The following is a 54334-nucleotide window of genomic DNA, read 5'->3' as shown; positions in this document are numbered from 1 at the left end:
TGATGGAACGCCGCAGCCGCCTCGCCTCGATCCTCATCCATGCCGCAGCGCTCCTGCTTGCCGCCGTCATCCTCGCGCCGATCTTCTGGCTCTTCGTCATGAGTATTTCGCCGGCCGCCGACCTCGTCGCAAAGCCGCTCGGCTGGTGGCCGAGCCATGTCGATTTCTCGCGCTATGCGGTCCTGCTCTCGACCGTTCCCAACAGCGCGGGCGCGGCCTTCGTCGCTTCGCTTATCAACAGCATCCTCGTTGCCGGCATGGCGACGCTCGCGGCCATCGCGCTTGCCATTCCGGCCGGCTGGGCGGTCTCGCGCACGCCTTCGGTCGGCTGGTCGCTGTCGCTGGTGATCGCCACCTACATGCTGCCGCCGGTGGCGCTTGCCGTGCCGCTCTACATGGCGCTCGCCTGGCTCGGCCTTCTCAATTCCGTCTTCGGCCTCGCGCTCGTCTATCTCAGCATCCTCGCGCCCTTCACGACCTGGCTTATGAAATCCGGCTTCGACGGCATTCCGCGCGAGATCGAGCAGGCGGCGATGATCGACGGAGCCGGGCTCTTTACGACATTGCGCATCCTTACCCTGCCGCTCGCCATGCCCATTGTCGCCACTTCGGCGCTCTTCGCCTTCCTGCTCGGCTGGGACGAGTTCTTCTATGCGCTGCTCTTCACCTCCGACCAGCGCGCCCGCACGCTGACCGTCGCCATCGCCGACCTTGCCGGCGGGCGGGTCTCCGACTACGGGCTGATCGCGACCGCCGGCGTGCTCGCCGCGCTGCCGCCGGTGCTGGTCGGCCTCCTCATGCAGCGGGCCCTCATCTCGGGCCTCACCAGCGGCGGCGTGAAAGGATAACGTGTGAGACCGCTTGCCGTCATCGGAAACGTCAATGTCGACCTGATCATGGGGCCTGCCGCGCCGTGGCCGCAGCCGGGCACCGAGATCATCGTCGACCATGACGAATTGCGCCCCGGCGGCTCGGCCGGCAACGCGGCGCTCGCCCTGATGGCGCTCGGCACGCCCTTCGAGATGGCGGCGAGCATCGGCGCCGACAGTTTCGGGACGTGGCTTGCCGGCAGCTTCGGCGATCACGCCCGGAAATGGCCGGTGCACGGCGAGAGCACGACGCTCTCCGTCGGCATCACCCACCCGGACGGCGAGCGCACCTTCTTCACCACGCGCGGCCACCTTCCGCTGTTCAGCCTGGAGGATGTCTTCGCCGTGCTGGACGGGCCGCGCCTTGCCGGCGGCATCGCGCTCCTGTGCGGCTCCTTCCTCACAGACCGGCTGGTGGAGGAATACGACGCGCTCTTCGACTGGGCGGATCGTCACGGCATCGCCGTCGCGCTCGATACGGGCTGGCCGCTCGCCGGCTGGACGGCGGCCAACAAAACGGCGGCGAAACGCTGGCTGTCACGCTGCCGCATCGCGCTTCTCAACGAGGTGGAGACGACCAGCCTTGCGGAGGTGGCCGACCCCGCCGAGGCGGGGCGCATCCTTCGGCAGGGCATGCCGGACGGTGCGATCGCCGTCGTGAAATGCGGGCCGAAGGGTGTGCTGGCCGTCGATCCGCAAGGCCGGCTTTTGCACGCCGAAGCGCCGCCGGTTGCGGTGGTCGATACGATCGGCGCGGGCGACGTGTTCAATGCCGGCTTCCTTGCTGCCTATGCGGCCGGCGAGGGGCTGGCGGCGAGCCTTGCCGTGGGCACCCGCATCGCTTCGCGCGCCATTTCCACCCATCCGCGGCGCTATGCGCCGGACACGCAGGAAATCCCGGCATGAGCACGCTGACCATAGACGCCATCCGCAAGAGCTACGGCGCCATCGAGACGTTGAAGGGCATCAACATCGACCTTGCGAGCGGGGAATTCCTCGTGCTGCTCGGCGCGTCGGGTTGCGGCAAGTCCACGCTGCTCAACATCATCGCCGGCCTTGCCGAGCCGACGAGCGGCGATATCCGCATCGACGGGCGCTCCATCGTCGGGATGCATCCGAAGGACCGCGACATCGCCATGGTGTTCCAGTCCTATGCGCTCTATCCCAATCTGACCGTGCATCGGAACATCGGCTTCGGGCTGGAAATGCGCAAGGTCGGCGCGGCCGAGCGCGACAGGGCCGTGCACGAGACGGCAAGGCTGCTGCAGATCGAGACCCTGCTGGAGCGCAAGCCGGCCCAGCTTTCCGGCGGCCAGCGCCAGCGCGTGGCGATCGGCCGCGCGCTCGTGCGCAATCCGAAGATCTTCCTGTTCGACGAGCCCCTGTCGAACCTCGACGCCAAGCTGCGCATGGAGATGCGCACGGAGCTGAAGCGCCTGCACCAGTTGACGAAGACCACCGTGGTCTATGTCACGCACGACCAGATCGAGGCAATGACGCTGGCGACCCGCATCGCCGTCATGCGCAACGGGCGCATCGAGCAGCTCGGCACGCCGGAAGAGATCTACAACCGCCCGGCGACGCTCTATGTCGCCACCTTCGTCGGCGCGCCGCCGATGAACCTTCTTGCCGCGACCGCGCAGGCCGGCCGGGTGACGGTCGACGGGACCGGGATCGCACTTGCCTTGCCGGGGCTGGAGGCCGTTCCCGCGGGACGCCGGCTCGTGCTCGGCGTCCGCCCCGAGGCGGTGGGGCAGGCGGGCGAGGGGATCGGCTTTTCGGCGCGCTGCGAGGTCGCCGAGCTTACCGGGCCGGAGCGCATCGTCACGGCCTCGGTCGGCGGGCAGCGCATCGTGGCCGCCCTGCCGGCAGCCGCGCGCGTCGAGGCGGGCGATGACGTCACCCTTCATGTCGATCCCGCCTCCTTCCACGTCTTCGACGCCGAGACGGAAGCGCGGCTGAACTGACCGTCTTTACTGGTTGCGAATCCGGCCGTCCACGAGGTCGAGCACGGCATTGGCCGCATCGAGCACGTTCGTGCCGGGGCCGAAGACGGCCGATACGCCGTTCTCCAGCAGGAAATCGTAGTCCTGCCGCGGAATGACGCCGCCGACGACAACCACGATATTCTCCGCCCCGCGCTTGCGGAGCGCTTCGACCAGCGCCGGGGCCAGCGTCTTGTGCCCGGCGGCGAGCGAGGACATGCCGACGACCTGCACCTTCCCGGAAACGGCAAGGTCGGCCGCCTCCTCCGGCGTCTGGAACAGCGGGCCGACGGTGACGTCGAAGCCGAGATCGCCGAAGGCCGAGGCGATGACCTTGGCGCCGCGGTCATGGCCGTCCTGGCCGAGCTTGGCCACCATGATCTTCGGTTTCGCCGCGCGCGCGGCGATGCGGCCGGCGAGCGTCCTGTATTCCGGGTCGTCGCCATAGGCCGGGCCGTAGATGTCGCCGACGACGTCGGGCACCGCCGCATGGTCGCCGAAGGCGCGGCGCATGGCGTCGGAAATCTCGCCCACCGTCGCGCGCGCCCGCGCGGCCGCGACGGCGGCTTCGAGGAGGTTGCCCTGGCCGGTCTTCGCGACGGCTTCCAGCCCGGCGAGCGCCCCGGCCACCGCTGCACCGTCGCGGCGGCGGCGGATCTCGTCCAGCCGCTTGATCTGCGCGGCGCGCACGGCGGAATTGTCGATCTCCAGGATGTCGATCGGCTGCTCGTCCTCGAGGCGGTATTTGTTGACGCCGACGATGACCTCGTCGCCGCGGTCGACGGCGGCCTGACGGCGCGTGGCGGCCTCCTCGATCAGCCGCTTCGGCAGGCCCTCGATGACGGCTTTCGTCATGCCGCCCATCGCCTCCACCTCTCCCATGAGAGCCCAGGCCTTCTCGGCAAGCTCATGCGTGAGGCTTTCGACATAGTAGGAGCCGGCGAGCGGGTCGACCACCTTCGTCACGCCCGTCTCGTGCTGGAGGATGAGCTGGGTGTTGCGGGCGATGCGGGCGGAAAACTCCGTCGGAAGCGCGATGGCCTCGTCGAAGGAATTGGTGTGCAGCGACTGCGTGCCGCCGAGCGCGGCGGACATCGCCTCGAAGGCGGTGCGCACGATGTTGTTGTAGGGGTCCTGCTCCTGCAGCGAGACGCCGGAGGTCTGACAGTGGGTGCGCAGCATGCGCGAGGAGGCCTTCTTCGGCTGGAACTCGTCCATGACGCGGTCCCAGAGCAGGCGCGCGGCGCGCAGCTTGGCCGCCTCCATGAAGAAGTTCATGCCGATGGCGAAGAAGAAGGAGAGGCGGCCGGCGAAATCGTCGACATCGAGGCCCTTGGCGATGGCGGCGCGGACATATTCGCGTCCGTCGGCGATGGTGAAGGCGAGCTCCTGCGTGAGCGTCGCGCCGGCCTCCTGCATGTGGTAGCCGGAGATCGAGATGGAGTTGAACTTGGGCATCTCGCGCGCCGTGTAGTCGATGATGTCGGCGACGATCCGCATCGAGGGCGCGGGCGGGTAGATATAGGTGTTGCGGACCATGAACTCCTTGAGGATGTCGTTCTGGATGGTCCCGGAGAGCGCCTCCCGCGGCACGCCCTGCTCCTCTCCGGCGACGATGAAGCTCGCGAGGATCGGGATCACCGCGCCGTTCATCGTCATGGAGACGGAGACCTTTTCCAGCGGGATGCCGGAGAAGAGGATCTTCATGTCCTCCACGCTGTCGATGGCGACGCCCGCCTTGCCGACATCGCCGACGACGCGGGGATGGTCGCTGTCATAGCCGCGGTGGGTGGCAAGGTCGAAGGCGACAGAAACGCCCTGCTGGCCGGCGGCGAGCGCCTTGCGGTAGAAGGCGTTGGAGGCCTCGGCCGTCGAGAAGCCGGCATATTGGCGGATCGTCCAGGGCCGGCCGGCATACATGGTGGCGCGCGGCCCGCGCACGAAGGGAGAGAAGCCCGGGAGCGAGCCGAGGTGGTCGACGCCTTCAAGGTCCTCCGCGGTATAGACGGGCTTGACGGTTATGCCTTCCGGCGTCTGCCAGTCGAGCGTTCCGGGCGCGGCGCGCAGCTCCTTCTCGGCCAGCGCTTCCCAGTCCTTCAACGTCTTCTCGCTCATTCCGCTCACACTCCAGGATCGTTCCGCGCGACCCTATCACGGCCTTTTGCTTTCATCACGCCCTCCCTTCGGCCAAGGAGGGGGCGGGAAAGCGGCCATGGGAGACCGCCGCGCGGAGTGCACGCGGCGGGCAAGCGCTGTCAGGCGATGACCTTGATCCTGCCCGTCATGTTGGGATGGAAGCGGCAGTAATAGTCCACACTGTCGTCGGCGGTCACGACATGGGTTGCCGACTTGCCGGGCGGGATGGACACCTCCCAGCCGCCCTTGACGGTGGCGGTGTGGGCGAAGGGATCCCTGTTGGTCCATTCGATCGTCTCGCCGGCCTTCACCTCGATTTCCGCAGGCTGGAAGGCGAGCTTGTCGATCGTCACATGGACCGTGCCGTTGTGGGCGCGGGCGAGCGTGCCGCCGGCAAGCACGGCCGCGCCCGCCGCCAGCAACTGGCGCCGGTTGAGAAGGGCGGTCATTTCAGGCCTGCCGCAACGTGCTCGGCGTGCTGCTCATGGCCCTGGAACAGTTTCAGGCCGGTTTCCAGCAGGCTCTTCAGCTCGGGGTTCTGCGCCGAGGGGATCAGCAACGTCTCGAGCGCGCCGTTGACTTCTCTGTGATAGGCGACCTCGTTGTCGATATAGGCCTTGTCGAAGGCTGCGCCGTCGAGCTTGCCGAGTTCGGCGCGCTTTTCCTCGCTGGCCTTGGCGAGCGCCCGGCTGGTCGGGTTGTCCTCGGGCGTCACGCCGAGCTTCTTGACGAGCGCCAGCGCCATGTCGTTGACGGCCTCATGGTCCTTCTGCATCGACTGGGCGAAGGCGGTGACGTCCGGGTTCTTCGTCTTCGACAGGGCAAGCTTGGCCGCTTCCACGTCGATGACGCCGGCGCTGTAGGCGATGTGGGCGATCTGGGGATCGGTCGGCTTGTCGGCGGCGACGGCCAGTGTGGCGGCAAGGGCAAGGCAGGCGGCGCTGAGCGCGCAGATCAGGGTTTTCATCGGGATCTCCTCGGCGCCGCGGATGGGTGGCGCCCGTTTCGGTTAACGCCCCATTGGATGCCGGCGTGCCCGGGAGGTTCCCGTCATGTGTCGAGGCCGAGCTTGGCGAGAACGGCATCCGTCAGCCGGTCGCAGCGCGTGCCGGCGAAGGGGAAGGCGTCGGTGAGGACGGGGCCGACCTGTTCTTCCAGCCGCGTGCGGATGAGCTTGCGGGCGCGATGGAGCCGCGTCTTCACGGTCGCCGGCGGCAGGCCGAGGAGCGCGGCCGTCTCCTCCACGCTCAGGCCCTCGATGACGCGGGCGACGAAAACGAGGCGAAAGGCTTCGGGAAGCGCGTCGGTCGCCTCCTCTATGAGGCGGAGAAGCTGCCGCTGCGCCATGACACGCTCCGGATCGGCTGTGGAGGAGGAGAGCGGGAAGGGGATGATGTCGGCCTCGAAGGGCCGGGTTTCCGCCGCCGCGCGCTTCTGGCGCTTCTGCGCACGCAGCCGCATCAGCGCCGCGTTGAGAGCGATGCGCGAGAGCCAGGTCGAAAGCGAGGCCTCGCCCTTGAAGCCGGCAAGCCGGGAGAAGGCATGGAGATAGGCCTCCTGAAGCACTTCCTCGGCATCGGCATTGCTGCGCAGCACCGCCCGGACGAGCCGGTAGAGCCGCTGGTTGTGGGCCTTGACGATATGGCGGACGGCGTCCGCGTCGCCCGCGGCCGCGCGGCGGATGAGCGATGCTTCCCCGTCGTCGGGAAGGCTGTCGGCAATGTCTTGCAGAATCGGCATCGGATGCTCCTTTCGGGACCTGTTGGATGCCGGACCTGCCGGAAGGTTCCCGCAAGAATAGCCGATGCCGCGCGAAAAGACGGCAAAATGATGCGGCCGGGGCACGGATGGCAGGAAAACGCCGCAAGGGGTTGACCGGGAAGGGCAATGTCCTTGCGATGCACTGCACAAATAAATTATACCGTTTTTATATGTTTTTCGTACTTCAATGCCTAGAATGAGCCGGAATCGCCCGGCATGGGTGACTGCATGAGGTCCGGATGACGCTCATGCAGGTGGAAAGCAGGCTGAAATGCTGACGAAAAAGGGAAAATACGGTTTGAAGGCCCTGGTCGACCTGGCGCGGCTGGCGCCCGGCGAAACGGCTTTCGTCAGCGAGATCGCGCTGCGCAACAATATCCCGAAGAAATTCCTCGATACGATCCTGCTCGAATTGCGCAATGCCGGCATGCTGCGCTCGAAGAAGGGGCCGGGCGGCGGCTATTCGCTGTCCCATCCGGCCGCGGAAATCCGCATCGGCCATGCCATCCGCGTGCTCGACGGCCCGCTGGCGCCGATCCGCTGTGCCAGCCGCACGGCCTACGAGGCCTGCGAGGACTGTGCCGACCCGGAAGGCTGCCAGGTGCGCCGGGCGATGACCGAGGTGCGCGACGCCATCGCCTCCATCCTCGATACGATGACGCTGGAGCAGTTCGTTGCCGTTCCCGGCGCTTCCGCCATGATCGACGACGAAGAGCTGGAAAAGCGCGTCGGCTGAGTCGCCCTAGACTTCCTCCTCCGGCCGGCGGGCCTGCTGGCGCAATTCGCCGCTTTCGCTCAGGATCGCCGCAAGGTGCGCCGGGGGCGTTGCGGGCGTGCCGGCGATGGCGCTTGCGGCTTCCTCCGTGACGGTGAGCGCCGCGGCGGCGGCGAGGAAGGCATTCGTCCTGTGCTGCCCGGCAAGGCCGATCTGTGCGGCGTCGATCGCCCGGCCGGCCTCGGCCACCATCGCCTCTGCGGCGGCAAGCCTTGCCGAGAGGAGCCCGGCGGTGAGCGCATCGCCTGCCGCATCGTCCAGCAGCCGCTGCAAGGCGTGCCGGCCGGCGCCGAGGGTGCGGGCGGCCTCCAGCAGCAGTTCCAGCGAGCGGCCGACGTCGTGCGGGGAAGGCTCGCCCGCCGTCTGGATCAGCGCATCGCCCTCCGCAAACACATCCTTGAACAGCACATGCTCGGCCGGCGGGGCGCCGCCGGCCGCCGGCGTGCAACTGTTGGCGACATAGTGCAGGCCCTCGCCGCGGGCGGGAAGCAGGAGATGCGTCACCTTCGTGCCCTCGTGGCGAACCGGCACCAGCAGCCAGTCGGCATGGCGGGCGCAGGGCGTACAGAAGGCCTCTCCGCCGAGCCGCCAGGCAAGCCCGCCGGAGGCGAGCGAGAAGCTGTCCGCCGTCTGGCCGCGGCGAACGGAAGCCTTTGCCAGCCGGGCGCCGGCGAGGATTGCGGAAAAGACGGTGTTGCTCTGGCTCTCGCTGCCGTGGCCGCGGATTTCCTCCGCGGCGACGAAATGGGCGGCAAGAATCTCGCCGAGTGCCGGCGAGCGGGCGGCGGCAAGCGCGCAGACCTCTGCCAGCACGGTGTTGGAGACATCGATCCCACCATGCTCGGTCGGCACGGAAATGCCGAAGAGGCCGGAGCGGGAGAGAAGATCGAGGCGCGCTTCGGCCGTTTCCGCCGGGACCTCGCCCTCCCCGGGAAGGGCGAAGATGCCGCCGAGGGTGCCGGCGACCGTGACGGCCTCATCCTCCGTGGCGATGATCGCGGCGGTCCGTGCCGCTCGGTCCGGTGCGTATGAGAGAGTACCCATGTCGTCTCCTCCTTGCGGAATTCGTTTCCAGGGCGCACAGGCATTTTCGGAATAGAAAGATCATAGTCTATAGAGATTGTATAGATTGATTTTGACCTTCTGTCGGCAAGGCCGCTTCATGCGGATCGCCGCGAGGGGTAACGGACAAGCCTCGAAAGGGTTGCAAACCGCCGTTTTCCAGTCGCGAATATTATTCTAGTAAAAAGGTAGAATATTATCCGCGGCTGCGCTATTCTCCTCCCACCTGAGAGGAAAGGACAGCGCATGTTCTTCGAAAGGGTCGCAAGGCAAGATGCCACGCCAGCCGGCGCGCAGCCGGTCATGCGGATCGCCATCGTCGGGGCAGGGCCATCGGGCCTTGCCGTGGCAATCGCCCTGATGCGGCGCCTGCCGCAATCCTTCGAGGCCTGGATGATCGATGCCGGGGATGCGCCGGGCGCCTTCGCCGAAGGGGCGGGCGGGGCGGCGCTGACGGCCGAGCCCGCGCGCGACCTCTCCGTCCTGCCGGACCGGCCGGACGATTTCGCCCGCTGGCTGGGGGACGATCTCGTTGCGCGGGGCATTGCCCCGCTGCACGGCCCGCAGGACCTGCATGTGCCGCGCGCGCTCTTCCGCGCCTATCTCCTCCGCCGCTTTTCCGAGGCGCTTGCGCTTCGCCGCGACGTGCGTATCCGCACCGTGCGCGATGCCGTGCGACACATCGGGCCGGCGGCGTGCGGCGTGCATATCGGCTTCCAAGAGGGCGAAAGCGCGGTCTTCGACCACGTCTTCGTCGCGACGGGCTTCGGGCTTGCCCATCGCGAGACAACGTCGTGGCAGGAGGCGCGGGAGGTCGCCGCCCGGATCTCGGCGATGGAAAGCCCGCCGCCGCTTACCCTCGTCGGCAACGGGCCGCGCCTTGCGGCCGTCCTGCTCGATCTCCGCGCGCGGGGTTTTGCCGGGGAAATCCGTGTCGCGGTCGCGCCCGGTGGGCTGCCGCATCCCCATGGCCGCGGCCCTGACGGCGCCGTCTTCGGCCAGCCGCCGGCCACGCGCTCGCTGAAGGATGCTTTTCGCTATATCCGGCAGGAGTGCAGCGATGCGGCGGCGCGGGAAGGCGGCCAGTGGCAGGCCGTCGTCGATGCGGCCTCCGCCCGTCTCGGCGTCGTCTGGCGCAACCTGCCGCCCGCCGCCCGCAACCGCTATCGCCGCCATCTCCTGCCGTTGCACCGGCACTTCTCCATCCGCATCGCCCGTGATGTCCATCGCCGCCTTGCCGCCGAGATCGAAACGGACCGCACGGTCCTCGTGCCGCTCCGGCAAGGGCCGGTGAAGGACGAGAACACGGTCGATTGCCGCGAGATCCCGGCCGCCCGCGCGCTTGCCGGCATGCTCGGCTGCGACCCGGCCGCCCTCTTCGCCGACGAATGCGGCCATCTCCTCTCGGACGGTGCGCCGCTTCCCGGCCTCTCGGCCATCGGCGCGGTCGCCTCGGGCCTGCGGCCGGGGCCTTTCACCTTCGCCGAGACGGTGCGGCAGGCCTATCGCGGCGTCCTCGCCCTGCCGTCCCGGCGGCCGACGCGGGCCTTCGGCGGATAGGTCTCACCCGACCTTCTCCATGATGGGCGGCACCTGGACCACGGTGGGCTCGGTCGCGCCGGAATCGATGATGGCGAAGACGGCTTGCAGCATGTTCGGCACGTCCTGGCGCACCATCTCGATATGGTCGCCCAGCATGGCGACGAAGGGGTCCCAGTCGAAGCAGCCGAGATGGGGCATGCGCTCGGCATAGTGGCCCGAATGGCGGATCCAGCGCATCACGCCTTCCAGCGAAATGGTTGAGTTGACGAACATGCCGCGCGGCAGGTCGTGCGTGCGCCCGGCAAGCTGTCGCATGGCCTGCTCGGCCTTTTCCGGCGCGTAGCCGCAGGGCAGCACCAGCGTCTCGTCGACGGGAATGCCGGCCTCCGCATGCGCATCGCGGAAGCCGCGCATGCGCTCCATCGTATTGTGGTCGGTGCCGCGGCCGCCGACGAAGAGGAGCGGCGCCTTCACGCCGTATTCCCGCTCGCAGTTGGCGAGCACCCGGCGCGTCAGTTCCAGTGCGCCGCCGTAGTTGTCGGAGATGACGGAGGGGGCGCGCGAGCCGGGAAGGTCGAGATTGACGGTGCGCACGCCGGAGGCCGCGCACAGGTCGACGATGCGGTCGGGATCGGTGGCGCCCGTCGCGATCAGGCAGTCGACCTGGTAGGAGAGCATGGCGCGCGCCGCCTCCACCTCCAGCGCCGGGTCGCGCCGCGTGCAGGTGACGATGGGAAAGAGGCCGCGTTCGCGCGCCAGCGCCTCGAACTGCTCGACGATGGAGCCGAAATAGCGGTTGTCGTATTTCGGCACGATCATGCCGATGATCTTCGAGCGCTCGCGGCGCAGCACGCTCGCCTGCATGTTGAGCGCATAGCCCTGTTCCTCGGCGAGCTTCGTGATCCTCTCGGCGAGCTTGGCGCTGATGCGGCGCTTCTTCCAGTTGCCGTTGAGCACGGCGCTGACGGCGCTGGCGGAAGTGCCCGCGAGCTCTGCGAGGTCGTAGATGGTCGTCCGTTTCTGTGGGCTCGTCCGCTTCACATTTTCTCTCCGTTATGCGCGCCACCTTGACATCAATGAAGATTGGTGGCAATTCTTGCTTCATCGATTGAGCAAAGATGCTTCATCGATGAAGTTGCCTGAACAGCAAGGCTGACCCAAGGGAGGAGTCAGACGGAGAACCGACGAACCGGACGTTGCGGCACCCCCGCAGCGAACGATGATCCGCGCGTTTTTGCGTAGCGGAAGCGTCGGCCCCGTATCACCCCTGGAGGCCTGAGGTCGCTGGCGAACATCAACCGTGGAGGAACCCAATGAAGACGCTTACCTATCTGCTCGCATCGACCGGCCTCGTCCTGTCGCTCGGCAGCGCCGCTTTTGCCCAGGAAAACGCGACCGTCGCCTTCCTGATGCCCGACCAGGCCTCGACCCGCTACGAGCAGCACGACTATCCCGGCTTCAAGGCCGAGATGGAAAAGCTCTGCTCGGGCTGCACGGTCATCTACCAGAACGCCAATGCCGACGTCGCGCTCCAGCAGCAGCAGTTCAACTCGGTGATCGCGCAGGGCGCCAAGGTCATCGTTCTCGACCCGGTCGATTCCGCGGCGGCCGCCGCCCTCGTCGAGATCGCCCAGTCGCAGGACGTCAAGGTCATCGCCTATGACCGCCCGATCCCCGACAAGCCGGCCGACTACTACGTCTCCTTCGACAACCAGGGCATCGGCAAGGCCATCGCCCAGTCGCTGGTCGACCACCTGAAGGCCAAGGGCGTTGCGGACGGCGCGGGCGTGCTGGAAATCAACGGCTCGCCGACCGATGCGGCCGCCGGCCTCATCCGCGACGGCATCCATGAGGCGCTGTCCGCCTCGCCCTACAAGACGCTCGCCGAGTTCGACACGCCGGACTGGGCGCCGCCGAAGGCGCAGGAATGGACGGCCGGCCAGATCACCCGCTTCGGCGACGAGATCAAGGGCATCGTGGCGGCGAACGACGGCACGGGCGGCGGCGCCATCGCCGCGCTGAAGGCCGCCGGTGTCAAGGAGATGCCGCCGGTGACGGGCAACGACGCGACCATCGCCGCGCTCCAGCTCATCATCTCGGGCGACCAGTACAACACGATCTCCAAGCCCTCGGAAATCGTTGCCGCAGCCGCCGCGAACGCCGCGGTCAAGCTCCTCAAGGGCGAGAAGCCGGAAGCGACCCACACGCTCTACGACACGCCCTCGCAGCTCTTCGTCCCCGCCGTCGTGACGGCGGAGAACATCAAGGCCGAGATCTTCGACAAGGGCATCAACAAGCCGGAAGAAGTCTGCACCGGCGAATATGCCGACGGTTGCCGCAAGCTCGGCATCATGCAGTAAGATCGCTTCCCGTGTCCGGCCGCTTCCGGCGGCCGGACGCTCCGATCCGTCGAAAAGGTCCACAGGCCATGACAGCCACGCTAGAGAATGCTCCCGCCAAGGGGGAAACGGTGCTGCGCCTTCGCGGCGTATCCAAGAATTTCGGGGCCGTGTCCGCGCTCACGGACATCGAGCTCGAGGTGAAGGCCGGCGAGGTCGTCGCGCTGGTCGGCGACAACGGTGCCGGCAAGTCGACGCTCGTCAAGGTGCTCGCCGGCGTGCACCAGCCGTCGGCCGGCACGATCGAGTTCTGCGGCCGGCAGGTGACACTCGACAGCCCCGCCAAGGCGCTCGACCTCGGCATCGCCACCGTCTTCCAGGACCTTGCTCTCTGCGAGAACCTCGACGTCGTCGCCAATCTCTTCCTCGGCCACGAGCTTTCGCCCTGGGCGCTCGACGAGGTGGCGATGGAGGTGCGCGCCTGGACCCTGCTGCGCGAGCTTGCCGCGCGCATCCCCTCCGTGCGCGAACCCATCGCCTCGCTCTCCGGCGGCCAGCGGCAGACCGTCGCCATCGCCCGCTCGCTGCTGCTCGACCCGAGGCTCATCATGCTCGACGAGCCGACCGCCGCGCTCGGCGTCGCCCAGACGGCCGAGGTGCTGAACCTCATCGAGCGCGTGCGCGACCGGGGCCTCGGCGTCATCATCATCAGCCACAACATGGAGGACGTGCGCGCCGTCGCGGACCGTATCGTCGTGCTCCGCCTCGGCAAGAACAACGGCGTCTTCACGCCGGATTCGTCCAACCAGGAACTCGTTTCCGCCATCACGGGCGCAACGGACAACTCCGTCTCGCGCCGGGCCGAGCGCAAGTCCGGCCACGCACAGGAAAGCCACGGGGGCGCAGCATGAGCCAGAATCCTTCCCAGCCGATGCTCGACCGCAGCGACGAGCGCGTGCGCCACGACGACAGCCTCGCCGCCATGGCGAAAGGTTTCATCGACCGCGTGCGCTCCGGCGACCTCGGCATGCTGCCGGTCGCCGTCGGCCTCGTCGTCATCTCCATCGTCTTCTCCGCGCTGAACCCTGTGTTCCTCGCGCCGAACAACCTCGTCAACCTGCTCTTCGACTGCGCCACGGTCGGCGTCATCTCGCTCGGCATCGTCTGCGTGCTCGTGCTCGGCGAGATCGACCTGTCGGTCGGCTCGATGAGCGGCCTTTCCTCCGCCATGGTCGGCGTGCTCTGGGTCAATATGGGCCTGCCGGTCGCCGTCGGCATTCTTGCGGCTCTCGTCGCCGGCGCCGCCGTCGGCCTGCTCTATGCTGCGCTCTACAACCGGCTCGGCATGCCGAGCTTCGTCGCCACGCTCGCGGGCCTCCTCGCGCTGCTCGGCCTCCAGCTCTACATCCTCGGCCCGACCGGCTCGATCAACCTGCCCTATGCCTCCGTGCTGGTGCGCTTCGGCCAGATCCTCATCATGCCGGACTGGCTGTCCTACGTGCTGGCGCTGCTGCCCGGCCTTGCCATGGTCGGCCGCGGGCTCAGGACGCGCAGCCAGCGGCTCGCCGCCAACCTCTCGGCCCAGCCGATGCGGGCGCTGATCCTCAAGGCCGTGGTGCTGACGGCCGTGCTGGAAGCAGCGATGTTCTATCTCAATCTCGGCCGCGGCCTTCCGTGGATGTTCGCCCTCTTCGTCGCGCTCGCCGTTCTCCTCAACTATGCGCTGACGCGCACGCAATGGGGCCGCTCCATGTTCGCCGTCGGCGGCAACAAGGAGGCCGCGCGCCGCTCGGGCATCAACGTGCGCCGCATCTATACCAGCGCCTTCGTGCTCTGCTCGACGCTGGCCGCGCTCGGCGGCGTGCTCTCGGCCGCGCGCCTTGCCTCCTCCAGCCAGCAGGCCGGCACGGGCGACGTCAACCTCAACGCCATCGCGGCGGCGGTCATCGGCGGCACCAGCCTCTTCGGCGGCCGCGGCAGCGCCTATTCGGCCCTCCTCGGCATCATCGTCATCCAGGCGATCTCGAACGGCCTGACGCTGCTGAACCTCTCGTCCTCGCTGCGCTACATGATCACCGGCGGCGTTCTCGCCATCGCGGTCATCGTCGACTCGCTCGCCCGCCGCTCGCGCGTCAGCCACGGCCGCGCCTAAGAATATCGAATGGAGTTTCAATCATGACCGATCTCATGAAGGGCAAGATCGCCGCCATCACGGGGGCCGCCTCCGGCATCGGCCTCGAATGCGCCAAGACGCTTCTCGCCGAGGGCGCGAAGGTGGTGCTCGTCGACCGGGCGAAGGACAGGCTGGAGCAGCTCTGCAAGGAGCTCGGCCCGAATGCCCTGCCGCTCGTCGTCGATCTTCTGAACCCGTCCGACGTCTCGGGCATGCTGCCGCGCATCCTCGATATCGCCGGCGGGCTCGACGTCTTCCACGCCAATGCCGGCGCCTATATCGGCGGGCCGGTGGCCGAGGGCGACCCGGACGCCTGGGACCGCATGCTGAACCTCAACATCAACGCGGCCTTCCGCTCGGTCCATGCGGTGCTGCCCTACATGATCGGGAAGAAGACGGGCGACATCCTCTTCACCTCGTCCATCGCCGGCGTGGTGCCCGTCGTCTGGGAGCCGATCTACACGGCCTCGAAATTCGCCGTGCAGGCGTTCGTCCATTCGACGCGGCGGCAGGTGGCACAGTATGGCGTGCGCGTCGGTGCGGTGCTGCCGGGCCCGGTGGTGACGGCGCTCCTCGACGACTGGCCGAAGGAGAAGATGGACGAGGCGCTCGCCAACGGCAGCCTGATGCAGCCGAAGGAAGTGGCCGATGCCGTGCTCTTCATGCTGACGCGGCCGCGCAACGTGACGATCCGCGACCTCGTGATACTGCCCAACAGCGTCGATCTCTGAAACCGGGAGGGCGGCTCCTCCGCCCTTCCGCAATATTCCTGACTTGCAGGCGGTAGAACCATGAGCAACACCTCCTCCGCACGCCCGGCGGGCGGCGAACGCTACCTCGTCGGCGTCGACGTCGGCACGGGCAGCGCACGGGCCGGCCTCTTCGATCTTTCCGGCCGCATGCTGGCCTCGGGAAAGCGCGACATCTCGCTGTTCCGCGAGCCGGGCGCGATGGTCGAACAGTCGAGCACGGAAATCTGGGCCGCCGTCTGCGCTTCGGTGCGCGAGGCCGTCGCGAAAGCGGGCGTTGCGCCGGAAGCCGTCGCCGGCATCGGCTTCGATGCCACATGCTCACTGGTCGTTCTCGGTGAGGGCGGGGCGCCGTTGCCGGTCGGCCCGTCGGAGGACCCCGCGCGCGACATCATCGTGTGGATGGACCACCGCGCGGTGAACGAGGTCGAGCGCATCAACGCGACGAACCATGACGTGCTGCGCTATGTCGGCGGGCGCATCTCGCCGGAAATGGAAACGCCGAAGCTGCTCTGGCTCAGGGAGAACCGGCCCCAGGTGTTCGATGCCGCCTGGCAGTTCTTCGACCTTGCGGATTTCCTCACCTGGCGGGCGACGGGCGACCTTGCGCGCTCCACCTGCACCGTCACCTGCAAATGGACCTATCTCGCCCACGAGAAGCGCTGGGACCCGAGCTACTTCCATGCCATCGGCCTCGGCGTGCTGGCGGAGGAGGATTTCGCGCGCATCGGCCAGCGCGTCGTCGAGCCGGGCACGCCGCTCGGCGCCGGCCTGACGGCGCAGGCGGCGGGCGAGCTCGGCCTTGTGGCCGGCACGCCCGTCGGCGCGGGCATGATCGACGCCCATGCCGGCGGCATCGGCACTGTCGGCGTCGACGGGCCGGCGGAAAGCAATCTCGGCTATGTCTTCGGCACCTCCTCCTGCACCATGACCTCGACCCACGCGCCGGTCTTCGTGCCGGGCGTCTGGGGGCCCTATTTCTCGGCCATGGTGCCGGGCCTCTGGCTCAACGAGGGCGGCCAGTCGGCGGCCGGGGCGGCGATCGAGCAGCTTCTTTCCTTCCACCCGGCAGCCGCGGAAGCGGCGGCGCAGGCGAAGGCGCGCGGCCTTTCCCTGCCGGTCTTCCTCGCGGAACTGGCGGCCGGGCGGGCGGGAACGCTCTCGGACGTGGCGAGGCTTGCGGACGGGCTGCATGTCGTGCCGGAGTTCCTCGGCAACCGGGCGCCCTTTGCCGATCCCCATGCGCGCGCGGCCATCGTCGGCCTCGGCATGGAGCGCGACATCGACAATCTCGTCTCGCTCTACATCGCCGGCCTCTGCGGCATCGGCTACGGCCTCAGGCAGATCATCGACGCGCAGGCGGCGGCCGGCGCGCCGGTGGAGAAGATCGTCATCAGCGGCGGTGCCGGCCAGCTCGATCTCGTCCGCCAGCTCCTCGCCGACGCCACCGGCAAGCCGCTGCTTTCGACCCGCTCGGAGGAGCCGGTGCTGCTCGGCGCGGCGATCCTCGGCAGCGTCGCGGGCGGCGCCTTCGAGGATGTACGCTCCGCCATGGCCGCGCTCTCGGCGACCGACCGCATCTACCGGCCGGCCGGCAGCGAGGCCGCGGCCCTGCATGCCCGGCGCTACGACGCCTTCCAGCGGCTGCAGCAATTGGCGCGCGACATTCGCTAGGCGCCGACAAGCAGCGCCACGGGTTCCGTTCCGAGGATGTCCGCAAGCGGCATTTCCGGGCGGAGCAGGTAAGTGCGGCCGTCGAGGACGGACCGGACATCGCGGCCTGCGAAGCCCGCCGGGAGGTGGAGAACGACATCCTCCAGCGCGCCTGCGGAAAGATGGAGGCCCTCCGGCGCGATGCGATCGAAGGTGAGGCGCGGGACGACGGTGATCGCGAAAGCCTCCGGTGCGGCGCGCAGGAAGGCGAGCGCCCCGCGGTTTCCATCCGAAATCTCCAGCGGAATGTAAGCGCCGGCGAACGGATTGCCGCCCGCCCGGTTCCGTTCGGCGAGCACGGCCGCGACCAGCCATTGCTTGTAGTCGGCGAAGGTCGCGCGGGACGGCCGGGGCTTTTGCGGGACGGCCAGGACGGCGGGGTCGAGCGGCCGGCGGTTGTCCGGGTCGACGAGGGAGAAATCGCCGCGCTCGCTGCCCTGATGGATGTCGGGGATGCCGGGCGCGGTCAGCTTGATCAGGGTCTGCACCAGCGAATTTATCAGGCCGGCATCGATGAAGGGGCGGAGCGTTTCGGTGAAATCCGCGCAGAAATCCGTGTCGCCGAGCAGGTCTTCGACGAAATCGATGACCTTTTGCTCATAGCCGGTATCCGGCAGGACCCAGTTCGAGGCCGTCTTTGCCTCGCGCAACGCCTTCTCGACATAGTGGCGCATCCGCTCCGCGAAGGCGGCGCGGTCCTCCAGCCCTTCGGGCGGCCAGGCACCGGCAAGCGACTGGTAGACCAGCCATTCCACATCGGGCTCCGGCACCGGCCGGCCCTGATGCCGGCGGCGGTGGCGGGCGTTGCGGGCGGCCCAGCGCCGTTCCGCGGCGATCCACACGTCCGGCGCTTCGCCGAGCGTATAGAGGCGGGCACGCGCATCCTCGCCGCGCTTCGTGTCGTGCGTCGCGGTGGCGGAAAGGCCGTGCGGCATCGCCTCCTGCCTTGCCTGCATGGCGGCGTGGAAGGCGCCGGGGCCGCCCGTCGGCCGGCCCGGATCGCCGCCCACCTCGTTGAGCGCGATGAAGGCGTTTTCCCGGTAGAAAAGCGTATCCTCGAGCGCCTTCGCCATGACGGGGCCGCTCAATTGCTGGAAGCGCGTGCGGAATTCCACGCATTCGGGCATGGCGTTGCACGTCCTGTCGTCGGTCAGCAGTTCCCAGATGAAGTCGATCGCCTCGCGCACCTCCGGGCGCACGCCCTCCTGCGCCTCGCGGCGCACCGCGGCGAGGACCTCCCGGTCGCGCCCGGAAATCTCCGCCGCCGTCGCCATGTAGGTGCGGTAGACGGGCAGGGCGACGATCATGGCGCAGATCGCTTCCGTCAGCGTGCTGCGCGAATAGTCGGCATGGGCGGTGTCGGCCATGGCCTTGGCGAGCAGCGCCACGCGCCGGACCTCGCCCTGGAAATTATCCGCCAGCATCTGCCGCTTGCTCGCTTGCATTTCGTCATGGAAGGTGCCGCGATGCTCCTCGCTTTTCAGTGGCTGGAAGGCGCCTGCGAGCCGCCCGCCCTCCGTCTCGTCGACGAGCGCGTCGGCAAGGGAGGCGATGAACTCGTAGCCTGTCGTGCCGTCGACAGGCCAGTCGGTGGCGAAGGGCTCGTCTTTCTCCAGGATCTTCTCGACGAGGATGGGGACGTCCGGTCCCACGGCGGCGCGCAGGCGCTCCAGGTAGCCGCGCGGATCGGCGAGGCCGTCGACATGGTCTATCCGAAGGCCGTCCACCGTGCCCTCCCGCACGAGGGCGAGGACGAGCCTGTGGCTCTCCTCGAAGATCGGGGGATCCTCGACGCGCAGGCCCGCAAGCCCGGCGATCTCGAAGAAGCGGCGATAGCTGAGATGGAGGCTCGCCGCCTTCCAGTCCATCAGCCGCCAGGGCTGGGCCGCATGCACGGCCTCGATCCGGCCCGGCTCGCGCGAAAGGGCCGCAAGGTGGCGTTCCAGCTCCTCGCGTGCCCCGGGCGGTGCCAGCGTCCTTGCGAGGAGGCCCGCCCCTTGCGGGTTCTCCTCGGGCCGCGCCGGCAGGACGGTGCCTGCGAAACCGCCAAGCGCCATTGCGTAGCTTTCCGGGGCGAGCGGGTAGAAGCTTTCGCCGTAACGGAGCGCAAGTGCGTCGTGCCGCGGGTCGAGCGCAAGGCAGAGCGTGCCGTCCGCCAGCTCCCCGGCGAAATCCTTGCCGAGGAAGGGCAGGGTCAGCGGCTCGGACCAGTCGATATCGAAATGGCGGGAAAACGGGCTTTCCTCACCCCAGACGACCACGCTGCGCCACCAGGGGTTTTCGAGGCTCGCCGCCATGTGGTTGGGCACGATGTCGAGGATGAGGCCGATGCCGTGCCGGTACAGGTCGCCCGCAAGGCTGCGAAGGCCGTCTAGCCCGCCGAGCGCGGGATCGATCTCGTCCGTGCGCGTGGCGTCGTAGCCGTGCGTCGATCCCGCCACCGCCGTCATGAGCGGCGAGGCGTAGAGATGGGTGACGCCGAGGGCCGCGAGATAGGGCACGAGCTGTCGTGCCCTCCCGAAGTCCATGCCATTGCGGAACTGGAGGCGATAGGTCGAGCGGGGAGGTGTCATGCGGCCCTGGATCGTGCGGTTTCAGCCGCTCAGCAACGCATTTCCACCCGATTTGTTCCGCTTCGCGCATCAGATTCCGTGGCGCAGGAAATCCGATTGCGAGACCACGCCGGCCAAGCGATCCTGCCGGTCGAGCACGGCGAGGCGCCGCAGGTGGAGCGAATTCATGTTGGCCTTGACGCCATCTGCCTCCTCGTCGTCGTAGCAATAGGTGATGTTGGTCGTCATGATGTCGCTGACGCGGGTGGTTTCCGCATCGAAGCCGGGTGCGACCGCGCGCAGGATGATGTCGCGGTCGGTGAGCGTGCCGACAAGGCCGGTCGCATCGGCCACCGGCAGGAAGGCGATGTCCCATTCGGCCATGAGGCTCGCCGCATATTGCAGCGTCTCCTCCGGGCGGACGAGATGGACATTGCTGGTCATGATCTCTGCGATGCGCATGCGGACCTCTCGCGCAGCCTTTTGCCTTATAACAGACGAGCGGCGTGTTGGTTCCCGCTCTCGGGCCCCCGGTCGACGGCAACGAGGATGGAAGGGCCGCCTGCGCCGGCGGCGGAAAGCCGGAAGACCGTCTCGCCCGGGGCTTGCGGCAGAGCGCGGGCCTTCTTTGCGAGGTTGGCGCGGATGGCGAGCGTCGCCTTGGCGAAGCGCCAGTCGATGGCAAGAACGTCCGCCTCGGCGGGCAGGATGTGCGGCTCGACGGCGCCGCCGCCGGCGAGCAGCGGCACGACATGGGCCTGGCGCAGGGCGATGAGCTCGCGCACGAACCGGATGCAGTCGCGGCCCTCGGGGGAGCCGGCGCGCGACCAGTCGAGCTGCGAGCGGCGGAAGGTCTCCTCGTCGCCGGGGTCGGGCAGGTGGTGCGCCGTCGTGCCTTCCGGCAGCCCGCCGAAATTCTCCGCCTCGGCCCTGCGGCCCTCACGTGTCGCATGGGCAAGGTCGCCGCCGAAATCGGCAAAGAACAGGAACGGCTGCCGCTCGCCGTATTCCTCGCCCATGAAGAGGAGGGGAATGCCGGGAGCAAACAGCAGCAGCGCGGTCATGACGTTGAGCAGCGTCGGCTCGACGAGCAGCGGGAGACGCTCGCCGAAGGCGCGGTTGCCGACCTGGTCGTGGTTGTGCAGGAAGTTGACGTTGACCTGCGGGGGAAGCGGATCCTGCGGCGGCGGGCCGATCCGGTCCTTCGAGCGGTCCGCATAAACGAAGCCGCGCGCGGTCGCCTCCCGCAGCAGGCGGTCGGTCTCGGTCATGAAGGGGGCGTAGTGGCCCTCGGTCTCGCCCGTCGCGATGACGTGGAGGGCGTGGTGGAATTCGTCGTTCCAGCCGGCGGTATAGTGATGCACGATGCCGCCGTCACGGTTGAGAAGGCCCTTGCGGCTCATCTGGTCCTCCACGACGAGGTGGACGTCGCGGCCGGGAGCGGCGCTGCGCACCGTCTCGGCCAACTCGATGAGGATATGCCGCTCGCTGGGGTCGTCGATCTCGTCGACGGCGTCGAGCCGCAGGCCGTCGAAACGGTAGTCCTTAATCCAGTGAAGGGCGTTCCCGATGAAGTAATCCCGCACGGCCCTTTCCTCGAAGGCGATGGCCGCGCCCCAGGGCGTGTGGCGCTCGCGGTGGAAGAAGGCCGGCGCGATGCGCGGCAGGACGTTCCCGACCGGGCCGAAGTGGTTGTAGACGACGTCGAGCAACACCATGATGCCATGGGCATGGGCGGCGTCGACGAGGGCCTTCAGGTCCTCCGGCGTGCCGTAGGCCGTGTGCGGTGCATAGGGCAGCACGCCGTCGTAACCCCAGCCGCGCCGGCCGGCGAAATGGGTGACGGGCATCAGCTCGATGGCGGTGACGCCGACATGGTGGAGGTGCGGCAGGCGGTCGATCGCCGCGCGGAACGTTCCCTCCCGCGTGAAGGTGCCGACATGCAGTTCGTAGAGGATCGCCTCTTCCCACGGCCGGCCTTTCCAGCCCGTCTCCTGCCAGGCATAGGCGGCGGGATCGACGAGGACGGAACGGCCTTCGAGGTCCCTGACCTGCGTCCTCGAGGCGGGATCCGCTATCTCCGTGCCGTCTTCAAGCCGGAAGGCGTAGCTGTCGCCCGGCCGGGCAAGGCTCGTGACGGCCTCGTGCCAGCCGTCGCCTGCGGCGGTCATCGCGACGGCATTGCCGCCGACCAGCACGTCCACCGCGTTTTCGGCAGGCGCCCACAGGCGAAAGCGTACCCGTCCGTCTTGAAGCAGGCTCGGTCCCCACGTTCCGGTCATGGTCTCTCCTTGCATGATACGCCCAGCAACGAACCGGGCGGCGGGGCAAAAGTTCCGGGAACAATCGGCCCCTGTTCGCGTTGCTGTCGCGGCTTTTCCGGCACGGTGCGGAACGCCGCCTGCTCGACCGAAGGGGCCAGACCACATGAGCTATTCCTTTTCCGAACTCGATTTCATGAAACCGGAACTCGGCGCCGAGTTCACCGGAGAAGGAACGCATTTCGCCGTCTTCTCCGCCCATGCGGAACAGGTGGAACTCTGCCTCTTCAGCGAGGACGGCAGGGAGGAGACCGACCGCCTGCCGCTGCCCAAGCGCGAGGGCGACGTCTGGTCCGGCTATATCGCCGGCCTCAGGCCCGGCACGGTCTACGGCTACCGTGCGCACGGCCCCTACGAGCCCGCCGCCGGCCACCGCTTCAACCCGAACAAGCTGCTGCTCGACCCCTATGCCAAGCAGGTGCTCGGCGAGATCGAGTGGAACGATGCGCTTTACGGCTACCGTATTGGCGATCCGGCGGAGGACCTTTCCTTCGACGAGCGCGACAGCGCGCCCTTCATGGTCAAGGGCGTGGTGCAGGATCCCGATTTCGACTGGGCGGGCGATGCGGCGATCCGCCGGCCGTGGACGGAGACGATCATCTACGAGGCGCATGTGCGCGGCATGTCCATGACCCATCCGGGCGTGCCGGAGGAGTTGCGCGGCACCTTCATGGGCATGGCGAGCGATCCGATCGTCGAGCATCTCGTCGACCTCGGCATCTCCGCTGTCGAGCTCCTGCCGATCCAGTATTTCCCGGACGACCGCTACCTTCTCGAAAAGGGCCTGCGCAACTACTGGGGCTACCAGACGCTCGGCTTCTTCGCCCCGCAGCCACGCTTCCTTTCCGGCCGGGCGATCACCGAATTCAAGACCATGGTGAAGCGCTTCCATGCCGCCGGCATCGAGGTGATCATGGACGTCGTCTACAACCACACCGCCGAAGGCTCGGAGCTCGGCCCGACGCTGAGCTTCCGCGGGCTCGACAATGCGAGCTACTACCGTCTCTCGCCGGACGACCCGCGCCATACCTACGACACGACGGGCACCGGCAACACGCTGAACGTCGCTCATCCCATGGTGCTGCGCATGGTGCTCGACAGCCTGCGCTACTGGGTCGGCGTCATGCATGTCGACGGCTTCCGCTTCGACCTTGCCAGCACGCTCGGCCGCACGCGCCACATCGAGTTCGACCGCGAAGGCACCTTCTTCGACGCGATCCGGCAGGATCCGATCCTTTCCGGCGTGAAGCTCATCGCCGAGCCGTGGGATGTCGGCGACGGCGGCTACCAGGTCGGCGGCTTTCCCTATCCGTTCCGCGAGTGGAACGACAAGTATCGCGACGACGTCCGGCGCTTCTGGAAGGGCGACGGTGGCCTTGCCCCGGGGCTTGCGACGCGCCTTACGGGCTCGGCGCCGCAGTTCAACCATTCGGATCGCGGCGCGACCTCCTCGATCAACCTCATCAGCGCCCATGACGGCTTCACGCTGATGGACACCGTCTCCTACGACGGCAAGCACAACGAGGCGAACGGCGAGGAGAACCGCGACGGCCATTCGGACAACCATTCGGCCAATCTCGGCGCGGAAGGACCGACGGAGGACGACGGTATCCGCGCCGCGCGCGACCGCCGCCGCCGCGCCATGATCGCCACGCTGATGACGAGCCAGGGCGTGCCGATGCTGCTCGGCGGCGACGAGCTCGGCAACGGCCAGCAGGGCAACAACAACGCCTATTGCCAGGACAACGAGATCGGCTGGACGGACTGGAGCGGCCTTGCCGATCCGTTCCTCAACTTCTGCAAGGGTGCCATCGCCTTCCGCAAGGCGCATCCGGCGCTGCGGCAGGAACGGTTCCTGACGGGCGAGCCGGCGGAGGACGGTTCCACCGAGATCGCCTGGTACAGGGCGGACGGCGCGCCCATGGACGATGCGGCGTGGCAGGACGAGAACCTGCGCACGCTCTGCCTCTTCCTTGCCCGGCCGGCGAACGGCGAGGGGGCGGACCAGCTCCTCATCGTCTGCAATGCCGGCGAGGATTGCGCGGTGACGATGCCGGAGGTGAACGGCATTGCGGGCTGGAAGCGGGTGCTCGATACGGGCGCCGAGGAAGGCGCCTTCACGGCGCATGACGCCGGGAGCCCGGCCACGGTCTACGCCGCCAGCCTTGCCGTCTTCGAGCCGGCCTGACGGAGCCGGACATGGCGCCCGACATCCTGGAGGAAACGGGGCTCGTCTATGTCTCGGACAGCGAGCCGGGCATCCGGCGCCAGCGGACCGGCCGCAGCTTCTGTTACCGCCTGCCGGACGGCTCCCTGCTCGACGATCCGGACATCAAGGCGCGCATCGCCTCGCTCGGCCTGCCGCCGGCCTACGAGGATGTCTGGATCTGCCTTCAGGAGAACGGCCACCTGCAGGCGACGGGCTATGACGCGCGCGGGCGCAAGCAATACCGCTACCATGCCGATTGGCAGGCGTTGAAAAGCGGCGACAAGTTCGACCAGCTCATTGCCTTCGGGCGCGCTCTGCCGAAGCTGCGCCGCGCGGTGCGGCGCGACCTCGACGGCGCGCCCGGCGCGGTCGATACGATGCTGGCGGCGATCACCGTCCTGCTCGACGAGGCGCAACTGCGCGTCGGCAACCGCGCCTATGCCGAGGAGAACCGGACCTACGGGGCGACGACGCTCCTCAAGCGGCATGTCTCGCTTGCGGACGGGCGCATCGTGCTGCGCTTCAGCGCCAAGGGCGGCAAGCGTGTGCAGCGGACGCTGAAGCACCGCCGCCTGCAACGCCTGCTGGAGGAGTGCGCCGACCTGCCGGGCCGCGCGCTCTTCGTGTGGAAGGACGACACGGATCTCGTGCGGCCCATCGATTCCGGGCGGCTCAACGCCTATCTCGCGGAGATTTCGGGCATTCCCGTTTCCGCCAAGACCTTCCGCACCTGGGCGGGCAGCCTTGCGGCCTTTTCGGCGGCGCGCCATGCGATCGAGGAGGGCGGGCGGCCGACTGTCAAGGCCATGGCCGAGGCGGCGTCTTCCCTGCTCAACAACACGCCGGCCATCGCCCGGTCGAGCTATATCCATCCGGATATCGTGGCGCTTGCGGAGACGCCGGAAACGCTTGCCGCTGCCCTCCGCCGGCCTCTTGCCGGCGTTTCCGGGCTGCGCGCGGAAGAGGAGCGGCTGCTGCGCTTCCTCGAAAACCGCAGGAACGCCCGCCGCCGCGCCCGCCGCAAGGCCTCGTGAGGGTCAGGCGGCGCCGCGGCGCGGAGGGGGCTTGCGGGCGGGACGTGTCGTCTTGCGGGTGAGGTCGACGGCCGCGCGGGTCGCATCGTCGCTTTCTGCGCTGTTGCGGCGCTTTTCGAGATGGTCCGGCAGCGCCACCCTTTCGAGCTCGGCGCGCTCGCGGGCCGCCTGCTCCCAATGGATATGGTCCCTGCCGTGCGGGCGGCCTTCCGCCTCCCAGAGGCCGTAGGCGCGCTTGCTGATCCATTCGTCGCGTTCGTCGTTCACGATGATGTCCCTTCGAAAGACATGGTCTTAAAGAAACGGGCTGCCTTTTGCGGCTTGTCGCCCGGAGGCTAACCAGTCCAGGAATTCACGCGGAAACCCGCTTCCTTCGCCGCTTCGATGAAGGCCCGCAGCGCAAGGCCCGGGTCGTCGTCGCTCGCAAGGCCCCGTTCACAGAGCGTTTTTGCTGCTGCAAGGGCCGGTCCGTCGGTCTCCAGCCAATGGTTCTTGAGGCAGAGGAGCGCGTCCCGCGTGCTCTGCACGCGCAGGACCCGCCCGTCGCCCTCCAGCACGACGGCATCGGCCCACAGCCTGTCTGTCGCAAAGAGCGTCATCGTGCGTCCTCCCTGTCCTGCTTTTCGGTTGGAAGGTCGACGAGGCTGACGATGCCGACCACGCGCCGGTCGGCATTGGCGACCACCAGGCGGCGCACGCTGAGCTCGCGCATGCGCGCGGCGACGGCGGTCGTGTCGTCGCCCTCGTTGCACAGTTCCGGTGACACGGTCATGAACTCGGCGACGGCGGTGGAGGTGGAAAGCCCGCGGGCAAGCACCGACACAACGATGTCGCGGTCGGTGACGATGCCGACGATGGCGCCCACCCCGGGCACCTCGACGGGCAGCGCGCCCACTTCCGTCTCCAGCATCAGCCGGGCGGCCGACTGGGCGGTGTCGCTCGGCGAGATCGTCACGATCTGGGCGGACATCACGTCCTTGACGCGCATCGGTCCGCCCTCGTCAAAGACGCCCGTTGATCAGGCTGCGGCCGTTCGGAGCGGCCGGCACGGCGACGTCCTCGTGCTCCGGCCGGTGCAGCGGCAGGTCCACCTGATGAGGCACCACCACCTGCGGCTCCCAGGAATTGCGGCGCTTGCGCGCGCCGTGCGGGTCGGTTTCCGGAGCTGCGGGTTTGCGGGCGAGCGGCTTCTTCTTCTGGTTCTGGCGCACGTTGACCTCCTGCGGATTGGCGTCCTCTTTCAGCCAAACGCCGGTCGGGGGCCATGGTTCCCGACAATCGGGAACGCGAAAGGCGGGAACCGGAAGGCGCGCCGCACATTCTCCATTCAGCCGGATCGACGCCCAACGAATGGAGATGTCCATGCTCTTTGCAGGAAAGGTCGCCCTCGTGACGGGCGCTGGATCGGGGATCGGCAAGGCCACGGCGCTCGCCTTCGCCCGCTATGGCGCAAGCGTCGGGGTTCTCAGCCGCACCGGCGAGGAGGTGGAGGCGGTGGCGCGCGAAATCCGCACGCAGGGCGGCGCGGCCGTCCCGCTCGTCGCGGATGTGGCGGAGGAGGCTTCCATGCGGGCCGCGGTGGAACGGCTTGCCGATACCTTCGGCGGCCTCGATATCGTTGTCGCCAATGCCGGCATCAACGGCGCCTGGGCGCCGATCGACGACCTTACGCCCGCCGAATGGGACGAGACCATCGCCGTCAACCTGCGCGGCACCTATCTCACGTTGCATCTGGCGGTGCCGTACCTGCGCAAGGCGAGCGAGGGGGCCATCGTCATCGTCTCCTCCATCAACGGCACGCGCACCTTCACCACGCCGGGTGCGACGGCCTATGCGGCGGCCAAGGCAGGGCAGGTCGCCATGATGCAGCAGCTCGCGCTCGAGCTCGGCAAGGCCGGCATCCGCGTCAACGCGGTGTGCCCGGGCGCCATTGAGACCGATATCGAGGAGAACACGGAGCGGCGCGGCGCGAAGGAGGCGGGCATTCCCGTCGTCTGGCCGGAGGGCGACATCCCCGTCACCAACGGCAAGCCGGGAACGGCCGACGAGGTGGCCGATGCGATCCTCTTCCTCTCCTCCTCCAAGGCGCGGCACATCACCGGCGTGCCGCTGTGGATCGACGGCGGGCAGGGCCTGCTTCGGTAAGGGCTTGCCTCTGGCGTCGTCCCCGCCTGCTGTGACAAGGTGCGGGGGCAACGGCAGAGGAGACGACCATGGCGAACCACCTTTTCGATGCGATCCGGGCTGCGGCGGCGCGCGAGGCCGTCTTCATCGAGACGGCGGAGGGGCGGCGCTGGACCTATGGCGACATGCTGGAATTTTCCGGCCGCCTGGCGGGCGCGCTGCAGGGGCTCGGCGTTACGCCCGGCGACCGGGTGGCCGTGCAGGTGGAAAAGAGCCCGGAAGCCCTGATGCTCTATCTGGCCTGCCTTCGCGCCGGGGCCGTCTATCTGCCGCTCAACACGGCCTATACGCTTGCCGAGCTCGATTATTTCATCGGCGATGCCGAGCCGCGGCTCGTCGTCGTCGCGCCGAAGGCGGCGGAGGGTGTGCGCACGGTCGCCGGCAGGCACGGCGCCCAGGTCGAGACGCTCGACGAGGCCGGCGGCGGATCGCTCCTCGTCCTGGCGGCGGATGCAGGCGCCGATTTCCCCGATGCCGCGCGCGGGGCCGAAGACCTCGCCGCCATCCTCTATACCTCCGGCACGACGGGCCGCTCCAAGGGAGCGATGCTGACGCACGACAACCTCCTCTCGAACGCCCTGACGCTGCGCGACTACTGGCGCTTCACCGGCGCCGACCGGCTGATCCACGCGCTGCCGATCTTCCACACGCACGGCCTTTTCGTCGCCACCAACGTTACGCTGCTGGCCGGCGCCTCGATGTATCTCCTGCCGAAGTTCGACGCCGGCGAGGTGCTGCGGCTGATGGAAAACGCCAGCGTGATGATGGGCGTTCCGACCTTCTATGTCCGCCTTCTCCAGCATCCGGGGCTGACGCGGACGGCGGCCGAGGGAATGCGGCTCTTCGTCTCCGGTTCTGCCCCGCTGCTTGCCGAAACCCACCGCAGTTTTGCCGAGCGGACCGGCCACGCCATCCTCGAGCGCTACGGCATGACCGAGACCAACATGAACACCTCCAACCCCTATGACGGCGAGCGGATCGCCGGCACGGTGGGCTTTCCGCTGCCGGGCGTGTCGCTGCGCGTGAGCGAGCCGGAGATCGGCAGGTCGGTGCCGGATGGCGAGACGGGCATGATCGAGGTGAAGGGGCCGAACGTCTTTGCGGGTTACTGGCGCATGCCGGAGAAGACCGCCGCGGAATTCCGCGCGGACGGTTTCTTCATCACCGGCGACCTCGGCAAGATCGATGCGCGCGGCTATGTGCACATCGTCGGGCGCGGCAAGGACCTCGTGATCTCCGGCGGCTACAACATCTATCCCAAGGAAGTGGAAAGCGAGATCGACGCGATGGCGGGCGTCGTCGAGAGCGCGGTCATCGGCGTGCCGCATCCTGATTTCGGCGAGGGCGTCACGGCCGTCGTGGTGCGCGAGAAGGGCTCGGCCCTCGACGAGGCGGCGGTGCTCGACGGGCTCAGGGAGCGGCTCGCGCGCTACAAGCAGCCCAAGCGCGTGCTCTTCATCGACGACCTGCCGCGCAACACCATGGGCAAGGTGCAGAAGAACGTGCTGCGCGAGGCCTACAAGGACCTCTACCGCTCCTGATCGCGGGCAAAATGCCGTTTCAGGATGTCGAGCACCTCGCCGGCGAGTTCCCCGACGATGCCGCCGCGCTCCCAGGCATAGAGCGAGGCGACGATCGGCGGCTCGGGGCTGAACTCGGCGACGGGTTTCACCCGCCAGCCGCGGGCCGCGTCGATGGGCAGCAGCGAGAGGCCGAGGCCGGCTTCGACGGCCATCAGCACGTTGCGCAGGCTCGCCGAGGTGAAGGCGATGTACCAGCGCCGCCGCTCGCGCTCCAGCCGCTCGAACATGGAATCGCGGTAGAGCCCGCCGGGTGGGAAGGTGACGAGCGGCACCGGATCGGGCAGGTCGCCCGCCGCATCGGCGGCGGCGAACCAGGTGATCGGCTCCTCGAAGCTCGCCCAGCTGTCGGCGCTCGGCATGTCCTCCTTCAGCACCACGATGTCGAGCTCGCCGGAGCGGTAGCGGCGCGTCAGGTCCGAGCGCAGGCCCGTCATGACGTCGAGCCGTGCTTCCTTGTGGCGCCGCGTGAAGGCGGCGAAGGCGCGGGCCATCTCGGGCGTGGCGATGTCGTCCGGCATGCCGATGCGCACCGAGGTCGTGCCGGAGGTCTCGGCCACCAGCGTCAGCGCCTCGCTCTGCAGGGCGAGGATGCGGCGCGCATGGCCGAGCAGCCGTTCGCCCGTCACCGTCAGGCGCACCGGCCGGGCGGCGCGGTCGACAAGCTCCCGGCCGATCGCTTCTTCCAGCCGGCCGATCTGCTGGCTCATGGTCGACTGCGTCATGTGCAGGCGCTCGGCCGCCGCCGTGAAACTGCCCGCATCGGCAATCGCCACGAAGGCTCGGAGCAGGCGCGGGTCGAGCATGGCGTCCTCCATCGAATTTATAAATACTAGCTATCTAAACATCTAATTTGCGCATGATTCAAGCCGGTGGTAGCGATAGGCATGTTCGGCGGCGCTCCCTTCCGCCTCCCCAACAGAAAGATCGAACGATGACGGATACGCGCTCCGGCCGCGACTGGACAATGCTTGCACTGGTCGTCCTCGTCGGCCTCAACCTGCGCCCCTTCCTCGCCGCGCCGGGGCCGCTCCTCAGCGAGATCGTCGCGGATACGGGGCTCGGCTACGGCGGGGTTTCCATGCTCACGCTCCTGCCGATGTTCCTGATGGGCGTCGGGGCCTTCGTTGCACCCGGCCTCCAGGTCCGGCTCGGGGCGCGGCGGGGGCTCCTGATCGCGCTCGTCGTGCTCCTTGCCGGCTCGGCGCTCCGCCTCTTCGTGCAGGACGGGCTGTCGCTGATCGCGACGGCCGCCGTCTGCGGCATCGGTGTCGCCTTCATCCAGGCGATCTTCCCGGGCATCATCAAGGCGCGCTTCCCGGCAAGCGTGCCGGTGGTGACGGGGCTCTATTCGGCGACGATCATGGCGGGCGGCGCCTTCGGCGCCCGGCTGATGCCGATGCTCACCGGCGCCGGCTACCGCTGGCAGGCGGCGCTCGCCTTCCTGGCGCTGCCGGTGGCGCTTGCGCTCGCCGCCGCCTGGCGCATCCTCTCGGACGTGCGGACTGGCCGGCCCGACGGCACGCTGACCCGCCAGCTCCTGCGCCGGCCGCGGACCTGGGGGCTGATGCTGTCCTTCGGCCTCATCAATTCCGGCTACAGCTCGATGATCGCCTGGCTCTCGCCCTATTACCAGAGCCAGGGCTGGACGAGCGGCGACAGCAGCAGCCTCGTCGCCGTGATGGCCGCGGGCCAGGCAGCAGCCGCGCTCGGCCTGCCGGCCCTTGCGCGCGGCAATGCCGACCGCCGCCCCTGGCTTCTCCTGACCATCGCCCTGCAGGTCGCCGGCTTCCTCGGGCTCGCCGGCTTTCCGGGGCTTGCGCCGGTCCTCTGGGCGGGGCTGTGCGGTGCCGGGCTCGGCGGCAGTTTCGCGCTCGCCATCGTCACCGCGCTCGACCACCTGCCGCGGCCCGAACAGGCCGGGGCGCTCGCCGCGCTCATGCAGGGCGGCGGCTTCCTGATCGCCGCGCTCGGCCCCTATGCGCTGGCGCTGCTGCACGACTGGACGGGCGGCTTTGCCGCGGGCTGGATACTGCATCTCGGCTGCGTGCTGGTGACGGCGCTCATCTACCTGCGCTTCGACCCGCGGCGCTATCCCGCCGCCATGCCGATTGCGGGCTGAATGGAAAAACCCGCGCCAAGAGGGCGCGGGTCCGGATTGCCGAGAAGCTGGCAGGGCAGGCCCTAGCGGCGGCCGCCGAAAGGCTTCAGCGTCATGTGGCGGTTGACGTCCTTGTAGAGCAGGTAGCGGAACGGCTCCGGGCCGCCGGCATAGCAGGCCTGCGGGCAGAAGGCGCGCAGCCACATGAAGTCGCCGGCCTCCACTTCCACCCAGTCCTGGTTGAGGCGGTAGACGGCCTTGCCCTGCAGCACATAGAGGCCGTGCTCCATGACGTGGGTTTCCGCGAAGGGGATGACCGCGCCGGGCAGGAGCGTGACGATGGTCACATGCATGTCGTGGCGCAGGTCGTTGGGGTCGACGAAGCGCGTCGTCGCCCATCGGCCTTCCGTGCCGGGCATGACCGAAGGAGTGATGTCCTTCTCGTTGAGGATCAGCGGCTCGGGATGCGGCAGGCCGTCGACGGCCTCGTAGGCCTTGCGGATCCAGTGGAAGCGGGCATGGGCGCCGGAGCGGTTGTGCAGCGACCATTTCAGGCCCGGCGGCAGGAAGGCGTAGCCGCCCGGCTGGAGCGTGTGCTTGCCGGCCGGCAGCGTCAGTTCAACCTCGCCGTCGACGACGAAGAGCACGCCTTCGGCCTCCGGGTCCTGTTCCGGCCGGTCGCTGCCGCCACCCGGCGCCACTTCCATGACGTATTGCGAGAAGGTCTCGGCGAAGCCGGAGAGCGGGCGGGCGATGACCCAGCAGCGCGTGTCGTTCCAGAAGGGCAGGAAGGAGGTGACGATGTCCTGCATCACGCCCTTGGGAATGACCGCATAGGCCTCCGTGAAGACGGCGCGGCCGGTCAGGAGGTCGCTCTGCGGGGGATGGCCGCCGAGGGAGGAATAGTAGCTTCTTTGCATCGTTCTCAGGCCCTTTGTCTTTGAGTGTTTCCGTCTTCCCGGCGGATTGTCCTCCGCCTCGTCTTTTCCCGCTACTTCGCGCCCGCTTTTTCGAGCAGGGCGGCGATATCGCGGTAGCCGCGGCTGCGGGCGTGCCGGAGCGGCGCCACGCCGTCATGGTCGGCAAGGTCGACATCGGCGCCGGCCGAAATCAGCCGCTCGACGATCCGCACATGCCGTGGCCCGCCGTCGCCGAGGAGGACCGCCTCCAGCAGCGCCGTCCAGCCGAGCCGGTTGACGTGGTCGACGTCGACGCCGGCGGCGATCAGCGTTTCGACCGTCTCGACATGGCCGCGCTCGGCGGCGGGGATGAGGGCGGTGCCGCCGTAGCGGTTGGTGCTCGCAAGGTCTGCGCCGTGCGCGAGCGTCAGCTTGAGGATGTCCAGATGGCCGCGCGCGCCGGCGTATAGATACGGGCTGTCGCTGATGCCGTCCCTGGCGTTGACGTCGGCGCCCGCCGCGATCAGCGCGCGGGCGGCCTCCAGCCTGTTGCCGTGCGTTGCGACGAGAAGCGCGGTCGCGCCGGTTCCGTCCCGCGCGTCGATCTCGGCGCCTTCGGCGATGAGGGTCTTTATGGCGGCGACGTCGTCGGCTGCGGCAGCCTTGTGCAGGGCGAGGGGCATGGTGTTTTCGGCGGCAAGAAGGGGCGGGCAGAAGGCCGTAAGGAGGAGCCAGGCTGAAAACGAAGCGAGTTTTAGCATGCGCCGTCCCGTTGATTGTGGTGGCACGTTATCAGCCGCCTGCGGCATTAGAAAATTAAATGTGCAAATCCATACCATGCAGGAAATGGATCGAAGCCACAGAACGGAAAAACCCGGAGCGGCAAGCCGCCCCGGGTTTTCCACCCTGCCCCGAAAGGGGGAATTTCAGAGGCCGGCCGCGGCGATTGCCGCATCCATGCGCTCGCGTGCCTTCTTCGGCAGCTTGGCGGTCTTGACGGCGTCGAGGTTGGCCGGCGCATCGCCGACGATCACGAGGCCGACCATGCCCATGCCGGCATGCGGTGTGCACTTGACGCCATAGGCGCCGGCCTTGTCGAAGGTGACCTTGTAGGTCTCGTTCATCTTGCTCTTGAAGGCTTCCGCGCCGTCGGGGATCATGTCCTTGATCGTCTCGACATTATGACCCTTGTCGGTGGGAATGAAGGTCACCGTGTCGCCGGGGGCCACCTTCACGAAGGGCGGCTCGAACACCATGGCGCCCTCGGCGCCCTTGTTCAGCATGTGCACTTCGAAATCGGCTGCCGCTGCCGGAAGGGCCAGTGCCAGGAAGGCTGCCGCGCCGACGATGCTCTTTACTATGCTACGCATGGGGTATTCTCCTTGCTCACGAACGCCACTCGTTCATGACCAAGGAGGTAGACCCGCAGCCCTTCCCGTTCTTTGACTTTAATCAAATAAGGAGGGTACCCGTGCGTGGCGTCCTGTCGCAGGCATCGCTTCACACGACGGCGACGGTGATGCCGCCGAGCCCGTCGATATGCGCGTGCATCACGTCGCCCCGCTCGACCGCGCCGACGCCCGCCGGCGTGCCGGAGAAGATGAGGTCGCCGGGTGCCAGCGTGAAGAGGCGGGAGAGATAGGCGATCATCTCCGGCACCTTCCAGATCATCTGGTCGAGATTGCCGTCCTGCCGGCGCTGGCCGTTGACGTCGAGGCGGATCGCGCCGTTGTTCGGATGGCCGATGCCGGCGACGGGATGGATGGGGCCGCAGGGTGCCGACCGCTCGAAGGCCTTGGCGATCTCCCACGGCCGGCCGAGCTTCTTGGCCTCGGCCTGCAGGTCGCGGCGCGTCATGTCGAGGCCGACGGCATAGCCGTAGACGCAGTCCAGCGCGCGCTCGACGGGAATGTCGCTGCCGCCTTCGCGGAGCGCCACGACGAGCTCGACCTCGTAATGCACGTCCCTGCTTGCCGGCGGATAGGGGAAGCCCTCCTCCGGCCGCACCAGTGTGTCCGGGTTCTTATGGAAGAAGAAGGGCGGCTCCTTGTCCGGATCGTGCCCCATCTCGATGGCATGGTCGGCGAAGTTGCGGCCGACGCAGTAGATACGGTGCACCGGGAAGAGCGCGTCGCTCCCCTCGACGGCAAGGGTGGGAACGGGCGCGGGGGCGAGGACGTAGCGGCGGTCGGTATTGTCATGCGTCATGGGGCTGCACTTCCGTTGGCTGGATTTCGGCGGGAGGCTAGCATGCCGGCGGGCGGCAGGCGATCCGTTCTTCCGCTCCCTGCCGCCTTTCGATTGCGCGGGCGGCGAAAATCGCGGATAGAAACAGGATGACGAACGACGCCCCGCAGGACACGACCTCTCCCGAAAAGACGAAGGACAGCCCGCCGCGCGAACGCCGGCGCTCGCTGGCGATCGGCCTTTTGAAGGCGCGCGAGGCGGTGATGAGCCATTTCCGGCCGATCCTTGCCGACCACGACGTGACCGAGCAGCAATGGCGCGTGCTGCGCGTGCTGTCGGAGGCGGGCATGCTCGACGCCTCGGAAGTGGCGGAAAAGGCGTTCATCCTCGCGCCGAGCCTGACGCGCATGCTGCGCTCGCTGGAGGAACGCGGCCTCATCACGCGGCACAAGGACAAGGACGACGGGCGGCGGGTGCTGCTGGCGCTTGCGCCGGCCGGCCAGAGGGTGATCCAGGAGGTCATGCCCGATTCCCGCCGGGTCTATGCGGATATCGATGCGCGCTTCGGCGCGGGCCGTGTCGAAGACCTGCTCGACATGCTGGAGGAGCTCGCCGCCCTCAAGCTGGAAGGCAAGGGCGGCGGCGAGGAATAGGTCAGTAGACCCTGGCGGTGCCCGGCGCCGTCGCCGGCTCGGCCGCCTTGAAATCCGAGAGCAGCTTCGTCGTCGCGTTGGCGAGCAACGTCACGTCGTTGCCGATGGCGACGAAGGTGGCGCCGAGCTCCAGATAGCGTTTCGCAAGGCCGAGATCGCCGGTGAGGATGCCCGCCGCCTTGCCGTGCGCCTGGATTTTCCGAAGCGCCTTCTCGACTTCCGCCTGCACCTCCGGCGCGCCGGGCTTGCCGAGGAAACCCATGTCGGCGGCAAGGTCGGCCGGGCCGATGAAGACGCCGTCGACGCCTTCCGTGCCGGCGATGTCGTCGAGCGCGGCAAGCCCGGCGCGGCTTTCCACCTGCAGGAGCAGGCAGATTTCGTCATTGGCCGTCTGGAGATAGTCCGCCGTGCGGTTGAAGGCCGAGGCCCTTGCGAGCGCCGCGCCGACGCCGCGCACGCCATGCGGCGGATAGCGCACGGCCTTCACCATCGCGTCCGCCATCGCCTTGCTGTCGACCATGGGGACCAGCAGCGTCTGCGCGCCGATGTCGAGGAGCTGCTTGACGATCCACGTCTCGCCGATGGGCGGGCGGATGACGGCGTGGCTGGCCGAGCCCTTCATCGCCTGGAGCTGGGAGACGAGCAGCGGCACGTCGTTCGGCGCGTGCTCGGCGTCGAGCAGCAGCCAGTCGTAGCCCGCCTCGGCGCAGATCTCGACCGTGTAGGGACTGGCGAGCGCCTGCCAGAGGCCGATCTGCGCACGGCCGTCCTTCAGCGCCTGCTTGAAGCGGTTTTTCGGGGCGGGCATGGGACCTCCTATGCGAAGAACAGGCTGACGGAGCCGTAAGGCCCGAAGTCGGCGACGATGGTATCGCCGTGGCGAGCCTCGACGGGGCGGATGAACGAGCCGGCGAGCACGATCTGCCCCGCCTCGATGCCGTCGCCATATTGTGCGAGACGGTTGGCGAGCCAAGCGACGCCGCGGGCCGGCTGGTTGAGCACGCCGGCGCCGAGGCCGGTTTCCTCCACCTCGGCGTTGCGGCTGACGATGGCGCCCATCCAGCGCATGTCGATCTCGTCGGGCCTGACGGCGCGCCCTCCCGTGACGATGCCGGCATTGGCGGCATTGTCGGAGATCGTGTCGAAGATGGTGCGCGCCTTCTTCGTCTCCGGGTCGACGCGCAGGATGCGCGTGTCGAGGATTTCCAGCGCCGGGGTGACGTAGTCCGTGGCGTTCAGGACGTCGAAGACGGTGACGCCGGGCCCCTTGAGCGGGGCCTTCATGACGAAGGCGATCTCCGCCTCGACGCGCGGCTGGATGAAGCGGCCGGCCGGAACCGTCGCGCCGTCCTCGAAGACCATGTCGTCGAAGAGCACGCCGGAATCGGGAATGTCGATGTTCAGCGCATATTGCATGGCCTTGGAGGTGAGGCCGATCTTCCAGCCGATCACGCGGCGGCCGTCGGCGATCTTCTTTTTCACCCAGGCGCCCTGGATCGCATAGGCGTCGTCCATGGTAATGGCCGGGTGCTTGAGCGAGAGGAGGCCGGTCTGGATGCGGGTGCGCTCGGCCTCGTCGAGGCTCTGGGCGGCGGCGCGGATGTCGTCTGGCGTCATCATGGTCGGAAAACCTCGTCGGCGATGGTGTTGCGGAGAAGGCCGATGCCCTCGGCCTCGATCTCCACCACGTCGCCCGGCTTTAGCCAGACCGGCGGGTCGAAGCGCGCGCCCGCCCCCGTCGGCGTGCCGCAGACGATGACGTCGCCCGGCACCAGCGTCGTGAAGGTGGAGATGTAATTGACGATCCTGCGGAAGGAGAAGATCATGCGGCCCGTGCGGTCGCTCTGGCGCACCTCGCCGTTGACGCGGGTTTCGAGCGCGATGTCGGCGATCTGGCCTTCATCGGTGAAGGGCACCAGCCAGGGGCCGATGGAGCCCGTCGCGTCGAAGTTCTTGCCCTGCGTGACGTTGAACTTGGCATGGCGCACCCAGTCGCGGATGGTGCCTTCGTTGCAAAGGGTGAGCGCTGCGATGTGATCGAGCGCATCGGCCTCCGCTATGCGGCGGCCGCCCTTGCCGATGACGATGGCGATCTCGCCCTCGTAGTCGAGCTGCGGGCTTTCCGGCGGGCGGACCAGCGGCCGGCCGTGGCCGGTGAAGGAGCGCGGGAAGCGGATGAAGAGCGACGGATTGGCGGGCGCGGCCTGCCCGTCCTTGTACTCCTCGTTGCGGTCCGGGAAGTTGACGCCGACGCAGATGATCTTCTCCGGCGCGGGGACCGGGATCTCGTAGGTGATATCCTCGAGCGCATGGTCTGCCGGAAGCGCTGCGGCCTCTTCCGCCAGCGTCACGAGCGCCCCCGCCTCGATCACCTCGCGCAGGCTCGGCCAGCGCGCGCCGTAGCGGGCGGAAAGGTCGACGATGCCGTCCCGGACGAGGCCGTATTTCAGGATACCCTGATGGGAAAAGCCGGCGAGGCGGGGCCGTTCGGCCATGGCGGTCTCCTTAAGTCGGTCTGCGGGCGATCTCGGTGATCGCCGTGAAGGCGGTGTCGGCGTCGTCGCGCGTCATCTCGAACTGGCCGGCCTGGAAGCGGATGGCGATGCGCCCGTCGACGCGGGTTTGCGTGAGATAGATGCGGCCGTCGTCGTTGATGGCGTTGACGAGGGCGATGTTGTGCGCGTCGGCATCCTCGCCGCTCTTGTGGCGGAAGGAGAAGAGCGAGAGCACCGGCGCGCTGACGATCTCGAAGTCCGGTTCGGCGGCAAGCCGCCCGGCGAGTTCCTCCGACCATTTCACATGGTTGCGGATCATCGCGCGCAAGCCCTCGAGGCCGTGGTAGCGCATCAGGAACCAGAGCTTCAGTGCGCGGAAGCGCCGGCCGAGCGGCACGGACCATTCGGAATAGTTGACGATGCCGTCATGGCCGTGGGTCTTCAGGTATTCCGGCTGGATGGCCAGCGTACGTACCTGGTCCTCGGGGTTCCTGATGAACTGCACCGAGCAGTCGAAATTCGCCCCCAGCCATTTGTGCGGGTTGAAGACGATGGAATCGGCCGCCTCGATGCCGTCCCAGAGCGTGCGGAATTCCGGGCAGATCATCGCCGAACCGGCCCATGCCGCGTCCACATGCAGGTAAAGCCCATGCGCCTTCGCGACTTCGGCGACCGCGCGGATCGGGTCGCAGGCGCCGATCGAAGTGCCGCCGGTGCAGGCGATGACCCCGGCCGGGATGTAGCCGGCCGCAAGGTCCGCCTTGATCGCGGCGTCGAGCGCCTCCGGGTCCATGCCGTTGAGGGGGCCCTTCGTCGGGATGCGCACGAGGTTCGCCTCGCCGATGCCGGCGATCCAGATCGCCCGGTCGATGGAGGTGTGGACCTGTTTCGAGGCATAGACGCGCACGACCTTGTGCGCCGCCAGCCCCTCGCTGTTGCCCTTCCAGGAAAGCGCCTTTTCGCGCATCACCAGTACGGCGGCGAGCGTCGCGGTGGAGGCCGAATCCTGGATGACGCCGGCAAAGCCCTCCGGCAGGTCGAGCGCCCGGCGCAGCCAGTCGACGGTGCGGGTTTCCAGTTCCGTCGCCGCCGGCGAGGTCTGCCAGAGCATGCACTGGGCGGCGACGGCGGTGACGAGGTAGTCCGCGATCACCGAGACCGGCGCGGCATTGGCCGGGAAATAGGCGAAGAAGCGCGGATGCTGCCAATGGGTGAGCCCATCGGGAACGATGCGCTCGAAATCGGCGAAGATCGCCTCCATGGCCTCGCCCGCTTCCGGGGCGGCGTCGGCGATCTGCCGGGCGATGTCGCCCGGCTTCGTCCGGGCGCGCACCGGCCGCTCGCGCAGGCCCGCCCGGTAGTCGGCGCCCCAGTCGGCGGCGGTTTGCGACCACTTGCGGAATTCTTCGCTGTCCATGTCTTGCTCCCTTCAGGCATTGCCCTGTTCTCGGCGCTCGGCCGGGGATTTGCAATGCGTTTCAGGGCGCGATGATCGGCTGGGCCTTGAGCTGCGAATCCGAGACCGCCGTGCCGGCGAATAGGCTGCCGTGCTCGAACCAGGATTTCGGCGCCGGCGCGCCCCAGAGCGTCTGGCGCTGTGGGTCCTTGAGGTCCCACTTGATGGGTTCGAGGTCCGGGTCCACCGTCTGGTAGTCCGAGCAGTAGATCTCGATGCGGTGGCCGTCCGGATCGAGGATATAGAGGAAGAAGGCGTTGGAGATGCCGTGGCGGCCGGGGCCGCGCTCGATGTTGGAGACCCAGCCGGTCGTCGCCATCAGGTCGAGCAGGTCGATGATGTTGAGCGGCGTCGGCACCCAGAAGGCGGTGTGGTGGAGGCGCGGGCCGCGGCCGTTGGTGAAGGCGATGTCGTGCACGCCGCCCTTGCGGTGCGTCCAGGCGGCCCAGAGCCTGCCGCTCTCCTCGTCCTGCGTGTACTCCGTCACGCGGAAGCCGAGCTCGTTGTAGAAGGCGACGGAGGCGTCGACATCCGGCGAGAAGCAGTTGAAATGATCGATGCGCAGCGGCTTGACGCCGCGATAGAGCGCATATTTCTGGTGGATCGGCGGTAGGCGGTCCATCTTCGTGTAGAATTCAAGCGGAATGCCCATCGGGTCGCGCGTGCGGAAGGTGCGGCCCTGATAGGGGCGCTCGACCCATTCCACCGGCAGGTCCTTGCCCTTGAAGAAATGCGCGGCCTTGTCGAGGTCGCCGTCGTCGAAGACCTTGAAGCCGAGGTCGCGCGCTTCCGGCCTGTCGCATTTCCGGAGCACGATGCAATGGTGGCCGCGCTCTTCCATGGCGCGCAGATAGATCGTGTCGGCCGTCTCGTCCGTCACCTGCAGACCGAGCGTGTCGACATAGAAGGCGCGGGATTTCGCAAGGTCGGTGACGCCGAATTCGACATGGCTGAGCCGCACGATGTTGAACGGCGGGTAGAGATTGGGCTGGGGTACGGGCATGGGGTCCTCCTCAAGCCCGCCTCGGCGGGCGAGTGCGGGCGCAGTCTGTGGGCGGCGGCGATCGGCCGCCGAGTTTCGGGCCGGCGGCTTCAGCCGCCAAGCTTTGGAATCGCGTGGGCGCTCGTGGCGAAGGCGATGTTCTTCGTCTCCATGTAGAAGTCGAAGGACCAGTCACCGCCGTCGCGGCCGATGCCGGAATTCTTGACGCCGCCGAAGGGCGTCGGCAGGTGGCGCACGTTCTCCGAGTTCACCCAGATCATGCCCGCGTCGAGATGATCGGTGAAGCGGAAGGCGCGCGTGACGTCGGCGGTCCACAGATAGCCGGTGAGGCCGTACTGGACGTCGTTGGCAAGCGCCAGCGCCTCCGCCTCGTCCCTGAAGGGAATGGCCGTCAAGACGGGGCCGAAGATCTCTTCCTGCGCGATGCGCATGGTGTTGGTCGCGCCGGTGAAGAGGGTCGGGTGAACATAGCAGCCGCCGCCGGGACCTGCGAATTTCCCGCCGCCCGCCGCGACCGTCGCGCCCTCCTTGCGGCCGATCTCGATATAGTCGAGCACCTTCTTCTCATGCACCGGATGGATCAGCGGGCCGACGACGGTTTCCGGATCGAGCGGATGGCCGACCTTGATGCGGCTTGCCTTTTCAGCGACGAGGGCGGTGAATTTCCCGTAGATGCTCTCTTCCACCAGGAGGCGCGATGAGGACGTGCAGCGCTCGCCGTTCAGCGAATAGATCATGAAGACGGCGGCGTCCGCCGCCCGCTCGAGGTCCGCATCGGCGAAGACGACGACGGGGTTCTTGCCGCCGAGCTCGAAATGCACGCGCTTCAGCGTGTCGGCGCCCTGCTTCATGATCATCGAGCCGGTGCGGCTTTCGCCGACGAAGCCGATGGCCTTGATCAGCGGATGCTCGGTGAGCGCCTTGCCGGCGTCCTCGCCGAAACCGTTGACGAGGTTCCACACGCCCTTCGGCAGGCCCGCCTCCTCGGCGATCTCGATGAGCAGGCGCGCCGTCAGCGGCGAGAATTCGGCCGGCTTGTGGACGATGGTGCAGCCGGCGGCGAGCGCCGGGGCGATCTTCCACGTCGAGAGCATGAAGGGCGTGTTCCAGGGCGTGATGATGCCGACCGGGCCGATCGGCACGCGGGTCGTCATGTTGACCTGGGTTTCGGTGCGCAGCGTCCTGCCGTCGCGGGCCTCCGGCGCACGGTCGGCGAAGAAGCGGAAGTTCTCCGCCCCGCGCAGCGCGGCCTTCGCCATGAAGCGCAGCGACTGCCCCGTATCCATGCATTCGACGAAGGCGATCTCCTCCGCCCGCGCCACGATGGCATCGGCGATCTTGTGCAGCAGCTTCTTGCGGGCGGCGCCGGGCATGGCGGCCCAGTCGGCGAAGGCGGCCTTCGCGGCCTTCGCCGCGCGGTCGATATCGGCGGCGGTGCCTTTCGCGACGGTCGCGAGCGGCTTCAGGTCGACGGGAGAGATGGTCTCGAAGGTCGCGCCGTCCGCCGCCGCGGCGTCCTCGCCGGCGATGCGGTTCAAGACGCCCTTCTCCTTGAAGCGGGCAAGATAGGCCTCCGCCCTGGCGATGTTTTCCTGAAGTTTCGACATGGTGTTTCCTTACTTGCCGCGCAGGCGCGGATGGATGGCGTTCTTCTTCCAGCTCAGTTCCGCGTCGATCTCGCGGATTTCGAGCGAGAGCGCGAAGTGCGGCGTTTCGAAGAGAGGGGCGAGCAGCCTTCCGGCCGTGGCAAAGAGCGCCTCGCCGGCGCGCTTTTTCTCCTCCGCGCTCCGGCCCTTGCCGATGCGCAGGTTGAGGTCGATGAAGGCGTTTTCCGGCAGGCGGTCGGCAATCGCGTAGTGGTCGGCACGAAGTGCCCGCACCCGCACGGCGCCGACCTCGAAGAGGCCGGTTTCCAGCACCGTTTCCAGCAGCGCGGCACAGAGCGCGTCAAGATCGGTGCGGCCTTCCAGATTGGCCGAATATTCGACGGTGAGATGCGGCATGGTTCCTCCCGGCACGCAATTCTTTATTTAACATGTTAAATAGAAAGGCGCTTGTCAAGAGGCTCCTGCGGCCTTGTCCTATCCGCCGAAACTGCCTGCCTGCGTCGGCACATGCACGTAGTTGCGGTCGAAATAGAGGAGCGCGTGGCCATCACGCCGGCAGCGGATGTCCATCACCTCGCCGATGAGGATATTGTGGGTACCCACCAGCCGGGCTTCCGTCAGCCGGCAGTCGAAGGAGACGATGGCATCGGCAAGCGCCTGGTTGCCGGAGGCAAGGTCCAGCCATTCGGCTTCGCCGTAGCGCGCCTCCATGTCGGCCTCGCGGCCCGCGAAGGAGGCGGCGAGGCCCTTGTGCTCCTGCGTCAGCACGTTGACGCAGAAGCGGCCGTTCTCGATGAAGAGGCCCGTCTGGGCCGAGCGGCTGTTCATGCAGACGAGCAGCGTCGGCGGCTCGTCGGTCACCGAGCACATGGCGGTCGCGGTGAAGCCGCCGCGCCCGGCCGCGCCCTTGGTGGTGATCACGTTGACCGGTGCGCAGACCCGCGCCATCGCGTTGCGGAATTCGGTCCGGGAGACGTTGCTGTCCATCGTGCGGCCTTCATTCGGCCGCATCGCGCAGGGCATCGTCGCCGAGCGGCGGCAGCCAGGTGTCGCCCGTCCAGCCGGTCTCGTCGTAATCGGCCATGCACTGGTCGACGAGGGCTTCCATCTCCTTCAGCCGCCCGCCGCGCTCGGCGCCCTTCAGCACCTGAAGGCGCACCTCCTCCGGCGCGCCGGCATAGTTGAGCTCGTAAAGCGCGTGACGGCCGCCGAATTCCGTGCCGGTCGCATCCCACAGCAGCTTCATGATCTTGATGCGCTCGATATGGCCCATGTCGTTCGAGCCGCGGACATATTGCGCGAGGTAGCGGTCGATCTCGGGATTGGCGAAGTCCTTCGCCGAGGAAGGCAGATAGATGAGGCCCGAGGCCACCGTGCGGCGCACGATGTCGATGACCTTCGGATAGGCCTCCGACATGAAGGTGCGGTAGCAGAGCGCGGCTTCGAGGTTCGGCAGCACCGCGCCGTTCGCCCAGGGGATCGGGTTGTAGGCCATGGCGTTGGAGAAGGCCCAGAACTGGTGGCGGATGGCGATCACCTCGCCGAGCATCGCCTGGTTGCCGCGGAAGGCGTCGCCCCCGGTGGCGCGCAGGGCTTTCGCGAGGAGGCCGGCGAGGAAGTCCATCTTCACCGCAAGGCGCGTGCAGCCCTGGAAGCAATAGCCGTGCATGAAGCCGGAGGCCGGGTGGAAGGAGAGGATCTTCGCCGCATCGCGCAGCACCAGCACGTCCTCCCAGGGGATGAAGACATTGTCGAGCACGAGGATCGCGTCGTTCTCGTCGAAGCGCGAGGAGAGCGGGTAGTCGAAGGGATGGCCCGCGGCATTGGCCGTCTGCTCGTAGGAGACGCGGCAGAACATTTTTACGCCCGGCGCATTCATCGGCAGGATGAACATGACGGAGAGCGACGGGTCCTCGGTGACGGTCGCCGAGCTCTGGGCGAGGAAGTTGTAATGCGTCAGCGCCGAGGAGGTGGCGACGACCTTGGCGCCGGAGACAAAAATGCCGGCGTCGGTTTCCTTCGTGATGTGGACGAAGACGTCCTTTACCGCATCGGCCGGCTTGTGGCGGTCGATCGGCGGGTTGACGATGGCGTGGTTCATGAAGAGCACGCTTTCCTGCGCGCGCCTGTGCCAGGAAAGCGCATTGTCCTTAAAGGGGCCATACCAGTCGGCATTCGCCCCGAGCGTGTTCATGAGGGCGGCCTTGTAATCCGCCGTGCGGCCCATCCAGCCATAGGACATGCGCGCCCAGTCGGCGATGGCGCCCTGCTGGCCGACAAGATCGGCGGCGGAATGGGCGACGCGGAAATATTTGTGCGTGTAGCCGCCGGAGCCGGTGTCGGTCGGCGATGTAAGCATTTCCTTACGCTTCGGATCGTGCAGCGCATCGTACATGCGGGCGATGGAGCGGGCCGAATTGCGCATGGAGGGGTGGCTGGTGACGTCGGCGATGCGCTCGCCGTTGATATAGACTTCCCGCCCGTCGCGAAGGCTCGCGAGATATTCGGCGCCGGTGAACGGCCGGGTCTTGTCGCTGCGATGGTCTTCCGCACGCATGCTGCATCCTCCTCAGAATTCTGACGAATGCTAAGTCGGCGATGCTGCGGCCGCCATGGACAAACGGGGCAATTCGCTGGTACTTTTTCCGGCATGATTGCCCGCGCCGACGTTCCCGCCTTCTTCGTCTACGGCGAGCCGAGCCGCGCGCTCGACGTCGGCTTCCTGCATGTCGAGACGGTGATGGAGCGCAGGAGCGTGCATTTCGGCCGTGTCGCGCCGCACAAGCATCCGCTGATGGGCCAGATCACCTACTGGTTCAAGGGCGAGGGGCGCTATCAGGTCGAAGACCGCACTTGGAATTTTTCCGCTCCCGCCGTCAGCTTCGTGCCGAGCAACGTCGTGCATGGCTTCGATGTCGGCGAGCAATCGGACGCCATCGTCGTCTCGGTCTCCGACGATCTCCTGCGGGCCATGGCGCCGCAGGTGGACCTTGCGCTCGACGTGCCGGCGATGCTCTGCGGCGCCGCGGATGCGCCGGGCTGGGCGCGGCTCGGCAGCCTGCTCGACATGGTGATGGAGGAATACCGCGGCGGGGCGGCGGCGAGCGAGCGGCTGCTTGCCGGGCTCGTCGGCGTGGTGCTGTCGCTGATGGCGCGGCTCGGCGGAACGGCCGGCTTCGAGGCGGCGTCTCCCGCCGTCGCGCTCGGGCTGGAGCTGCGCCGGGCCATCGACCGGCACTATCGCGAGGACTGGCCGGTCGGCCGCTATGTCGAGATCCTGGCGACGACGCCGCATCTGCTCGACAAGGCGGCGCGCACGGTGTTCGGCCAGACGGTGAAGGACATGGTTCTGGAGCGGCGCCTGCTGGAGGCCAAGCGCCTCTTGCGCTTCACCATCCGCCCGGTCGAGGATATCGGCCGGGAGACCGGTTTCGAGGACCCCGCCTATTTCTCCCGCTTCTTCCGCAGGCGGACGGGCTCCTCCCCGACGGATTGGCGCCGGCAGCATTCGGAAGCCGCCGGCGCCCTCTGATCAGGCATCCTGCCAGTTAGCGGTCAGTTCCTCGCGGAAGGCGAAGCGGACGAGATGGCGGATGACGACGTCCTTCAACTGTTCCATGTCTTCCGCGCCCGGTGCTTCCAGCAGAATATGGAGCGTGGCGTCCTCCGCCTTGAGCCGGCATTCGCCGACCTTGAAGGAAACATGACCTGCATGCTCGTCGAAGGTGGCGGGAATCTTGTGTGCGAAGTGCTTGCAGAGCTGTTGCAGGTAGCGGCTCGCCTGTTCGGTGCCGATGGCGGTCTCGCTTCTCACCATCAGCTTTTCGCCACGGTCCGGGCGGCAAGGTCGAGCGCTGCGGCGATGGCTTCGGCCGCTTCCTCGCTGACGTCCCCCTGCCGCAGCCGCAGCCGCATGGCGAGCTTCAGGTTCTCCATGGCGCGCACGACGGGGGCGGGTACGCCCTCGCGCCGGCCGGGGCCGCGCCCGCCCGCCCGCGCCATGAGCTCGTCGATGGCGGCGCGGTTGGCGTCGAGGAAGGCCTTGCCTTCCTGCGTGATGCGGTAGCGCTTGCGCCCGCCTTCGGCCGGCTCGATCACGGCATAGCCCATGTCGTCCAGCCAGGAGAGCGTCGGGTAGATGACGCCGGGGCTGGGGCTGTAGCTGCCGCCGAAGCGTTCCTCGACGGTCTTGATCAGTTCATAGCCGTGGCTCGGCGCGTCGGCGATGATGGCCAGTAGCAGGAGGCGCAGTTCGCCGTAGTCGAACAGCCGCCCGCGGTGGCGTCCGCCTCGGCCGTGGCCGTGATGGAAGGGACCCGAACGGTCGTCGGGCGGTGAAAAGTGGCGGTGAGGGCCGCATCCCATTCTGTGTCTCATGGTTCCGATATAAATCTCGATATAACGGAATTCAAGATATATCGAGATTTATATCTTTCAAAAGAGTCCGGAGGCCGCTATCGTCGTATTCACATGAATATAGCGATGGAGACACGCATGGTCCGGCTGAACGAAATCCGCGAGAACGAGGTGGCGGTTACCGCGCCGGAGCCGGCGGATGCGCAGCTAATCTTCATCGGGCGGATTTCGACGCCCTGGACCTCGCGCATGGAAACGCCGCGGCAGGGGCGTCCTGACGGGCCTATCTGTGAGATCGAGATTTTCGAGCCGTGGGTGCAGGCGCTCGCGGGCATCGAGCGTTTCGAGCGGCTGGAGGTGCTTTACTGGCTGCACCAGTCGCGCCGCGACCTCGTGCTGCAAAGCCCGGCCTCGAGCGGCAAGGTGCATGGCACCTTCGCGCTGCGCTCGCCCGTGCGGCCGAACCCGATCGGCACCTCCATCGTGCTTCTGGAGAGGGTGGAGGGCAATCGCCTCTTCGTGCGCGGCCTCGATTGCCTCGACGGCACGCCGCTCCTCGACCTCAAGCCGGACCGCACGCTCTTCAAGCCCATCGCCCCGCCCCAGCCCGGTGATTTCCAGACCGGCGTTTAGGCTCCGCTCAGGGCCGGAACGTGTAGGCGGCGATCGATTCCGGCCTCATCTCGATGGAAAAGCCGGGCCGGACGGGCGGCATATAGGCGGCGTTCTCGATGCGGCAGGGATCGAGGAAGTGCTCGTGCAGGTGGTCGACATATTCGATCACCCGGCCGTCCTTCGTGCCGGAAACGGCGACATAGTCGATCATCGAAAGGTGCTGCACATATTCGCAAAGGCCGACGCCGCCGGCATGGGGCCAGACGGGCAGGCCGTATTTCGCGGCCATCAGCAGCACGGCCAGAACCTCGTTGAGCCCGCCCATGCGGCAGGCGTCGATCTGCACGATATCGATGGCCCCGCCGGCGATCATCTGCTTGAAGACGATGCGGTTCTGGCACATCTCCCCGGTCGCCACCTTCACGGGATGGACGGCCTCGCGGATCGCCCTGTGGCCGGCGATGTCGTCCGGGCTCGTCGGCTCCTCGATGAAGAAGGGCTTGTAGGGCTGCAAGGCCCTCACCCAGTCGATCGCCTGCCCGACCTCCCAGATCTGGTTGGCGTCGATCATCAGCGTGCGCCCGTCGCCGATCACCTCGCGGGCGATGGCAAGGCGGCGCTTGTCGTCCTCGAGGTCGCGGCCGACCTTCATCTTGATATGGGTGAAGCCTTCCTCGACCGCCTCGCGGCAGAGCCGGCGCAGCTTCTCGTCGTCATAGCCGAGCCAGCCGGCCGAGGTCGTGTAGCAGGGATAGCCCTCCTTCTCGAGCGTCGCGATGCGCTCCGCCTTGCCTGCCTCGGCCTTCTTGAGGATGGCGAGCGCCTCTTCCGGCGTCAGCGCGTCGGTGAGGTAGCGGAAGTCGACGATGGAGAGGATTTCTTCCGGGCTCATCTCGGCGACGAGGCGCCAGATAGGTTTGCCGGCCTCCTTGGCGAGGAGGTCCCAGACGGCGTTGACCACGGCGCCCGTCGCAAGGTGCATCGCGCCCTTGTCCGGGCCGATCCAGCGCAACTGGCTGTCGCTCGTCACATGCCGCCAGAAGGCGCCGGGGTTTTTCCTCACCTCGGCAAGGTCGAGGCCGACCACCAGGTGCTTCATCGCCTCGATGGCGGCGCAGCAGATCTCGTTGCCGCGGCCGATGGTGAAGGTGAGGCCGTGGCCCTCCAGCCCCGGCCTGTCCGTGCCGAGCACGACATAGGCGGCCGAATAGTCCGGGTCCGGGTTCATGGCGTCCGAGCCGTCGAGGCTCTGCGAGGTGGGAAAGCGCAGGTCGACCGAGCGCAGGCTGGTGATCGTGGTCATGGGAAGGCCCCTGAAGCAAGGTTCTTGCTCATGAGTGAGCATTTCATTTATATACAAGTGAAAAGCATGCTTTCGTCAAGGGCAAATGCCGCTTCCGGCTTGCCGCCCGGCGGCTTCTGCGCCTATGAATGGCGCCGTTCAAAAGAGGATGGACCGTGGAGGAAGAGAACGAGCGCTACCGCGCCCCGGCGCTGGACAAGGGGCTCGACATCCTCGAGCTCTTGGCGGGCGTCGACGGCGGCCTGACGCAGGCGGAGATCGCCAAGCGCCTCGCCCGCAGCCCGAACGAATTCTACCGCATGCTCGACCGGCTGGTGAAGCGCGGCTACGTCACCCGCATCGACGGCGACCGCTTCACCCTGACGCTGAAGCTCTTCGGCCTCGCTCAGCTCCATGCGCCGGTGCGCAGGCTCGTCTCCTTCGCCGTGCCGGTGATGCGCGAGCTTGCCGAAGCCTGCCGGCAGGCGAACCAGCTCGTGGTCTTCGACCGCGGCAATCCGGTGGTCATCGCCCAGCAAGAGGCACCCGGCTACTGGGGCATCTCCATCCGCGTCGGCTCGCGCATCGGCCTTTTCGATACGGGCTCCGGCCATGTGCTGCTCGCCTTCCGCCCGGAGGTGGAGCGCGCCCGCATGATCGCCGAGCATGCCGGCGAAGGCGGCGCGGACGGGCGCATGACGGCGGAATTTTCCGCGCGGCTCGATCTCATCCGCACCCGCGGCTACGAGATGATGCCGAGCGCGCAGACGGCCGGCGTCATCAACCTTTCCGCCCCCGTGCGCGGGGCGGACGGCACGGCGATCGCGGCGCTGACCGTGCCCTATATCACGCTGATCAACACGCCGGGCGCGCCCGACATCTCCGCTGCCATCCAGCTCGTGACGCAGGCGACCGCGCGCCTTTCGGACATGACCGGCGCGGGCTTCACCGTAGAAGGTGACGCGTAATTCGTATTTGAACGGCTCATTCTTCTGTGCCAGTCTGCCGCCCGAGGAGACCCGCCGCATGATCGTCGACACCCACCTGCATCTCATCTATCGCGACCGGCTGTCCTATCCGTGGCTGGCCGGCACGCCGCCGCTCGACGCCGATTTCACCCACGAGACCTATGCGCGGGAGGCGCGCCGGCTCGGCATCGTCGCGGCGCTGCACATGGAGGTGGACGTCGCGGAAGCGGACATGGCGCGCGAGACGGCGATGGTGGAGGCGCTTTCGAAGGAGGCGGGGAGCCTCCTTGCCGGCGCCATCGCCTCCTGCCGGCCGGAATCGCCGGATTTTCCCGCCTATCTCGAAACGGCCCTTGCCGATCCCTTCGTGCGCGGCTTCCGCCGCGTGCTGCATGTTGTGCCGGACGACGTTTCCGGAGGCGCGCTCTTCCGCGAGAACATCCGGCGGCTTGCGGGCACCGGCCTCAATTTCGATCTCTGCGTGCTGCCGCACCAGATCGAGAAGGCCATTGCGCTTGCCGATCTTTCCCCCGACGTCTCCTTCGTGCTCGACCATTGCGGTGTGCCGGACATCAAGGGCGGCGGCTTCGATGTCTGGAAGGGGCCGCTCGCCGAGATCGCCCGCCGGCCGAACGTGACGGTAAAGCTCTCCGGCATCCCGGCCTATGGCGCGGAGGACTGGACGCTGGAGGACCTCAAGCCCTATTTCGCCCATGTGGCGGAGAGCTTCGGCTTCGGCCGCATGGTCTGGGGCAGCGACTGGCCGGTCTGCACGCTCGGCGGCGGGCTTTCCACCTGGGTTGGCGCGACGCAGGCGCTGCTCTCCGGCGTCAGCCTGGAGGAAAAGCGCCGCGTGCTTTCGGAAAACGCCCGCCGGCTCTGGAAGGTGTGATCAGCGCCAGCGGGCCGTCCGGGCGATCCATTCGCGGGTGCGCGCCTCCGGCTCGGCGCTCCGCGTGATGTCCGTCACCACGGCGGCGCTGTCGGCGCCGTTCCCGAAGACGGCGGAAAGGCGCTCCGGGTTGAGCCCGCCGATGGCGACAAGCGGAAGCGGCGCGATGCGCGCCTTCCACACCTTCAGCCTTTCCACGCCCTGCGGCGCCCATTTCATCTTCTTGAGGATCGTCGGCCAGACGGGGCCGAGGGCGACGTAGTCGGGGCTTGCGGCAAGCGCGGTTGCGAGCTCCGCTTCGTCGTGGGTGGAAAGGCCGAGCTTCATGCCGGCGGCGCGGATGGCGGCGACGTCGGCCGCCGCAAGGTCCTCCTGTCCCAGATGCACGAAGTCGCAGCCCTCTTCGACGGCGATCCGCCAGTAGTCGTTGACGACGAGCTGGCAGCCGTGGGCGGCGCAGGTGGCTTTCGCGCGGCGGATCTCGGCGCGCAGGTGCGCCTCCGGCAGGTCCTTCATGCGAAGCTGCACGAGCTTCACGCCGAGCGGCACGAGGCGGTCGATCCAGCCGGCGCTGTCGACGATGAGATAGAAGGGATCGAGCGTCATGCGAAGACGGCCTTTCCGATGACGGGGGTGGAGGGGACGGCCATGTCGCGCGGCTCGAGCGGCACGGCCTTGTGCGCCAGCCGTCCGGCCTCGATGGCCAGCGCGAAGGCCTCGGCCATCGTGGCGGGATCGCCGGCCCCGGCGACGGCGGTGTTGAGCAGCACGGCATCGTAGCCGAGTTCCATGACGGTATTGGCATGGGACGGGCGGCCGACGCCGGCATCGACGATCAGCGGCACATCCGGGAAATGCGCCCGGAAGGCTTTCAGCGCCGCCGGGTTCACCGGCCCCATGGCCGAGCCGATCGGCGCGCACCAGGGCATCAGCACCTTGCAGCCGGCCTCCAGCAGCTTTTCGGCGACGACGAGGTCGTCGGTCGTATAGGGGAAGACCTGGAACCCCTCGCCGGTCAGGATGCGCGCCGCATCGACGAGGCCGAAGACATCCGGCTGGAGCGTATCGTGATGGCCGATCACCTCCAGCTTGATCCAGTCCGTGCGGAAGACCTCCCGCGCCATCTTCGCCGTCAGCACTGCCTCCCGTACGCTGTGGCAGCCGGCGGTGTTGGGCAGGACCCGCACGCCGAGGTCACCGACGAGGTCGAAGAACGCCCCGCCCGCCTTGCCGCCCGCCGTCTCGCGGCGGAGCGACACGGTAACGATTTCCGCCTTTGCGCGCCGCACCGCCTCGGCAAGGATGGCGGGGGAAGGATAGCGGGCGGTGCCGAGCAGCAGGCGCGATTCCACCCATGTATCGTAGAGCTTCAGCATCTCAGCCTCCCTGCATGGGCGAGAGGATTTCGATGCGGTCGCTTTCGCCGAGCGTGAAGGCGGCGCGGTCCTCGCGGTGGACGAGTTCGCCGTTCACTGCCGTTGCCAGCCATTCGCCCTCGTAGTCGAGGGCCGAGAGGAGGTCGGCGAGCGTAGCGGCGGCGATCTCCTGTTCCTCGCCGTTGACGATCAGGGTCATGAGGCTTTCCTTTCCGGTTGTTCGGCAAGCAGACGCCGCGCGACCTCCCCGGCCATGGCGGGCGCGAGCAGGAAGCCGTGGCGGTAGAGGCCGTTGACATGGAGGGTATGCCCCGCCTCCGTCACGCGCGGCAGGTTGTCGGGAAACGCCGGGCGAATGCCGGCGCCCGTTTCCGTAAGCCGTGCCTCACCGAAGGCAGGATGCAGGGCATAGGCGGCATTCAGCAGCTCCATCAGCGAGCGGGCGGTGACGGGGCCGGCATCGTCGCTCTCGATCATCGTCGCGCCCACCATGAAGCGACCTTTCCCGCGCGGCACGATGTAGATCGGGTGGCGCGGATGCAGGAGGCGCACGGGGCGGGAAAGGGTGATCTCGCCGGTTTCCAATGCCAGCATCTCGCCGCGCACGCCGCGAAGCCCGGGGAGACGGCCGATCTGCGCCGCGCCGGTGCAATCGACGATGCGGTCGTATTCGCCGGTCTCCTCCGCGCCGGCGAAGAGGACGCGCATGCGTGCCTCCTCCAGTCCCGCCGTCAGCGCCGCCAGCGCCTGTCGCGGATCGAGATGGGCTTCGTCGCGGAAGAACAGCGCCCGGCGGAAGCGGCCGGCAAGGTCCGGCTCCAGCGCGGCGATGCCCGCTTCGTCCAGCCATTGCCAGCCGCTCGTGCGGCCGGCGAAGCGGTCGAGCTCGCCGGCATCGCGCCCGCCCGCGACCACCAGCGTTCCCTGCCGCTGCACATGGCCGGGAAGCGCCGCCTCCCACCAGTCGGCGGCGCGGCGGCCGAGCGTGAGGACGGGTTCCTCCGCGCTCTCCCGCTCGCACCACGGCGCCAGCATGCCGCCGGCATAGCCGGAGGCGCCGAGGCCCGCCGCCGCGTTGCACTCGGCGATGGTGACGTCGAAGCCGTGGCGGTAGAGCTGCCAGGCGACCGTCAGGCCGGCGACGCCGGCGCCCTTGACGAGAATGCGCATGGTCATTCCCCCGCAAGCGGCATGTAGAGCTCGCCGCCCTCGCGGAACCTGGCGGCCATCACCTCCAGCCCCTCCTTCTGCGCCTCGGCGCGGATATCGTGCGAGATGCGCATGGAGCAGAATTTCGGCCCGCACATGGAGCAGAAATGCGCGACCTTGTGCGCCTCCTTCGGCAGCGTCTCGTCGTGGAAGGCGCGCGCCGTCTCCGGGTCGAGCGAGAGGTTGAACTGGTCCTCCCAGCGGAACTCGAAGCGGGCGCGCGACAGCGCGTCGTCGCGGATTTTTGCCGCCGGATGGCCCTTGGCGAGATCGGCGGCATGGGCGGCGATCTTGTAGGTGATGACGCCCACCTTCACGTCGTCGCGGTCGGGCAGGCCGAGATGCTCCTTCGGCGTGACGTAGCAGAGCATCGCCGTGCCGAACCAGCCGATCATCGCCGCGCCGATGCCGGAGGTGATGTGGTCGTAGCCGGGGGCGATGTCCGTCGTCAGCGGCCCGAGCGTGTAGAACGGCGCCTCGCCGCAGGTCGCAAGCTGCTTGTCCATGTTCTCCTTGATCTTGTGCATCGGCACATGGCCGGGGCCTTCGATCATGACCTGGCAATCCTTCGCCCATGCGATCTGCGTCAGTTCGCCCAGCGTTTCGAGTTCGGCGAACTGCGCGGCATCGTTGGCATCGGCGATGGAGCCGGGGCGAAGGCCGTCGCCGAGCGAGAAGGAGACGTCGTAGGCGCGGCAGATGTCGCAGATTTCTTCAAAGTGCTCGTAGAGGAAGCTCTCGCGGTGGTGGTGCAGACACCACTTGGCCATGATCGAGCCGCCGCGCGAGACGATGCCGGTGACGCGGTTCACGGTCAGCGGAATGTAGTGCAGCCGCACGCCGGCATGGATGGTGAAATAGTCGACGCCCTGCTCGGCCTGCTCGATCAGCGTGTCGCGGAAGACCTCCCAGGTGAGGTTCTCGGCGATGCCGTTCACCTTTTCCAGCGCCTGGTAGAGCGGCACGGTGCCGATGGGGACCGGCGAGTTGCGGACGATCCATTCGCGGATATTGTGGATGTTGCGGCCGGTCGAAAGGTCCATGACCGTGTCGGCGCCCCAGCGGATCGCCCAGACCATCTTCTCCACCTCCTCCGCCATGGAGGAGGTGACGGCGGAATTGCCGATATTGGCGTTGATCTTCACCAGGAAATTCCGGCCGATGATCATCGGCTCGGCTTCCGGGTGGTTGACGTTGGCGGGGATGACCGCCCGTCCGCTCGCGACCTCCTGGCGGACGAAGTCCGGCGTCACGAAATCGGGAATGTGCGCGCCGAAACTCTCGCCGTCGCGGGCAAGCGCCTCCTTCGCGGCCTTGCGGCCGAGGTTTTCGCGGATGGCGATGAACTCCATCTCCGGCGTGACGATGCCGGCGCGGGCATAGGCGAGCTGCGTTACGGCCCGGCCGTCCTTCGCGCGGCGCGGGCGGTTGCGGACCGGGAATTCCGGCGTCAGCCGCTCGCCGGTGGCAAAGCCGTTGTCCTCCGGGCGGACATGGCGGCCGTCATAGGCCTCGGTGTCGCCGCGGGCGGCGATCCAGCCTTCGCGAAGGCGCGGCAGGCCGGCATCGATGGCAACGGCATGGGCGGGATCGGTGTAGGGACCGGAGGCGTCGTAGACGGTGACGGGCGGCTCGCCGGAGGTCGGATGCAGGGCGATCTCGCGCATCGGCACGCGGATGTCCGGGTGCAGATCGCCGGGAATGTGGATCTTCCGCGAGGCGGGCAGGGGGCCCGTCGTGACGGTCGGGGTGAGTTTCTGGGCGGCAATGTTCATCGGTGAGGCTCCAAGTTTGCAGTTGGAGACCCAGTCCTAGAGCCGGAATGATGGAAGGACGCCGATGTGCAATCCGGTTCACGGATTGCCCTCACAGCGCTTGCACCGTCCCTACGCCAGTATGAACTGGATCAGGTTCAACGGGTCACTGCGCTGCGGATGCCAGCAGTATCTCAGCCCCTTGTCGGGACCCCCCTGGTGAATGCGGTAAGCAAAAACGCTGCGAGGGGATTTGTCAACGGAGAAAAATAAGTAAGTATGTACTTACATTTTTGCGCCGCATGCCGATGACATGTAGCTGAAACAACAGCCGAATCTCGCCCTGCCTGACACCTTCTCCTTCGTCATCCTCGGGTCAAGCCCGAGCAACTGTGTTTGTGGTGTCAAGTACGCACTGGTTTGTTGTCCCTGATAGCGGCATTGAGCGTGACGAGCAGGCGCCTTGCTATTGCGATGAGGACGAGTTTGGCGGGCTT

The 54334-nt window shown here is 67.7% G+C and carries 56 protein-coding genes and 1 riboswitch (1 of these 57 cut by a window edge); of the genes, 21 read left to right on the top strand and 35 right to left on the bottom strand.

Translation table 11 applies throughout. The features are described from left to right. The 4 genes in view from HNQ66_RS16610 to HNQ66_RS16595 are tightly spaced (at most 3 nt apart) and all read left to right on the top strand, a layout consistent with a single transcriptional unit that may run on beyond the window. A protein-coding gene (locus HNQ66_RS16610) for a carbohydrate ABC transporter permease (protein ID WP_184145292.1) crosses the window boundary here: on the top strand, positions 1-3 show its final stretch. It extends 882 nt beyond the left edge of the window; only the last 3 of its 885 coding nucleotides appear in the window; its start codon lies off the left edge, out of view; its stop codon occupies positions 1-3. Further along, entirely contained in the window at positions 3-848 is an 846-nt protein-coding gene (locus HNQ66_RS16605) for a carbohydrate ABC transporter permease (RefSeq protein WP_184145291.1), read from the top strand. Before HNQ66_RS16610 ends, HNQ66_RS16605 begins: the two co-directional genes overlap by 1 nt. 3 nt (positions 849-851) lie before the next feature. Beyond that, a complete protein-coding gene (locus HNQ66_RS16600; protein WP_184145290.1) occupies positions 852-1775 on the top strand; it encodes a PfkB family carbohydrate kinase in 924 nt (307 codons plus the stop codon). Beyond that, positions 1772-2836, top strand: coding sequence for an ABC transporter ATP-binding protein (locus HNQ66_RS16595; RefSeq protein ID WP_184145289.1), 1065 nt, complete (start codon positions 1772-1774; stop codon positions 2834-2836). Before HNQ66_RS16600 ends, HNQ66_RS16595 begins: the two co-directional genes overlap by 4 nt. A gap of 6 nt (positions 2837-2842) precedes the next feature. Here the strand turns inward: HNQ66_RS16595 and scpA are convergent, their stop codons facing one another. From scpA to HNQ66_RS16575, 4 genes are all read right to left on the bottom strand, one after another. Further along, the gene (gene scpA / locus HNQ66_RS16590; protein ID WP_184145288.1) at positions 2843-4969 is read right to left on the bottom strand and encodes a methylmalonyl-CoA mutase; all 2127 of its coding nucleotides are present in this window, start codon (positions 4967-4969) and stop codon (positions 2843-2845) included. Between the two features lie 140 nt (positions 4970-5109). After that, positions 5110-5439, bottom strand: a complete 330-nt coding sequence (locus HNQ66_RS16585; protein WP_184145287.1) for a cupredoxin domain-containing protein — start codon at positions 5437-5439, stop codon at positions 5110-5112. After that, complete coding sequence (locus HNQ66_RS16580) at positions 5436-5957, bottom strand: DUF4142 domain-containing protein (protein WP_184145286.1); 522 nt, start codon at positions 5955-5957, stop codon at positions 5436-5438. Before HNQ66_RS16580 ends, HNQ66_RS16585 begins: the two co-directional genes overlap by 4 nt. A gap of 83 nt (positions 5958-6040) precedes the next feature. Beyond that, positions 6041-6730, bottom strand: coding sequence for an RNA polymerase sigma factor (locus HNQ66_RS16575; RefSeq protein WP_184145285.1), 690 nt, complete (start codon positions 6728-6730; stop codon positions 6041-6043). Positions 6731-7022: 292 nt separating this feature from the next. On the opposite strand from HNQ66_RS16575, the gene HNQ66_RS16570 reads away from it, so the two are divergent. Further along, entirely contained in the window at positions 7023-7487 is a 465-nt protein-coding gene (locus HNQ66_RS16570) for an RrF2 family transcriptional regulator (RefSeq protein WP_184145284.1), read from the top strand. A 6-nt stretch (positions 7488-7493) separates the two neighbouring features. On the opposite strand, the gene HNQ66_RS16565 is transcribed toward HNQ66_RS16570, so the two are convergent. After that, positions 7494-8570 (bottom strand): acyl-CoA dehydrogenase family protein, encoded by a 1077-nt coding sequence (locus HNQ66_RS16565; protein WP_184145283.1) that lies wholly within the window; start codon positions 8568-8570, stop codon positions 7494-7496. A gap of 264 nt (positions 8571-8834) precedes the next feature. Here HNQ66_RS16565 and HNQ66_RS16560 point away from each other — a divergent pair, with 264 nt between their 5' ends. Next, entirely contained in the window at positions 8835-10148 is a 1314-nt protein-coding gene (locus HNQ66_RS16560) for an FAD/NAD(P)-binding protein (RefSeq protein WP_184145282.1), read from the top strand. Between the two features lie 3 nt (positions 10149-10151). On the opposite strand, the gene HNQ66_RS16555 is transcribed toward HNQ66_RS16560, so the two are convergent. Next, positions 10152-11171 (bottom strand): substrate-binding domain-containing protein, encoded by a 1020-nt coding sequence (locus HNQ66_RS16555; RefSeq protein WP_184145281.1) that lies wholly within the window; start codon positions 11169-11171, stop codon positions 10152-10154. Between the two features lie 272 nt (positions 11172-11443). Between HNQ66_RS16555 and HNQ66_RS16550 the strand changes: the two genes are divergently transcribed. The 5 genes from HNQ66_RS16550 (at position 11444) to HNQ66_RS16530 (ending at position 17065) form a co-directional block, all read left to right on the top strand. Beyond that, a complete protein-coding gene (locus HNQ66_RS16550; RefSeq protein ID WP_184145280.1) occupies positions 11444-12490 on the top strand; it encodes an ABC transporter substrate-binding protein in 1047 nt (348 codons plus the stop codon). Positions 12491-12558: 68 nt separating this feature from the next. Beyond that, positions 12559-13380, top strand: a complete 822-nt coding sequence (locus tag HNQ66_RS16545; protein WP_184145279.1) for an ATP-binding cassette domain-containing protein — start codon at positions 12559-12561, stop codon at positions 13378-13380. Further along, complete coding sequence (locus HNQ66_RS16540; RefSeq protein WP_184145278.1) at positions 13377-14621, top strand: sugar ABC transporter permease; 1245 nt, start codon at positions 13377-13379, stop codon at positions 14619-14621. Before HNQ66_RS16545 ends, HNQ66_RS16540 begins: the two co-directional genes overlap by 4 nt. Positions 14622-14644: 23 nt before the next feature. Next, on the top strand, positions 14645-15373 hold the full coding sequence (locus tag HNQ66_RS16535) for an SDR family oxidoreductase (protein WP_184145277.1): 729 nt from the start codon (positions 14645-14647) through the stop codon (positions 15371-15373). 60 nt (positions 15374-15433) lie between these two features. Continuing rightward, on the top strand, positions 15434-17065 hold the full coding sequence (locus tag HNQ66_RS16530) for an FGGY-family carbohydrate kinase (protein ID WP_184145276.1): 1632 nt from the start codon (positions 15434-15436) through the stop codon (positions 17063-17065). On the opposite strand, the gene treY is transcribed toward HNQ66_RS16530, so the two are convergent. The 3 genes from treY to treZ form a co-directional block, all read right to left on the bottom strand. After that, positions 17062-19677: a malto-oligosyltrehalose synthase gene (gene treY, locus HNQ66_RS16525; RefSeq protein WP_184145275.1), complete on the bottom strand. Its 2616-nt coding sequence runs from the start codon at positions 19675-19677 to the stop codon at positions 17062-17064. The genes HNQ66_RS16530 and treY overlap by 4 nt on opposite strands. A 69-nt stretch (positions 19678-19746) precedes the next feature. Then, positions 19747-20118 (bottom strand): CBS domain-containing protein, encoded by a 372-nt coding sequence (locus HNQ66_RS16520; protein ID WP_184145274.1) that lies wholly within the window; start codon positions 20116-20118, stop codon positions 19747-19749. Between the two features lie 26 nt (positions 20119-20144). Beyond that, complete coding sequence (gene treZ / locus HNQ66_RS16515; protein ID WP_184145273.1) at positions 20145-21938, bottom strand: malto-oligosyltrehalose trehalohydrolase; 1794 nt, start codon at positions 21936-21938, stop codon at positions 20145-20147. Positions 21939-22083: 145 nt separating this feature from the next. Between treZ and glgX the strand changes: the two genes are divergently transcribed. Next, a complete protein-coding gene (gene glgX / locus HNQ66_RS16510; RefSeq protein WP_184145272.1) occupies positions 22084-24165 on the top strand; it encodes a glycogen debranching protein GlgX in 2082 nt (693 codons plus the stop codon). Between the two features lie 11 nt (positions 24166-24176). After that, the gene (locus tag HNQ66_RS16505; RefSeq protein ID WP_184145271.1) at positions 24177-25220 is read left to right on the top strand and encodes a DNA topoisomerase IB; all 1044 of its coding nucleotides are present in this window, start codon (positions 24177-24179) and stop codon (positions 25218-25220) included. Between the two features lie 3 nt (positions 25221-25223). On the opposite strand, the gene HNQ66_RS16500 is transcribed toward HNQ66_RS16505, so the two are convergent. The 4 genes from HNQ66_RS16500 to HNQ66_RS16485 form a co-directional block, all read right to left on the bottom strand. Further along, a complete protein-coding gene (locus HNQ66_RS16500) occupies positions 25224-25487 on the bottom strand; it encodes a DUF2934 domain-containing protein (RefSeq protein WP_184145270.1) in 264 nt (87 codons plus the stop codon). Between the two features lie 68 nt (positions 25488-25555). Beyond that, on the bottom strand, positions 25556-25819 hold the full coding sequence (locus tag HNQ66_RS16495; protein WP_184145269.1) for a DUF982 domain-containing protein: 264 nt from the start codon (positions 25817-25819) through the stop codon (positions 25556-25558). After that, positions 25816-26208, bottom strand: a complete 393-nt coding sequence (locus tag HNQ66_RS16490; protein ID WP_184145268.1) for a CBS domain-containing protein — start codon at positions 26206-26208, stop codon at positions 25816-25818. The genes HNQ66_RS16495 and HNQ66_RS16490 overlap by 4 nt, the downstream gene beginning before the upstream one ends. A gap of 13 nt (positions 26209-26221) precedes the next feature. Further along, positions 26222-26431, bottom strand: coding sequence for a hypothetical protein (locus HNQ66_RS16485; protein WP_184145267.1), 210 nt, complete (start codon positions 26429-26431; stop codon positions 26222-26224). 151 nt (positions 26432-26582) lie between these two features. On the opposite strand from HNQ66_RS16485, the gene HNQ66_RS16480 reads away from it, so the two are divergent. Together HNQ66_RS16480 and HNQ66_RS16475 are read left to right on the top strand one after the other, a co-directional pair. Further along, positions 26583-27365, top strand: a complete 783-nt coding sequence (locus tag HNQ66_RS16480; RefSeq protein WP_184145266.1) for an SDR family oxidoreductase — start codon at positions 26583-26585, stop codon at positions 27363-27365. A 68-nt stretch (positions 27366-27433) separates the two neighbouring features. Next, positions 27434-28945, top strand: coding sequence for a malonate--CoA ligase (locus HNQ66_RS16475; RefSeq protein WP_184145265.1), 1512 nt, complete (start codon positions 27434-27436; stop codon positions 28943-28945). On the opposite strand, the gene HNQ66_RS16470 is transcribed toward HNQ66_RS16475, so the two are convergent. Then, on the bottom strand, positions 28933-29790 hold the full coding sequence (locus HNQ66_RS16470) for a LysR family transcriptional regulator (RefSeq protein WP_184145264.1): 858 nt from the start codon (positions 29788-29790) through the stop codon (positions 28933-28935). The two genes, HNQ66_RS16475 and HNQ66_RS16470, sit on opposite strands and share 13 nt — an antisense overlap. A 128-nt stretch (positions 29791-29918) precedes the next feature. Here HNQ66_RS16470 and HNQ66_RS16465 point away from each other — a divergent pair, with 128 nt between their 5' ends. Beyond that, the gene (locus HNQ66_RS16465) at positions 29919-31106 is read left to right on the top strand and encodes a cyanate transporter (protein WP_184145263.1); all 1188 of its coding nucleotides are present in this window, start codon (positions 29919-29921) and stop codon (positions 31104-31106) included. 62 nt (positions 31107-31168) lie between these two features. On the opposite strand, the gene HNQ66_RS16460 is transcribed toward HNQ66_RS16465, so the two are convergent. From HNQ66_RS16460 to HNQ66_RS16445, 4 genes are all read right to left on the bottom strand, one after another. Then, entirely contained in the window at positions 31169-32005 is an 837-nt protein-coding gene (locus tag HNQ66_RS16460) for a bifunctional allantoicase/(S)-ureidoglycine aminohydrolase (protein WP_184145262.1), read from the bottom strand. A 71-nt stretch (positions 32006-32076) separates the two neighbouring features. Continuing rightward, a complete protein-coding gene (locus tag HNQ66_RS16455; RefSeq protein ID WP_380780029.1) occupies positions 32077-32745 on the bottom strand; it encodes an ankyrin repeat domain-containing protein in 669 nt (222 codons plus the stop codon). 165 nt (positions 32746-32910) lie between these two features. Then, positions 32911-33354 (bottom strand): pseudoazurin, encoded by a 444-nt coding sequence (locus HNQ66_RS16450; RefSeq protein WP_184145261.1) that lies wholly within the window; start codon positions 33352-33354, stop codon positions 32911-32913. A 130-nt stretch (positions 33355-33484) separates the two neighbouring features. After that, complete coding sequence (locus tag HNQ66_RS16445; protein WP_184145260.1) at positions 33485-34192, bottom strand: fumarylacetoacetate hydrolase family protein; 708 nt, start codon at positions 34190-34192, stop codon at positions 33485-33487. A 128-nt stretch (positions 34193-34320) separates the two neighbouring features. Between HNQ66_RS16445 and hpaR the strand changes: the two genes are divergently transcribed. Next, entirely contained in the window at positions 34321-34824 is a 504-nt protein-coding gene (gene hpaR / locus HNQ66_RS16440; protein ID WP_184145259.1) for a homoprotocatechuate degradation operon regulator HpaR, read from the top strand. Between the two features lies 1 nt (position 34825). On the opposite strand, the gene hpaI is transcribed toward hpaR, so the two are convergent. The 9 genes from hpaI to HNQ66_RS16395 all read right to left on the bottom strand — a co-directional run bounded on the left by hpaI (position 34826) and on the right by HNQ66_RS16395 (position 43942). Further along, the gene (gene hpaI, locus HNQ66_RS16435; RefSeq protein ID WP_184145258.1) at positions 34826-35632 is read right to left on the bottom strand and encodes a 4-hydroxy-2-oxoheptanedioate aldolase; all 807 of its coding nucleotides are present in this window, start codon (positions 35630-35632) and stop codon (positions 34826-34828) included. Positions 35633-35640: 8 nt separating this feature from the next. Continuing rightward, positions 35641-36444 (bottom strand): 2-oxo-hept-4-ene-1,7-dioate hydratase, encoded by an 804-nt coding sequence (gene hpaH / locus HNQ66_RS16430; protein WP_184145257.1) that lies wholly within the window; start codon positions 36442-36444, stop codon positions 35641-35643. Beyond that, the gene (locus HNQ66_RS16425) at positions 36441-37319 is read right to left on the bottom strand and encodes a fumarylacetoacetate hydrolase family protein (RefSeq protein WP_184145256.1); all 879 of its coding nucleotides are present in this window, start codon (positions 37317-37319) and stop codon (positions 36441-36443) included. Before HNQ66_RS16425 ends, hpaH begins: the two co-directional genes overlap by 4 nt. A 10-nt stretch (positions 37320-37329) precedes the next feature. Beyond that, on the bottom strand, positions 37330-38736 hold the full coding sequence (locus tag HNQ66_RS16420; protein WP_184145255.1) for a pyridoxal phosphate-dependent decarboxylase family protein: 1407 nt from the start codon (positions 38734-38736) through the stop codon (positions 37330-37332). A gap of 61 nt (positions 38737-38797) precedes the next feature. Beyond that, a complete protein-coding gene (gene hpaD, locus HNQ66_RS16415) occupies positions 38798-39778 on the bottom strand; it encodes a 3,4-dihydroxyphenylacetate 2,3-dioxygenase (RefSeq protein WP_184145254.1) in 981 nt (326 codons plus the stop codon). Between the two features lie 89 nt (positions 39779-39867). Further along, entirely contained in the window at positions 39868-41385 is a 1518-nt protein-coding gene (gene hpaE / locus HNQ66_RS16410) for a 5-carboxymethyl-2-hydroxymuconate semialdehyde dehydrogenase (protein ID WP_184145253.1), read from the bottom strand. Positions 41386-41394: 9 nt separating this feature from the next. Next, positions 41395-41781 (bottom strand): 5-carboxymethyl-2-hydroxymuconate Delta-isomerase, encoded by a 387-nt coding sequence (locus HNQ66_RS16405; RefSeq protein WP_184145252.1) that lies wholly within the window; start codon positions 41779-41781, stop codon positions 41395-41397. A gap of 78 nt (positions 41782-41859) precedes the next feature. Further along, a complete protein-coding gene (locus HNQ66_RS16400) occupies positions 41860-42372 on the bottom strand; it encodes a flavin reductase (RefSeq protein ID WP_184145251.1) in 513 nt (170 codons plus the stop codon). Positions 42373-42382: 10 nt separating this feature from the next. Continuing rightward, complete coding sequence (locus HNQ66_RS16395) at positions 42383-43942, bottom strand: 4-hydroxyphenylacetate 3-hydroxylase N-terminal domain-containing protein (RefSeq protein WP_184145250.1); 1560 nt, start codon at positions 43940-43942, stop codon at positions 42383-42385. A gap of 93 nt (positions 43943-44035) precedes the next feature. Here HNQ66_RS16395 and HNQ66_RS16390 point away from each other — a divergent pair, with 93 nt between their 5' ends. Continuing rightward, entirely contained in the window at positions 44036-44917 is an 882-nt protein-coding gene (locus tag HNQ66_RS16390; protein WP_184145249.1) for a helix-turn-helix domain-containing protein, read from the top strand. Here HNQ66_RS16390 and HNQ66_RS16385 read toward each other — a convergent pair whose 3' ends face one another. Next, the gene (locus tag HNQ66_RS16385; protein ID WP_184145248.1) at positions 44918-45202 is read right to left on the bottom strand and encodes a DUF2218 domain-containing protein; all 285 of its coding nucleotides are present in this window, start codon (positions 45200-45202) and stop codon (positions 44918-44920) included. Then, on the bottom strand, positions 45202-45750 hold the full coding sequence (locus tag HNQ66_RS16380; protein WP_246434331.1) for a PadR family transcriptional regulator: 549 nt from the start codon (positions 45748-45750) through the stop codon (positions 45202-45204). Before HNQ66_RS16380 ends, HNQ66_RS16385 begins: the two co-directional genes overlap by 1 nt. 129 nt (positions 45751-45879) lie before the next feature. On the opposite strand from HNQ66_RS16380, the gene tsaA reads away from it, so the two are divergent. After that, positions 45880-46374 (top strand): tRNA (N6-threonylcarbamoyladenosine(37)-N6)-methyltransferase TrmO, encoded by a 495-nt coding sequence (gene tsaA, locus HNQ66_RS16375; protein WP_184145246.1) that lies wholly within the window; start codon positions 45880-45882, stop codon positions 46372-46374. 7 nt (positions 46375-46381) lie between these two features. On the opposite strand, the gene HNQ66_RS16370 is transcribed toward tsaA, so the two are convergent. Next, positions 46382-47659 carry an L-fuconate dehydratase gene (locus HNQ66_RS16370; protein ID WP_184145245.1) on the bottom strand — a complete coding sequence of 426 codons (1278 nt, stop codon included), beginning with the start codon at positions 47657-47659 and terminating at the stop codon, positions 46382-46384. A 155-nt stretch (positions 47660-47814) separates the two neighbouring features. On the opposite strand from HNQ66_RS16370, the gene HNQ66_RS16365 reads away from it, so the two are divergent. Both HNQ66_RS16365 and HNQ66_RS16360 read left to right on the top strand, forming a co-directional pair. Beyond that, on the top strand, positions 47815-48606 hold the full coding sequence (locus tag HNQ66_RS16365; RefSeq protein ID WP_343059530.1) for an IclR family transcriptional regulator: 792 nt from the start codon (positions 47815-47817) through the stop codon (positions 48604-48606). A 58-nt stretch (positions 48607-48664) separates the two neighbouring features. Further along, complete coding sequence (locus HNQ66_RS16360) at positions 48665-49498, top strand: amidohydrolase family protein (RefSeq protein ID WP_184145243.1); 834 nt, start codon at positions 48665-48667, stop codon at positions 49496-49498. Here HNQ66_RS16360 and HNQ66_RS16355 read toward each other — a convergent pair whose 3' ends face one another. Genes HNQ66_RS16355 through thiC form a run of 5 tightly spaced genes read right to left on the bottom strand, consistent with a single transcriptional unit; the run spans position 49499 to position 53858 of the window. Continuing rightward, entirely contained in the window at positions 49499-50104 is a 606-nt protein-coding gene (locus HNQ66_RS16355) for a thiamine phosphate synthase (protein WP_184145242.1), read from the bottom strand. Beyond that, positions 50101-50874 (bottom strand): thiazole synthase, encoded by a 774-nt coding sequence (locus HNQ66_RS16350; protein ID WP_184145241.1) that lies wholly within the window; start codon positions 50872-50874, stop codon positions 50101-50103. Before HNQ66_RS16350 ends, HNQ66_RS16355 begins: the two co-directional genes overlap by 4 nt. A gap of 1 nt (position 50875) precedes the next feature. Further along, positions 50876-51073, bottom strand: coding sequence for a sulfur carrier protein ThiS (gene thiS, locus HNQ66_RS16345; RefSeq protein ID WP_184145240.1), 198 nt, complete (start codon positions 51071-51073; stop codon positions 50876-50878). Next, positions 51070-52044, bottom strand: a complete 975-nt coding sequence (gene thiO / locus HNQ66_RS16340; RefSeq protein ID WP_184145239.1) for a glycine oxidase ThiO — start codon at positions 52042-52044, stop codon at positions 51070-51072. Before thiO ends, thiS begins: the two co-directional genes overlap by 4 nt. Positions 52045-52046: 2 nt before the next feature. Beyond that, positions 52047-53858 carry a phosphomethylpyrimidine synthase ThiC gene (gene thiC / locus HNQ66_RS16335; protein ID WP_184145238.1) on the bottom strand — a complete coding sequence of 604 codons (1812 nt, stop codon included), beginning with the start codon at positions 53856-53858 and terminating at the stop codon, positions 52047-52049. 90 nt (positions 53859-53948) lie between these two features. Then, positions 53949-54065: riboswitch (TPP riboswitch) on the bottom strand. Positions 54066-54334: the final 269 nt, after the last annotated feature.

The organism is Shinella fusca (genome assembly GCF_014203155.1).
GTDB lineage: Bacteria > Pseudomonadota > Alphaproteobacteria > Rhizobiales > Rhizobiaceae > Shinella > Shinella fusca.
Note: the sequence above shows the minus strand (reverse complement) of the source record. Positions and strands in the feature narration are given on the sequence as shown.

Coding starts and splice junctions, on each gene's coding strand:
- HNQ66_RS16605 (WP_184145291.1), top strand. CDS start 3: ATGGAACGCCGCAGCCGCCTCGCCTCGATCCTCATCCATGCCGCAGCG.
- HNQ66_RS16595 (WP_184145289.1), top strand. CDS start 1,772: ATGAGCACGCTGACCATAGACGCCATCCGCAAGAGCTACGGCGCCATC.
- scpA (WP_184145288.1), bottom strand. CDS start 4,969: ATGAGCGAGAAGACGTTGAAGGACTGGGAAGCGCTGGCCGAGAAGGAG.
- HNQ66_RS16585 (WP_184145287.1), bottom strand. CDS start 5,439: ATGACCGCCCTTCTCAACCGGCGCCAGTTGCTGGCGGCGGGCGCGGCC.
- HNQ66_RS16580 (WP_184145286.1), bottom strand. CDS start 5,957: ATGAAAACCCTGATCTGCGCGCTCAGCGCCGCCTGCCTTGCCCTTGCC.
- HNQ66_RS16575 (WP_184145285.1), bottom strand. CDS start 6,730: ATGCCGATTCTGCAAGACATTGCCGACAGCCTTCCCGACGACGGGGAA.
- HNQ66_RS16570 (WP_184145284.1), top strand. CDS start 7,023: ATGCTGACGAAAAAGGGAAAATACGGTTTGAAGGCCCTGGTCGACCTG.
- HNQ66_RS16565 (WP_184145283.1), bottom strand. CDS start 8,570: ATGGGTACTCTCTCATACGCACCGGACCGAGCGGCACGGACCGCCGCG.
- HNQ66_RS16560 (WP_184145282.1), top strand. CDS start 8,835: ATGTTCTTCGAAAGGGTCGCAAGGCAAGATGCCACGCCAGCCGGCGCG.
- HNQ66_RS16550 (WP_184145280.1), top strand. CDS start 11,444: ATGAAGACGCTTACCTATCTGCTCGCATCGACCGGCCTCGTCCTGTCG.
- HNQ66_RS16545 (WP_184145279.1), top strand. CDS start 12,559: ATGACAGCCACGCTAGAGAATGCTCCCGCCAAGGGGGAAACGGTGCTG.
- HNQ66_RS16540 (WP_184145278.1), top strand. CDS start 13,377: ATGAGCCAGAATCCTTCCCAGCCGATGCTCGACCGCAGCGACGAGCGC.
- HNQ66_RS16535 (WP_184145277.1), top strand. CDS start 14,645: ATGACCGATCTCATGAAGGGCAAGATCGCCGCCATCACGGGGGCCGCC.
- HNQ66_RS16530 (WP_184145276.1), top strand. CDS start 15,434: ATGAGCAACACCTCCTCCGCACGCCCGGCGGGCGGCGAACGCTACCTC.
- treY (WP_184145275.1), bottom strand. CDS start 19,677: ATGACACCTCCCCGCTCGACCTATCGCCTCCAGTTCCGCAATGGCATG.
- HNQ66_RS16520 (WP_184145274.1), bottom strand. CDS start 20,118: ATGCGCATCGCAGAGATCATGACCAGCAATGTCCATCTCGTCCGCCCG.
- treZ (WP_184145273.1), bottom strand. CDS start 21,938: ATGACCGGAACGTGGGGACCGAGCCTGCTTCAAGACGGACGGGTACGC.
- glgX (WP_184145272.1), top strand. CDS start 22,084: ATGAGCTATTCCTTTTCCGAACTCGATTTCATGAAACCGGAACTCGGC.
- HNQ66_RS16505 (WP_184145271.1), top strand. CDS start 24,177: ATGGCGCCCGACATCCTGGAGGAAACGGGGCTCGTCTATGTCTCGGAC.
- HNQ66_RS16495 (WP_184145269.1), bottom strand. CDS start 25,819: ATGACGCTCTTTGCGACAGACAGGCTGTGGGCCGATGCCGTCGTGCTG.
- HNQ66_RS16490 (WP_184145268.1), bottom strand. CDS start 26,208: ATGCGCGTCAAGGACGTGATGTCCGCCCAGATCGTGACGATCTCGCCG.
- HNQ66_RS16480 (WP_184145266.1), top strand. CDS start 26,583: ATGCTCTTTGCAGGAAAGGTCGCCCTCGTGACGGGCGCTGGATCGGGG.
- HNQ66_RS16475 (WP_184145265.1), top strand. CDS start 27,434: ATGGCGAACCACCTTTTCGATGCGATCCGGGCTGCGGCGGCGCGCGAG.
- HNQ66_RS16470 (WP_184145264.1), bottom strand. CDS start 29,790: ATGCTCGACCCGCGCCTGCTCCGAGCCTTCGTGGCGATTGCCGATGCG.
- HNQ66_RS16465 (WP_184145263.1), top strand. CDS start 29,919: ATGACGGATACGCGCTCCGGCCGCGACTGGACAATGCTTGCACTGGTC.
- HNQ66_RS16460 (WP_184145262.1), bottom strand. CDS start 32,005: ATGCAAAGAAGCTACTATTCCTCCCTCGGCGGCCATCCCCCGCAGAGC.
- HNQ66_RS16455 (WP_380780029.1), bottom strand. CDS start 32,745: ATGCTAAAACTCGCTTCGTTTTCAGCCTGGCTCCTCCTTACGGCCTTC.
- HNQ66_RS16450 (WP_184145261.1), bottom strand. CDS start 33,354: ATGCGTAGCATAGTAAAGAGCATCGTCGGCGCGGCAGCCTTCCTGGCA.
- HNQ66_RS16445 (WP_184145260.1), bottom strand. CDS start 34,192: ATGACGCATGACAATACCGACCGCCGCTACGTCCTCGCCCCCGCGCCC.
- hpaR (WP_184145259.1), top strand. CDS start 34,321: ATGACGAACGACGCCCCGCAGGACACGACCTCTCCCGAAAAGACGAAG.
- hpaI (WP_184145258.1), bottom strand. CDS start 35,632: ATGCCCGCCCCGAAAAACCGCTTCAAGCAGGCGCTGAAGGACGGCCGT.
- hpaH (WP_184145257.1), bottom strand. CDS start 36,444: ATGATGACGCCAGACGACATCCGCGCCGCCGCCCAGAGCCTCGACGAG.
- HNQ66_RS16425 (WP_184145256.1), bottom strand. CDS start 37,319: ATGGCCGAACGGCCCCGCCTCGCCGGCTTTTCCCATCAGGGTATCCTG.
- HNQ66_RS16420 (WP_184145255.1), bottom strand. CDS start 38,736: ATGGACAGCGAAGAATTCCGCAAGTGGTCGCAAACCGCCGCCGACTGG.
- hpaD (WP_184145254.1), bottom strand. CDS start 39,778: ATGCCCGTACCCCAGCCCAATCTCTACCCGCCGTTCAACATCGTGCGG.
- hpaE (WP_184145253.1), bottom strand. CDS start 41,385: ATGTCGAAACTTCAGGAAAACATCGCCAGGGCGGAGGCCTATCTTGCC.
- HNQ66_RS16405 (WP_184145252.1), bottom strand. CDS start 41,781: ATGCCGCATCTCACCGTCGAATATTCGGCCAATCTGGAAGGCCGCACC.
- HNQ66_RS16400 (WP_184145251.1), bottom strand. CDS start 42,372: ATGGACAGCAACGTCTCCCGGACCGAATTCCGCAACGCGATGGCGCGG.
- HNQ66_RS16395 (WP_184145250.1), bottom strand. CDS start 43,942: ATGCGTGCGGAAGACCATCGCAGCGACAAGACCCGGCCGTTCACCGGC.
- HNQ66_RS16390 (WP_184145249.1), top strand. CDS start 44,036: ATGATTGCCCGCGCCGACGTTCCCGCCTTCTTCGTCTACGGCGAGCCG.
- HNQ66_RS16385 (WP_184145248.1), bottom strand. CDS start 45,202: ATGGTGAGAAGCGAGACCGCCATCGGCACCGAACAGGCGAGCCGCTAC.
- HNQ66_RS16380 (WP_246434331.1), bottom strand. CDS start 45,750: ATGGGATGCGGCCCTCACCGCCACTTTTCACCGCCCGACGACCGTTCG.
- tsaA (WP_184145246.1), top strand. CDS start 45,880: ATGGTCCGGCTGAACGAAATCCGCGAGAACGAGGTGGCGGTTACCGCG.
- HNQ66_RS16370 (WP_184145245.1), bottom strand. CDS start 47,659: ATGACCACGATCACCAGCCTGCGCTCGGTCGACCTGCGCTTTCCCACC.
- HNQ66_RS16360 (WP_184145243.1), top strand. CDS start 48,665: ATGATCGTCGACACCCACCTGCATCTCATCTATCGCGACCGGCTGTCC.
- HNQ66_RS16355 (WP_184145242.1), bottom strand. CDS start 50,104: ATGACGCTCGATCCCTTCTATCTCATCGTCGACAGCGCCGGCTGGATC.
- HNQ66_RS16350 (WP_184145241.1), bottom strand. CDS start 50,874: ATGCTGAAGCTCTACGATACATGGGTGGAATCGCGCCTGCTGCTCGGC.
- thiS (WP_184145240.1), bottom strand. CDS start 51,073: ATGACCCTGATCGTCAACGGCGAGGAACAGGAGATCGCCGCCGCTACG.
- thiO (WP_184145239.1), bottom strand. CDS start 52,044: ATGCGCATTCTCGTCAAGGGCGCCGGCGTCGCCGGCCTGACGGTCGCC.
- thiC (WP_184145238.1), bottom strand. CDS start 53,858: ATGAACATTGCCGCCCAGAAACTCACCCCGACCGTCACGACGGGCCCC.